The organism is Pseudidiomarina gelatinasegens (assembly GCF_004025325.1).
Taxonomy (GTDB): domain Bacteria; phylum Pseudomonadota; class Gammaproteobacteria; order Enterobacterales; family Alteromonadaceae; genus Pseudidiomarina; species Pseudidiomarina gelatinasegens.
Genome location: NZ_RSFE01000012.1, coordinates 1 through 44,271, shown reverse-complemented (window position 1 = coordinate 44,271; position 44,271 = coordinate 1). Strand labels below are relative to the sequence as shown.

General features: G+C 48.3%; 34 protein-coding genes and 1 tRNA gene. 20 read left to right on the top strand and 15 right to left on the bottom strand.

All coding sequences use genetic code 11. The features are described from left to right. Positions 1 to 223: 223 nt before the first annotated feature. The 3 genes from EGC76_RS11505 to EGC76_RS11495 all read left to right on the top strand — a co-directional run bounded on the left by EGC76_RS11505 (position 224) and on the right by EGC76_RS11495 (position 3,064). The gene (locus EGC76_RS11505; RefSeq protein ID WP_128353151.1) at positions 224 to 1,348 is read left to right on the top strand and encodes an SIR2 family protein; all 1,125 of its coding nucleotides are present in this window, start codon (positions 224 to 226) and stop codon (positions 1,346 to 1,348) included. Positions 1,349 to 1,380: 32 nt separating this feature from the next. Beyond that, complete coding sequence (locus EGC76_RS11500) at positions 1,381 to 2,424, top strand: DUF5677 domain-containing protein (RefSeq protein WP_128353150.1); 1,044 nt, start codon at positions 1,381 to 1,383, stop codon at positions 2,422 to 2,424. Between the two features lie 130 nt (positions 2,425 to 2,554). Continuing rightward, the gene (locus EGC76_RS11495) at positions 2,555 to 3,064 is read left to right on the top strand and encodes a hypothetical protein (protein WP_128353149.1); all 510 of its coding nucleotides are present in this window, start codon (positions 2,555 to 2,557) and stop codon (positions 3,062 to 3,064) included. A gap of 49 nt (positions 3,065 to 3,113) precedes the next feature. Here the strand turns inward: EGC76_RS11495 and EGC76_RS11490 are convergent, their stop codons facing one another. Continuing rightward, entirely contained in the window at positions 3,114 to 4,037 is a 924-nt protein-coding gene (locus EGC76_RS11490; protein WP_128353148.1) for a histone deacetylase family protein, read from the bottom strand. 3 nt (positions 4,038 to 4,040) lie between these two features. Further along, complete coding sequence (locus tag EGC76_RS11485; protein ID WP_128353147.1) at positions 4,041 to 5,912, bottom strand: GNAT family N-acetyltransferase; 1,872 nt, start codon at positions 5,910 to 5,912, stop codon at positions 4,041 to 4,043. Positions 5,913 to 6,025: 113 nt separating this feature from the next. On the opposite strand from EGC76_RS11485, the gene EGC76_RS11480 reads away from it, so the two are divergent. From EGC76_RS11480 to aceK, 6 genes are all read left to right on the top strand, one after another. Then, positions 6,026 to 7,264 carry an NRAMP family divalent metal transporter gene (locus tag EGC76_RS11480; RefSeq protein ID WP_128353146.1) on the top strand — a complete coding sequence of 413 codons (1,239 nt, stop codon included), beginning with the start codon at positions 6,026 to 6,028 and terminating at the stop codon, positions 7,262 to 7,264. 152 nt (positions 7,265 to 7,416) lie between these two features. Continuing rightward, complete coding sequence (locus EGC76_RS11475) at positions 7,417 to 8,928, top strand: S10 family peptidase (protein ID WP_220445690.1); 1,512 nt, start codon at positions 7,417 to 7,419, stop codon at positions 8,926 to 8,928. A gap of 18 nt (positions 8,929 to 8,946) precedes the next feature. Then, the gene (locus EGC76_RS11470) at positions 8,947 to 9,108 is read left to right on the top strand and encodes a YqaE/Pmp3 family membrane protein (protein ID WP_128353145.1); all 162 of its coding nucleotides are present in this window, start codon (positions 8,947 to 8,949) and stop codon (positions 9,106 to 9,108) included. A 19-nt stretch (positions 9,109 to 9,127) separates the two neighbouring features. After that, positions 9,128 to 12,301 carry an amidohydrolase family protein gene (locus EGC76_RS11465; RefSeq protein WP_128353144.1) on the top strand — a complete coding sequence of 1,058 codons (3,174 nt, stop codon included), beginning with the start codon at positions 9,128 to 9,130 and terminating at the stop codon, positions 12,299 to 12,301. 87 nt (positions 12,302 to 12,388) lie between these two features. Continuing rightward, a complete protein-coding gene (locus tag EGC76_RS11460; RefSeq protein WP_128353143.1) occupies positions 12,389 to 13,324 on the top strand; it encodes a LysR family transcriptional regulator in 936 nt (311 codons plus the stop codon). Between the two features lie 13 nt (positions 13,325 to 13,337). Beyond that, positions 13,338 to 15,080: a bifunctional isocitrate dehydrogenase kinase/phosphatase gene (gene aceK, locus EGC76_RS11455; protein ID WP_128353142.1), complete on the top strand. Its 1,743-nt coding sequence runs from the start codon at positions 13,338 to 13,340 to the stop codon at positions 15,078 to 15,080. A gap of 3 nt (positions 15,081 to 15,083) precedes the next feature. Here the strand turns inward: aceK and nhaD are convergent, their stop codons facing one another. The 5 genes from nhaD to EGC76_RS11430 form a co-directional block, all read right to left on the bottom strand. After that, the gene (nhaD, locus tag EGC76_RS11450; protein WP_128353141.1) at positions 15,084 to 16,523 is read right to left on the bottom strand and encodes a sodium:proton antiporter NhaD; all 1,440 of its coding nucleotides are present in this window, start codon (positions 16,521 to 16,523) and stop codon (positions 15,084 to 15,086) included. Between the two features lie 173 nt (positions 16,524 to 16,696). Next, positions 16,697 to 18,034, bottom strand: coding sequence for an isocitrate lyase (gene aceA / locus EGC76_RS11445; RefSeq protein ID WP_128353140.1), 1,338 nt, complete (start codon positions 18,032 to 18,034; stop codon positions 16,697 to 16,699). A 33-nt stretch (positions 18,035 to 18,067) separates the two neighbouring features. Further along, complete coding sequence (aceB, locus tag EGC76_RS11440) at positions 18,068 to 19,678, bottom strand: malate synthase A (RefSeq protein WP_128353139.1); 1,611 nt, start codon at positions 19,676 to 19,678, stop codon at positions 18,068 to 18,070. A 221-nt stretch (positions 19,679 to 19,899) separates the two neighbouring features. Further along, complete coding sequence (locus EGC76_RS11435; RefSeq protein WP_128353138.1) at positions 19,900 to 20,691, bottom strand: SDR family oxidoreductase; 792 nt, start codon at positions 20,689 to 20,691, stop codon at positions 19,900 to 19,902. Positions 20,692 to 20,733: 42 nt separating this feature from the next. After that, complete coding sequence (locus EGC76_RS11430) at positions 20,734 to 22,017, bottom strand: hypothetical protein (RefSeq protein WP_128353137.1); 1,284 nt, start codon at positions 22,015 to 22,017, stop codon at positions 20,734 to 20,736. A 229-nt stretch (positions 22,018 to 22,246) separates the two neighbouring features. Here EGC76_RS11430 and EGC76_RS11425 point away from each other — a divergent pair, with 229 nt between their 5' ends. Both EGC76_RS11425 and EGC76_RS11420 read left to right on the top strand, forming a co-directional pair. Further along, entirely contained in the window at positions 22,247 to 23,845 is a 1,599-nt protein-coding gene (locus EGC76_RS11425; RefSeq protein ID WP_128353136.1) for a hypothetical protein, read from the top strand. Positions 23,846 to 23,923: 78 nt separating this feature from the next. Next, positions 23,924 to 26,641, top strand: a complete 2,718-nt coding sequence (locus EGC76_RS11420; RefSeq protein ID WP_128353135.1) for a TonB-dependent receptor plug domain-containing protein — start codon at positions 23,924 to 23,926, stop codon at positions 26,639 to 26,641. Between the two features lie 123 nt (positions 26,642 to 26,764). Here the strand turns inward: EGC76_RS11420 and EGC76_RS11415 are convergent. The 4 genes from EGC76_RS11415 to EGC76_RS11400 form a co-directional block, all read right to left on the bottom strand. Beyond that, positions 26,765 to 26,840: transfer RNA gene (locus tag EGC76_RS11415), tRNA-Phe, on the bottom strand. A gap of 105 nt (positions 26,841 to 26,945) precedes the next feature. Then, entirely contained in the window at positions 26,946 to 28,853 is a 1,908-nt protein-coding gene (gene speA, locus EGC76_RS11410; protein ID WP_128353134.1) for a biosynthetic arginine decarboxylase, read from the bottom strand. Between the two features lies 1 nt (position 28,854). Beyond that, a complete protein-coding gene (gene speB, locus EGC76_RS11405; RefSeq protein WP_246013972.1) occupies positions 28,855 to 29,790 on the bottom strand; it encodes an agmatinase in 936 nt (311 codons plus the stop codon). 95 nt (positions 29,791 to 29,885) lie between these two features. Further along, positions 29,886 to 30,911: an ATP-dependent 6-phosphofructokinase gene (locus EGC76_RS11400; RefSeq protein WP_128353133.1), complete on the bottom strand. Its 1,026-nt coding sequence runs from the start codon at positions 30,909 to 30,911 to the stop codon at positions 29,886 to 29,888. A 68-nt stretch (positions 30,912 to 30,979) separates the two neighbouring features. On the opposite strand from EGC76_RS11400, the gene EGC76_RS11395 reads away from it, so the two are divergent. Further along, positions 30,980 to 32,050, top strand: coding sequence for an Ldh family oxidoreductase (locus tag EGC76_RS11395; protein WP_128353132.1), 1,071 nt, complete (start codon positions 30,980 to 30,982; stop codon positions 32,048 to 32,050). Here the strand turns inward: EGC76_RS11395 and pdxH are convergent. Together pdxH and EGC76_RS11385 are read right to left on the bottom strand one after the other, a co-directional pair. Further along, positions 32,047 to 32,685 (bottom strand): pyridoxamine 5'-phosphate oxidase, encoded by a 639-nt coding sequence (gene pdxH, locus EGC76_RS11390; RefSeq protein ID WP_128353131.1) that lies wholly within the window; start codon positions 32,683 to 32,685, stop codon positions 32,047 to 32,049. The genes EGC76_RS11395 and pdxH overlap by 4 nt on opposite strands. Positions 32,686 to 32,706: 21 nt before the next feature. Next, positions 32,707 to 34,386, bottom strand: coding sequence for an amidohydrolase (locus EGC76_RS11385; RefSeq protein ID WP_128353130.1), 1,680 nt, complete (start codon positions 34,384 to 34,386; stop codon positions 32,707 to 32,709). Between the two features lie 188 nt (positions 34,387 to 34,574). Between EGC76_RS11385 and EGC76_RS11380 the strand changes: the two genes are divergently transcribed. The 4 genes from EGC76_RS11380 to glnB all read left to right on the top strand — a co-directional run bounded on the left by EGC76_RS11380 (position 34,575) and on the right by glnB (position 37,783). Beyond that, positions 34,575 to 35,201, top strand: coding sequence for a LuxR C-terminal-related transcriptional regulator (locus tag EGC76_RS11380; protein ID WP_128353129.1), 627 nt, complete (start codon positions 34,575 to 34,577; stop codon positions 35,199 to 35,201). Further along, positions 35,202 to 35,723: a DUF1285 domain-containing protein gene (locus tag EGC76_RS11375; RefSeq protein WP_128353128.1), complete on the top strand. Its 522-nt coding sequence runs from the start codon at positions 35,202 to 35,204 to the stop codon at positions 35,721 to 35,723. Positions 35,724 to 35,802: 79 nt separating this feature from the next. After that, on the top strand, positions 35,803 to 37,458 hold the full coding sequence (locus tag EGC76_RS11370; protein ID WP_128353127.1) for an NAD+ synthase: 1,656 nt from the start codon (positions 35,803 to 35,805) through the stop codon (positions 37,456 to 37,458). Further along, positions 37,445 to 37,783 carry a nitrogen regulatory protein P-II gene (gene glnB, locus EGC76_RS11365; RefSeq protein WP_128353126.1) on the top strand — a complete coding sequence of 113 codons (339 nt, stop codon included), beginning with the start codon at positions 37,445 to 37,447 and terminating at the stop codon, positions 37,781 to 37,783. The genes EGC76_RS11370 and glnB overlap by 14 nt, the downstream gene beginning before the upstream one ends. A gap of 17 nt (positions 37,784 to 37,800) precedes the next feature. Here the strand turns inward: glnB and EGC76_RS11360 are convergent, their stop codons facing one another. Then, on the bottom strand, positions 37,801 to 38,562 hold the full coding sequence (locus EGC76_RS11360) for an outer membrane protein assembly factor BamD (RefSeq protein ID WP_128353125.1): 762 nt from the start codon (positions 38,560 to 38,562) through the stop codon (positions 37,801 to 37,803). 120 nt (positions 38,563 to 38,682) lie between these two features. Here EGC76_RS11360 and rluD point away from each other — a divergent pair, with 120 nt between their 5' ends. The 4 genes from rluD to pssA all read left to right on the top strand — a co-directional run bounded on the left by rluD (position 38,683) and on the right by pssA (position 43,951). Beyond that, positions 38,683 to 39,651, top strand: coding sequence for a 23S rRNA pseudouridine(1911/1915/1917) synthase RluD (gene rluD / locus EGC76_RS11355; RefSeq protein ID WP_128353124.1), 969 nt, complete (start codon positions 38,683 to 38,685; stop codon positions 39,649 to 39,651). 3 nt (positions 39,652 to 39,654) lie between these two features. After that, positions 39,655 to 40,350, top strand: a complete 696-nt coding sequence (gene pgeF / locus EGC76_RS11350; protein ID WP_128353123.1) for a peptidoglycan editing factor PgeF — start codon at positions 39,655 to 39,657, stop codon at positions 40,348 to 40,350. A 77-nt stretch (positions 40,351 to 40,427) separates the two neighbouring features. After that, positions 40,428 to 43,001 (top strand): ATP-dependent chaperone ClpB, encoded by a 2,574-nt coding sequence (gene clpB / locus EGC76_RS11345; RefSeq protein WP_128353122.1) that lies wholly within the window; start codon positions 40,428 to 40,430, stop codon positions 42,999 to 43,001. A gap of 101 nt (positions 43,002 to 43,102) precedes the next feature. Continuing rightward, positions 43,103 to 43,951, top strand: coding sequence for a CDP-diacylglycerol--serine O-phosphatidyltransferase (pssA, locus tag EGC76_RS11340; protein WP_128353121.1), 849 nt, complete (start codon positions 43,103 to 43,105; stop codon positions 43,949 to 43,951). Positions 43,952 to 44,049: 98 nt separating this feature from the next. Here pssA and EGC76_RS11930 read toward each other — a convergent pair. Continuing rightward, on the bottom strand, positions 44,050 to 44,271 hold a 222-nt coding region (locus EGC76_RS11930), incomplete at its 5' end, for a hypothetical protein (RefSeq protein ID WP_220445689.1).

Below are 44,271 nucleotides of genomic sequence, written 5' to 3'. Positions count from 1 at the left end.
TGTCCACTAGTTGCTCCTGAGTTAGCATGTTAGGCCGCCTTGTCTTATTGAAAAGTGCAGCTATGATGCCTCAGGTGGATCACTTTTAAACCGTTGTCAGTGGATCAATTTTACGCCGTTGGTAACAATACCTAGCAAATCAATTAACTGAGCACCTGCGGTGCTAGGCGTGCTAAAGCACTCCGTTTATTTAAGGTGTTAGTTGAGAGGATAGATCGAGACAATGAAAGTGTTACCAGTTCAAAATGATAAACCTTCAACAGTGTTCATATTTGGTGCTGGTGCATCTTATGCTGACGGTGTTCCCTTGCAAGTGGACATACTGCCTCAGATAATTAGAGACACAGACCCTCAGCTTAAGCACTCTCATACAGCAAAACGCCTTCGTAAATTTCTTACTGAGCATTTCGCCCAGGGGCAACAGGCCCCCTCACTCGAGGAAGTATTCGGCTTCATAGAGTTCTTCATCAAGAACGAGCTCTCTCTATCAAAAGAGTGGGGAATCAAGGAGCTGCTAGAAATAAAGGCTGACTTCACCAAAGTCGTACACTACCTAATAAGTAAGAATACGAAGAGAAGCGAGCTGTTTGGGGAGTTCTGGAGAAAAATTAATCAGGTTGACCCAGAGGTCGGCGTGATTACAACAAACTACGATACTCTGGCAGACGAAGCTTTTGATTCAATATACCCAGAGTGTTTGATTGATTACTGTCTCGACTTTATAAACTTCAGGCACCCAGAGGCCAGGATTCCATTTGATTGGTGGATTGACCCGAAAAAGCCTACCGGAGAGTTCGGATACGATAAAGTCACGAGAATTAAACTAATCAAATTGCACGGTAGCCTAAACTGGAAATACTGCTCATGCTGTGGGCAGATAGCTCTCACGCCTTGGCAGCACGAGTTCAATCTCAAGCTCGACTCATTTAAGTCGTTTATGGACACGCAGGTGACAGAGTGTCCTTTTGACAGTAATCGGCTTTCATCTCTACTTCAAATGCCAACGCATATTAAGAACAACCATAATTTCATCTTCAGCAAGCTATATGATGAAGCCTCCTATCTTGTAGGTAATGCTAAGCAACTTGTTTTTATTGGATATTCCTTTCCTGAAGCCGACGTTCATATCCGCGCGCTAATAAGGCGATGTTTTTCTGAAGACGGGAAGATAATTGTTATCAATAAGAGTAGAGCTAAGGATCTCAAGCACAGATATGAAGGGTTGGCAAAAAATGTAGATTACCATGAGTATACGTTTGAGCGATTTGTAAGATCTAAAATTTTTGATGATCTGCTTTCAGCTAACAAGACGCTGCAGGGGACAGCTCGCTTCGCGAGCCGTTCCTGAGCTTTGCGTTAGATTGCTCTTAGGATAATCGGATGTTCGAAGAAATTCTAAAACATGTTAACAAGCGGTTGGATGACTGCACTGAGCCGTATGAGTTTTCAGAAGTCTTAGAAAGGTGTTCTTTACATCTTTATGAGCTGATGACTGCTTCTGATGAGGCAAGTGTAAAAGAGCTAAATTTAACTTCTGAAGAATTCAATAAAAGGAACTATCTGAGGTGGAAAGATGGTTTTCAAAAATTAGAGATGCTTCGCCAAATTTCAATTGAAGCTGGCATGGAGTTTCAAAAACATTTTTTGTCTATTCCCAAATATGAAACCGATCCAATGCTTGGCGTTTTAATGCGCCAGCATGCCAACGCTTGCCGTATTACAGGAGAAATAATTCTACTCCTAAAAGGAGGGTATCCTGATGGTGCCATTGCGAGATGGCGCTCTCTATTCGAGATTTCAGTTACTTGTTTAGTTATTAACAAGTATGGATCCGATGCCGCTAAAGATTACATTCGTCATGGGCGGGTTAAGGCTGTTGAAGGGATGGAAGAGTACCAAAAGACAGCAAAAGAGATGAACCTTCAACCATATGATGAAAATGAAATATCGGCTGCTATAGCTTTGAAGGAAAAAATATCAGATGGAGAAAGCCATTTTCATTGGGCTAGAAAATACGCAGGATTTTCAAAGCTTGAAAAGTTACGCGAAGATGTAGGGTTAGGGGGATGGTCTCACAACTATAAATTAGCAAGCAGAAATGTGCACGCAGACTACAGCGAAATGTTGTCATTGTTTGCGATGTCTGAAGCAAAACAAGATATGTTATTAGTTGGTCAATCGAATTCTGGCATGGCTGAGCCTGCGCACATGACAGCAATAACCTTAGCGCAAATTACATCGGTATTTTTAACAGCACATATCCACGAAGATAATGAGCTTGATTACACTAATTCAACATTGTTTCTGATGCTGATTAAGCATTACGTTGATGCTGTCGGTGAGTCATTTCTAAAATGTTCAGTGAAATCACAAGCCCAATCTAACAAGCCACTAAACACAGACGCCGCAAGAGGCGCAGATTAGTGGTGCGTTAACGCCTGCTATTGGCACAAAGCAGCCTTGTTCGGAATTATTTCTCCAGAATAGTAGTTCTGTCTTATAAGAGACTGTTCAGTACCGTAAGTCGTGGACCAGCATTAAATAAGGAAATGACATGAAAACCAAATGGATTGTAGCGTTACTCTATCTAGTCAGTTTAACCAGCTCTGCTGGAGCAAAGGACCTAATTGGCCAGCGTTATCAGGACTTTCAGAAAGATTTACCCGAGTTTAAGCAGTTATCTGGAAGTTGTCTTTCAGGTTGCAAGTATTCGGTTAGCAACGTTAAAGATCTCAGTAACCAAGAAAGCGTTATTGTGTTGTCGAAAAATACGCAGGGCTCTAAACGATGGGAAATAGTCGACGTTCTCGAGAACCCAAAGGGGCAGGCAACCGTATCGAACTGCACGGAAAATTATTCGTCGTTTAAACAGATGCAAGCGACCACGCCAGGCTTGATGCCATCTAACGACAACTCTGTTGCATTAATTCGTTCCACCTCTGAGAAAGCTCAAGACAACAAGCTATGGGTGAAGGCGACACAAGTATTCACTGTCGACATTGAATCACATACGTTCACAGAAATATCGAATGACGATGTCTATTGCTATGTAGGAATAGGCTAAAAACCCCGTCAGTATTATTGCGAATCATGCGACTAAGTAGCTGACGCTACTACTGCATCCCCTTCAAAAAAGCCACAACACTTCGCCCCAGCGAGCTATGGTCATAGCCACCTTCAAGCATCGCAACAATACGCCCTTCGCAATAGCGTTCAGCAAGCGCTTTCAGTTCCTGCGCTATCCAATGGTAGTCGGTTTCGGTTAAATTGAATTGCGCCATGTCGTCTTCCATATGCCCGTCAAAGCCCGCTGAAACCATAATCAGTTGCGGTTCAAAGGCATCAATGGCGGGGAACCAGCGTTCGCGCACAGCGGCTTGCCAGGTGGGGCCATCGCAGCCTGCGGGCAATGGAATATTGATCACTTCATGGCTAATCGTTTCCGTACCCGAGTTCGGGTACAAAGGGTGTTGAAACGAGCTGCAAAACAGCACGCGCTCGTCGTTTAAAAAGATGTCTTCGGTGCCGTTGCCGTGGTGCACATCGAAATCCACAATCGCCACGCGCTCAAGGCCATATTTATGCATGGCGTATGCCGTGGCCACCGCAACGTTATTGAAAATGCAAAACCCCATCGCGGCATCCCACGTGGCGTGATGGCCGGGTGGGCGAACTGAGCAAAACGCGCGGCGGTTTTCGGCGGTAAACACTTCGTCGACCGCGCAGATGCCGCTGCCAGCAGCGTACAACGCAGCGCGCAGTGTGCCAGCTGTCATCATGGTGTCGGGGTCTAGCCAAATGTGCTGATCGGGTTCGGTTGGTGCGCGATCAAACACGTCGTCTACGTAATTGGCGGCGTGCACGCGGAGTAAGTCTTCACGGTCGGCTGGCTCGGCATCTTTTTGGGTCAGCGCAAACTCCATGCCAGAGCGAATAATCTGATCATTAATGGCTGCAATACGTGCCGGCTCTTCTGGGTGTACTTCTGAAACGCGATGCAAACTGCAATATTGGTGACTAAATACGGTTATCGACATACTTCACTCGCTGTCTTTAGAAACGTCATTTAAATTGAGTTGTAAATACACCTCACCCGGTTCTTCTGAAGGTTTACGAACAAACCCCGCACGCTCAAACACCGCCAGCATTTTGCCATTTTCAGAACGCACATAAGCCATCATGCGTTCAAGGCCGCGCTCACGCGCAATACGCTTCATTTCTTCCAATAAGCGGGTTGCCATACCTTTACCATGCTGAGTTTCGCGCGTAACGAAGGCAACTTCACAGCTTTTTTCGTCGTGTAGCAGGTAATAGCGACCAACGGCTTGAATCTGTGCCATCGAGCCCTTTTGCCGCACAATACACAGCGCCAAGTCGCGTGACTGGTCAACACTCACCAAGGTGCACGATTTCTCACGGCTCATTTGCGTTGGCACTGTGTTGTAGCGCATTTGCAGTGTTTCTTTGGTGTGCGAGTAGAAAAACTCTTGCAGGCGCCGCTCGTCACTTGGGTTGAGTGGGCGCAAGTCAAAAAACTCGCCATTAATCACAATTTCTTTAAACCCAACCGGGCCAAGTTCGGGGACTTCAACGGAGTGCAAAACTTGGTAGTGGGGCACGTAGTAGTGTTTACGCACTTCTTCGAGCAATTGCTGACGGAATTTGGGGTGGGCAACACGAATGAGCTCAAGGGCGCGCTCGCGAATGCTCTTGCCGCGTAGCGACGCCACGCCAAATTCAGTCACCACGTAATACACATGGGCGCGTGATGTGGCCACTCCGGCGCCTTCGGTAATAAACGGCACAATACGCGATACGGTGCCGTCTTTCGCGGTAGAAGGCAGCGCAATGACAGGTTTACCGCCCGGGCTCATGCTGGCGCCGCGGGTAAAATCAACATGCCCACCAATACCGCTATATAAGTGGTGCCCAATGGAATCGGAAACCACTTGCCCGGTTAAGTCGACCTCAATGGCGCTGTTTATCGAAACCATCTTTTCATTGCGGGCAATGTTCGCCGGCGAGTTCACATACTCCGAAGGGTAGAAGCCAATGTGCGGGTTATTGTTCACAAAGTCATAGAGCTTCTTGGTGCCGATGCAAAAGCTGGTCACGGCTTTATGCTGGTGATAGGTTTTTTTACGGTTATTAATCACGCCACTCAGCATCAGTTCCATAATGCCGTCGGTAATGAGCTCGCTGTGCAGGCCCAAGTCTTTGTGGTTACTTAAATACCGCAGAACCGCGTCACAGATTTTACCAAAGCCAATTTGGATGGTGGCACCATCTTCCACCAGCAATGAAACGTACTGGCCGATGCGCTCGGTTACAGCGTCAAGTTCCGGCGCTGAAATTTCGGGCAGCTCTTGCTCGGCCTCAAAAAACGCATCAATTTGGCCTTTATGAATAAAAGCTTGGCCGAAGGTTACCGGCATTTTTGGGTTCACTTGCGCGATAACTTTTTTTGCGGAGCGCAGCGCTGACGAAACGATATCCACCGACACGCCCAGCGAATGGTAGCCGTACTGATCGGCAGGGCTGACCATAATAAGCGCCGCGTCTAAGGGGAGAATATCTTCACTAAATAACGAGGGAATATCAGACATAAAGGCTGGCGTATAATCGGCACGGCCTTCCGCGACGGCTTTTCGCACTTTTTCGCCGCCGATAAACAGGGAATTTACCTTAAAGTTTTGGCTGTACTCGGGGTTCACCCAGTGGTTGTCACCCAGTGCGTAAATTTGAATGATTTCAATATCATGAAAGTGCTGACAATGGTCAGTCAGGTCGTGCAGCAGGGCGTGGGGCACCGCGGCGTGTGTGCCAATAAATATTCGGTCGCCCGACTTGAGCAAATTTTCCCATTGTACCTGTTGGCCATTAACGATTAGCTGGCGCTCAGTGCCACTCATGTCTGTGTCCTTATGTCACAACGGCGATTAAGCCAGTATAAACATAATTTTGGCTTCCGCGAAATTGGCGCTATGCTGTAGCTCGTCATATCAAAAACTATAAGAACAAAAGCATGACACATATCACACAATCTTCCCGGTTAAGTGCTATTGGCCCTGGCGTAATCTTAGCGGCAGCGGCCGTTGGCGCGTCCCATTTAGTTGCTTCCACACAAGCCGGCGCGCTATTCGGCTGGCAGCTGTGGTGGGTCATTTTGCTGGTTAACGTACTCAAATACCCATTTTTCCGCTTTGCGGTTTCGTACACCTTGCAGCACAACGAGAGCTTAATTGCTGGGTACCATCGCAAAGGGCGCTTTTACCTGTGGGCATTTACTGCACTTAACCTGGTTGCCGCGGTGGTTAATACCGCCGGTGTGCTGCTGCTAACGGCAAGTCTATTGCAGCTATTTATTCCGCAATTATCGACCACCGTGCTGAGCTGGTTAATTCTAGTGAACTGCTGGTTGATTCTAATGGGCGGGCAATATCGCACCTTGGATAAACTGTCGAAGTGGATCATGGCAAGTTTAAGTATCGCCACGGTTATTGCTGTCGGCATTGCATGGTGGAACGCGGTGCCGCCGCCCGCAGACTTTGTTGCGCCTTCGCCATGGAAGTTGTCCGCATTGGCGTTTCTAGTCGCCATGGTGGGCTGGATGCCCGTACCCATTGAGCTCTCTGCCATTAGTTCACTGTGGCTGCGCAGTAAACAAAAGCTCACCCAAGTAACGCTGGCCCATGGTTTGTTTGATTTCAATTTGGGCTATTGGGTTACTGCCGCATTGGCATTGTTGTTCTTAGCACTGGGTGCCTTGGTGCAATTTGGCAGTGACCAACCCATTGCCATGGCTGGTAGCCAATTCGCCAGCCAATTTGTCAGCATGTACGGCAGTACAATAGGCCAGTGGTCGGAATATTTAGTGGGTGCGATAGCCTTTCTCTGTATGTTTGGTACAACCTTGGCGGTGCTCGATGGCTACGCACGAACCTTGCGCGAGAGTCAGCGCTTGCTGCTACCCAAATCCACCACCCGCAAGCCCAACCGACCTTTTCCGCTCAATATTTGGATAATCGGGCAGTCTATTGCGGGCATGTTGGTGATTATGTATTTCAAAAGTGCGCTGGGGCCGATGCTGACATTCGCCATGACCTTGGCCTTTTTAACCACGCCATTTTTTGCGTGGTTGAACTTTCAATTGGCAAAACGCCGGCCCATGTCGCGGCTTCTAAATATCTATGCGTGGGTAGGTTTAGTATATCTTGCAGGCTTTGCCTTGGGCTATTTGTATTACCTTTTGACGGGTTACTGATGTCATATCGATGTCGTACTGATGTCGTAACGAATATCACCGTCGTGACCATCTTGAAAATCGGTGCGTTTGGCTCACTGACCTTGAGCTTTGCACCCGTATTGCATTAAATGGAAGCACGATAAAAACGAGAGGAAGTAATGATGAAGGGCATGAAGCATCTAATTTTAGCTGCGATGATGAGTTCAAGCTTGGTTGCTACCGCAACTGAATTTGAATTACCTGAAGCAAAAATGAAGGCCGATGATGTTGTGGTGACTGAGCACAGCACCAACATCAACGGGCAACGATTCAAATACACCGCCACCACCGGAACACAACCGGTGTTCAACGAAAACGGCGAAGCGACAGCCGCATTATTCTTTACCTACTATGAGCGTCAAGACGTTAAAAACCGCGAAGATCGGCCGCTGCTGATTTCATTTAACGGCGGACCAGGTTCAGCGTCTGTATGGATGCACATTGCTTACACGGGCCCTAAGTCATTGCGCGTTGATGATGAAGGTTTCCCGCTTATGCCATACGGCGTAAAAGATAACCCACACTCAGTACTTGATGTTGCGGATATCGTGTTTGTAAACCCAGTTAACACCGGCTACTCGCGTCCGTTGCCAAAGAAAGACGGCACCGAGTACTCACGTGACGAACTGCAGAAAATGTTCTTTGGCGTGAATGCCGATGTGAAATACCTGGCTGACTGGGTAAACACCTTTGTAACGCGTCATGAGCGCTGGCGCTCGCCGAAGTACCTGATTGGTGAAAGCTACGGTACTACGCGGGTTTCTGGCCTGGCACTTGAGCTGCAAAACCGTCAGTGGATGTACCTTAACGGCGTTGTCTTAGTGTCACCAACAGATATCGGCATTGAGCGTAATGGCCCCGTAAAAGCGGCGAACCGCTTGCCTTACTTTGCTGCTGCAGCTTGGTACCACAATGCGCTAAACAGCGACTTGCTGCAAAAAGACTTACTTGAATTACTTCCTGAAGTTGAGCAGTACACGTTAAATGTGTACTTGCCAGCGTTGGCTAAAGGCGCGTTACTGCCTGCAGCTGAAAAAGAAGAAGTTGCTGAGCAAGTTGCAAAATACTCAGGTTTGGATAAGCAAACCGTGATGCGTGCCAACTTGGATATCAGCACCTCATTTTTCTGGAAAGAATTATTGCGTGATCGCAGCCAAACCATCGGCCGCCTCGATTCGCGTTATTTAGGTATCGATAAAGACGATGTGGGTTCACGCCCAGATTACAACTCTGAGTTAACCTCGTGGTTGCATTCGTTTACGCCGGCGATTAACTATTACCTGCGTGAAGAGTTGAATTTTAAAACCGACGTGAAATACAACATGTTTGGTCCGGTGCACCCGTGGGATCGCAGCAACAACAATACCGGCGAAAACCTACGTCAAGCGATGGCACAAAACCCATACTTGAACGTGCTGATTCAGTCGGGCTACTACGACGGCGCAACCAATTACTTTGATGCCAAATATAATATGTGGCACATCGACCCAAGCGGCAAAATGGCTGATCGTATTGGTTTTAAAGGCTATCGCAGCGGTCACATGATGTATTTGCGTGCAGAAGATTTGAAACTTTCAAATGATGACTTGCGCGAATTCATCAAAGCGACTATTCCTGCTAAGGACGAAGCCGCGAAATACTAATGTATTAGGAGATGACCCATGAGCGATTTTATTCGAATTATCATTGCCATTTTATTGCCACCCCTTGGTGTGTTCTTGCAAGTAGGTATTGGTAAGCACTTCTGGATTAATATCCTGCTGACTTTGTTGGGCTATATTCCAGGCATTGTGCACGCTGTGTGGGTCATCGCTAAAAAATAATTAAATAAAAGGTTTTCTCATGAAAAAATTATCTGCGCTGGCCGTTGCGGTCAGCGTTGCACTCTCATTTTCACATTCTGCACAGGCTCAAACCGAAACGGATTGGGATGTTAATAATCCACAAGGTGAATTCAAAGACATTCAAATAAAGACATCTGAAGGTACGTGGATGAATGTCGACATGAGCCCTGATGGCAAACATATTGTGTTTGATATGCTGGGCGACATTTATCGCATCTCATCAACTGGCGGCGATGCTGAGTTACTGGTCGGTGGCATTGCATGGAATATGCAGCCTGTGTACTCGCCAGACGGCAAATACATTGCCTACACCTCGGATGCTGACGGTGGCGATAACATCTGGATCATGGATGCTGATGGCAGCAATCCGCGCCAAGTAACCGATGAAACCTTCCGCTTGTTAAACAGCCCTGCGTGGAGCCCGGATAGCGAATTTATCGTGGCCCGTAAGCACTTTACCGCGCGTCGTTCACTGGGTGCGGGTGAAGTTTGGATGTATCACCGCTCAGGCGGTTCAGGCGTGATGCTAACTGAACGCCCGAATGATCAGAAAGATTTAGGCGAGCCAGCATTTTCTCCTGATGGCCGTTATATCTATTTCTCACAAGATGACACCCCGGGCAAAACTTTCCATTACAGCAAAGATTCGCTTGAAGGCATTTATGAAATTAAACGCTTTGATCGCGAGACTGGCGAAATTGATGTCATTTTAAGTGGCGCGGGCGGTGCAATTCGTCCAACACCGTCACCGGATGGCAAGCATTTGGCGTACATCAAGCGTGAAGACTTTAATAGCGTACTTTATTTGTACAATTTAGAGTCGGGCGAAAAAACGCGGCTGTATAGCCAGCTTGATCGCGACATGCAAGAAACATGGGCCATTCATGGTGTATATCCAACCATGGACTGGACGCCGGATAGCAAAAAAATGGTGTTCTGGGCTGACGGTAAAATCATGCAAATTGATGTGGAAAGCCGCAGCACCCGGGTGATTCCGTTTAGCGTTGAAACCACCAAAAAAGTACAACATGCACTGCATTTTGAAACCAATCTTGATCAAGATAAGTTCAAAGTGAAAATGCTACGCATGGTGCAAGTTGCGCCAAACGCGAAACAAGCTGTATTTGAAGCCTTGGGCAAGCTCTATGTGCGTAGCCTGCCGAATGGCGAGCCGAAGCGTTTAACTAACCGTGACGGCGCTTGGGAGCTGTATCCGAGCTATTCACGTGACGGTAGCAAATTAATTTACACAACCTGGGATGATCAAGAACAAGGGCAACTGATTGTCCGTGATTTGAAATCGGGTAAAGAAACAGTACTGCCAACAGGCAAAGGCAAATTTGTTGAGCCGGTATTTAGCCCTGATGGCAAATCTGTGGTGTATCGTAAATTGCGCGGTGGTTATATCACGGCCGAAACCTACGGTTTAAACCCGGGTGTTTACCACCTGAGTTTGGCTAAAAACGCAGAGCCACGTTTAATCAATGAAAATGGCGGCTCACCGCAGTTTGGTGCGCGCAACGATCGTGTTTATCTGATGGCGTTTGACGGTTCACCGTCATTGATTAGCGTGGATTTAACCACCAAAGAATCGCGCACGTTATATAGCGCTGAACATGCAACTGAATTCCGCGTGTCACCAGACGGCCAACACCTGGCCTTTGCTGAGCGGTTTAAAGTGTTCGTAACGCCGTTTGTTGAGCGTGGTGCACCAATTAAAATTAGCCCAACGGACAAGCAGTTCCCAGTGGAACAACTGTCAGTTCGTGCCGGTGAAAATATTTCCTGGAGTGGCGATGGTCAGGCTTTGTATTGGTCACTTGGCCCTGAGTTGTACCATGCGTCTGTGAACGGTCTGTTCGGAATTGATGGTGATTCAGAATTCGAACAAGTGGCGAATGGTCTTGATATTAGCTTTGATGCCGATGCAGGCATTCACGACGAAACGGTCGCGTTTGTTGGCGGGCAAGTCATTACCATGGAAGGCGACCAAGTGATTGAGCGTGGCGCTGTTGTGGTTAAAGGTAACAAGATTGTGGCTGTAGGGAGCGTTGACGATGTGAACGTACCGAGCGGCGCAACGGTTATCGATACCACCGGTAAAACGGTCATGCCAGGCTTGTTCGATGGTCATGCGCATGGTCCGCAGGGTGACAACGAGATTATTCCAGAGCAAAACTGGAAAACTTACGCCACCTTAGCGTTCGGTGTTACGTCAATTCATGACCCGTCAAATGACACCACTGAAATTTTTGCAGCCAGTGAGCTACAAAAAGCCGGCTTGATTGCTGCGCCGCGCACCTTCTCCACCGGTACAATTTTGTACGGTGCCAATGGTCCGGGCTACACCGCGCATGTTGATGATTTGGAAGACGCCAAGTTCCACCTTGAGCGTTTGCAAAAAGTTGGCGCGTTTTCAGTGAAAAGCTACAACCAACCACGCCGTAATCAACGTCAGCAAATTATTCAGGCTGGTCGTGAATTGGGCATGATGGTTGTGCCAGAAGGCGGTTCATTGCTGCAACATAACTTAAGCATGATTGCTGATGGCCACACCACGGTTGAGCATTCGATTCCAGTTGCCAAAATCTATGACGATATTGAGCAGTTCTGGAGCCAAACTGACGTCAATTACACGCCGACGCTTGGCGTTGCCTATGGCGGCATTTGGGGTGAGAACTATTGGTATGCTGAAACCGATGTATGGGCGCATCCAAAACTGTCTAAGTTTGTACCGCAGGACGCTTTGGTGAATTCTGTGCGCCGTGAAAAAGCGCCACACAATCACTACAACCACTTTAATAACGCTGACGTTGCCAAGCAGTTGCAAGACCTTGGCGTGGATGTGGTTGCTGGCGCGCACGGTCAACGTGAAGGCCTGGCGCAACATTGGGAAATTTGGATGATGGCGCAAGGCGGCATGACGCCACTGCAAGCATTGGCAACATCAACCATTAACCCAGCCAAAGAGTTCGGTATGGATAAATACATTGGCTCGCTGAAAGAAGGGAAGCTTGCCGACATTATCGTGATTGACGGTAATCCGTTGGCAGATATTTCAGTGACTGATCGTGTTACCCACACCATGGTAAACGGCCGTTTATTTGATGCCGAAACCATGAACCAGTTGGTGCCAAAAGCTGAACCACGTAAAGCGTTTTTCTGGGAATAGACCATAGTCGCATCACGCAAGTGATGTATCTCAGAAAAATTATGTCTATAATCCCGCTATATTCTTATAGCGGGATTTATTTTTTTTATGAATAACATTAAAGACATTGATCTTAACTTACTGGTCTATCTTGATGTGCTGCTACGCGAGCGCAATGTCACCAAAGCCGCCGCGCAGCTAAATATCACGCAACCCGCCATGAGTAATGGCTTGAAACGCCTACGCACACTACTTAATGACCCTATTTTGGTGCGCACCAGCGAGGGCATGCTGCCCACTGAAACAGCGCTGCGCATGCAAGAACCGGTACGCCAAATTCTCTATTCTGTGGAAGAAATGGTGCAGCCAGCACGTGATTTCGATGCGGCCACCAGTGACCGGGTATTTCGCATTATGGCGTCAGACTACGCTGCTTCCACCCTGATGCCGCGCTTGCTGGAAAAGTTAAAGCAGCAGGCCCCGCATGTGGCACTGGATATCATGACCCCCAGCGACATTAGTTTTCATGACGTTGAAAACGGCAAAGTTGACCTTGCGATAAACCGCTTCGAAAAGCTCCCGCAGTCGTTTCACCAAAAAAATCTGTGGGAAGATGACTTCAGTTGTTTAGTGCGTAAAGACCATCCGTTGGTTGCCAGCCCTACGTTAGAAAGCTATTTAAAGGGCGAGCATGTATGGGTAAGTAAAACCGGCTTTGGCGTTGGTGTGGGGATGGATCCGCACGATGTACAAAAGCTGGGTTGGGTTGATGAAGCTCTGGGTAAGTTGGGGCATAAGCGGGAAATTCGCGTATTTACCCGTAACTACCATGTGGCGATGCACTTAGCGCGACAGGGGTTAATAGCTACCTTGCCAACGCAAGCGGCAACACTCTATAAAGAAGACGATGAATTGGTCATGATCAAGCCGCCGTTTGCCATTCCGGCGCTAGAGCTAACCATGATCTGGAGCCCGTTATTGCAACACGACGCGGGGCATCGTTGGTTCCGCCAGCTCATTACCGACACTGCGGCCTATCAGTAGCGCGCACGATACCATGAGCAACGACGAGCTAGCCGGGCTATTTGCGCGCAAAATACTGCAGGGTTTTCATAAGCACTATGCGGTTTTCCAAGAGGTGACGCGTAATGCGAAGCAGCGTTTTGCCGAAGGCGATTGGCACGCAGGGCAGTATGCAGCAACAGTGCGGATTAGCTTCTATGATCAACGCGTGCACGAAACCACCACGGCACTGCGAAAGTTAACCGACGATAAACTCGACGAACAGGCGTGGCTAGCCACGCGACAGCTCTACCAAGAGTTTTTGCAGTTCCATCCACAAGCGGAATTGGCAGAAACCTTCTATAACTCGGTATTTTGTAACCTGTTTCACCGGCGTTACTTTAATAACGCCTACATATTCGTTGAAACCACATTAAGTAATAGCATTCCGCTGGCGCTGGAAACCGAATTCCGCTCCTATTTCCCAGTGGTGCAGGGTATGCGTCGCACCTTGGCCAGAATCATGGGCGACGTTGATTTCGGTGCGGATTACGATGACCTTTCTGAAGACATCCGCCTGTTGCGCAAAGCATTTCGCGATCAAACCGAAGCGGGCAAGCTGTCGGCCTACCAACTACGCATTGATGTGCTCAAAGAACCATTTTTTCGTAATAAAGCGGCTTACGTAGTCGGGCGTATTGTCAGTGCGAATCGCATTTTTCCGTTTATTGTGCCGGTACTTCGAACGCCGCAAGGTAAGTTGTATTTAGACGCCCTGATTACCAACACCGATGAAATGGCCATCATCTTTGGTTTTGCGCGCTCGTACTTTATGGTGCACACCCGTGCGCCATCTGCATTGGTGCGGTTTTTAAAAGACTTAATGCCGAAGAAAACTCTGGCGGAACTGTATTCTGCCATTGGCTTACACAAACAGAGTAAAACCGAGTTCTATCGTGACTTTCTGCATCATTTAGAAGCCAGTGATGATCAGCTGGTGGCCGCAGCAGGCATAAAAGGCATGGTGATGACCGTATTCACGCTGCCTTCGTATCCGTATGTTTTTAAGGTTATTAAAGATGAGTTTGGCGGCGGCAAGCAGATGAGTCGACAAACGGTTATTGATCGCTACCGTATGGTTAAACGTCACGACCGTGCAGGCCGTATGGCGGATACCTATGAATTTGCGAATGTGGCGATTCCGCTTGACCGCATTGCACCGGATTTACTTGAAGAATTACAAACCACCGTGGCGGGAAGTTTAAAAATTGAAAACGGCCAGCTGATTATTAGCCAGCTGTTCGTAGAGCGCCGCATGGTGCCACTGAATATCTTCCTTGAATACGGCACGCCCGCGGAAATTGAAAAAGTCATGAAAGACTACGGCCAAGCCATAAAAGACATGATGGCGGCTAATATTTTTCCCGGCGACATGCTATTGAAAAACTTTGGATTAACGCGTCACAAACGCGTGGTGTTTTATGATTACGATGAAGTTCAGTACTTAACCGAAATGAACTTTCGTACATTGCCCAAGGCTGAAACCTACGAACAAATGATTGCCCCTGAGCCGTGGTACACGGTTGCGCCAAATGATGTGTTCCCCGAACAGCTGGCAACCTTTGCGGTGCCACAACCTGAACTGCGTGACTTACTGTTGAAGTTTCATCCGGAGCTTATTGACGCGAAGTTTTGGCAGCAGCAGCAAGAGCATTTGCGCCAAGGCGTGATTACTGACGTATTCCCGTATCCAGAAGCGGTGCGCTTTATGCGTTGTGTACGCACCGCCTCTGAATGAAGGTTAGTGGTTAAAGACGGTAAATAAGTTCTCGTTCAGCCACATGTGGGCCAGGATACTAACGATGTAACCAAGAGCGATAACCGGGGTCCATTTTAGGTGGCTGGCGAAGGTGTAATAACCACGTGCTTGACCCATCAGCGCCACACCTGCGGCGGAACCAATCGACAACAAACTACCACCGGTACCAGCGGTTAACGTAATTAATAACCATTGGCCGTGAGACATTTCTGGCTGCATGGAAAGCACCGCGAACATGACCGGAATGTTATCAATAATCGCCGACATGATGCCCAACGCAACGTTGGCAAAAGTTGGGTTCCAGCCCAAGTACAGCGTGTTTGATAGCAGTGACAGGTAGCCCATAAAGCCAAGCCCGCCAACACAAATAACAATGCCGTAGAAGAATAACAGGGTATCCCACTCCGCGCGTTGCACCCGGTTAAATACGTCAAAGGGTACCACACTACCAAGGCGCTCAAGCCGGGCCATGTCGCCCGCACGCTCAGCCATGGCGCGCTTACGTGCCAGTGAGCCTGGCAGCGTCATACGCAAGAAGTACCCGAAGAATTGCAGGTAACCTAGCCCCATCATCATGCCGAGTACTGGCGGCAGGTGCAGCCACATGTGGCACGCCACCGCGGTTGCTATGGTGAGTAAGAACAAGCTGGTGATTCGCAGTGCACCACGCTTGAGTTCAACTTCTTCGTAGATGGATGACGGCTTACGGTCTTCGATAAAGAAGCTCATGATCACCGCTGGCACCAAGTAGTTCAGCAGTGACGGGATAAATAACACAAAGAATTCTTGGAATTCCACCATGCCGGCTTGCCAAACCATCAGCGTGGTAATGTCGCCGAAGGGGCTAAAGGCGCCACCAGCGTTCGCCGCAATAACAATGCTCACGCATGAAATGCTAATAAACTTTTTATCGCCGTCAGCAACTTTCATCACCACGGCACACATCAAAAGGGCGGTTGTTAAGTTGTCAGCTATTGGCGAGATAAAGAATGCAAGAAAACCAGTCAGCCAGAACAGTTGTTTATAGGTAAAGCCTTTCTTGATCATCCATGCGCGCAAGCCATCAAATAAACGGCGTTCTTCCATGGCATTGATGTAGGTCATCGCCACCAGCAGGAACAACATCAACTCGGCAAACTCAAGCAGGTTATGACGGAACGCAACTTCAGCAACGCCTGGCATGTCGTTTTGCATGTACACAAAACCGATCATCATCCAGATTAAGCCAGCTGCAACCAACACCGGCTTAGACTTGCGCATGTGCAAACGTTCTTCACCCATAACCAGTAAGTAAGCTACGGTGAAAATGACAATCGCGGCGATGCCAACATTAGCCGTCGTCAAGTCAAGTTGACCAGCGGCAGCGAAGGCAGCAGGGGAAAAGAGGCTTGCGCCCAATAGCAACAACAGTAGTTTCCACATGAGTCGTTATTCCTTCAACATGGGAGGCCGTAAGGGTTGAACAGCGTGATTTTTGGGGTGAGCTGCTCAGGCGGGCGAATACTACCACAAAAAAGCCGCCAAACACCTGTGTTCAGCGGCTTATACAAAGAATTTTCAGAGGTAATTATTAGGGGGTATTTGTAAATCAATAATTACGCCGGTTTTTTGAACTGTTCCTCTTCTGTGGAGCCCGTTAACGCCGTGACAGACGACTTTCCGCCTTGAATCACATTCGTCACTTCATCAAAATAACCGGTGCCGACTTCTTGTTGGTGCGCCACGAAGGTATAGCCTTTTTCGGCCGCCGCAAATTCTTGTTGCTGCAGTTTCACATAAGCGGACATGTCATTGCGTGCATAGTCATGGGCTAACTCAAACATGTGGTACCACATGTTGTGCACACCCGCTAAGGTGATGAACTGGAACTTGTAGCCCATAGCTGCGAGCTCACGTTGGAATTTCGCAATGGTGGTGTCGTCAAGATTGCGCTTCCAGTTGAAACTTGGCGAGCAGTTATAGGCCAGCAGTTTACCTGGGTATTTGGCATGAATCGCTTCGGCAAATTTGCGTGCTTCGTCTAAATCCGGCTTGGCGGTTTCGCACCACAACAAATCCGCGTAGGGTGCGTACGCTAAGCCACGTGAGATAGCCTGATCAATGCCCGCGTTGACGCGGTAAAAGCCTTCGGCAGTGCGCTCGCCGGTGCAAAACGGTAGGTCATTTGCGTCAACATCTGACGTCAATAAATCAGCCGCATTGGCATCGGTGCGCGCTAAGATAAGCGCCGGTACGCCGGCCACATCAGCAGCTAAACGCGCCGCAATTAATTTCTGCACAGCTTCTTGGGTTGGCACCAAAACTTTACCGCCCATGTGCCCGCACTTTTTAACCGAAGCCAACTGATCTTCAAAATGAACGCCCGCGGCGCCCGCTTTGATCATGGCCTGCATTAATTCGTAAGCATTGAGAACGCCGCCAAACCCAGCCTCTGCGTCGGCCACGATAGGCGCGAAGTAATCAATATAACCTTCTTGCTCTGGGCCAATGCCTTTTGACCACTGAATTTGGTCGGCTCGCGCGAAGCTGTTATTAATACGCTCAACCACAGTGGGTACCGAGTCAACTGGGTAGAGCGACTGATCAGGGTACATGCTTAATGAGCTATTGTTGTCCGCAGCAACTTGCCAGCCAGACAGGTAGATAGCTTGCAAGCCTGCTTTTACCTGCTGCACGGCTTGGCCGCCTGTAAGCGCCCCAAGAGCATTGACGTAGTCTTTGCCAAATTTCTCTTGTGCGGCGCCGTTAACTAAGCGCCAAAGTTTCGCCGCGCCATTTCGGGCGTAGGTGCATTCCGGTTGTACACTACCGCGCAAACGAATCACATCCAGTGCGGAGTAGGTGCGTTCCACGCCTTTCCAGCGTGGGTTTTCTTGCCAGTCTTGCTCAAGCTGCTTGGCGGCTTCGGCGTGATGTATTGATGTGGTTGTCATGGTTGTCGTCCTGTTTCGTTTAAGTTGTTGTTATTAATCAAGCAGCGCGTAGCCGGGCAGAGTCAGAAACTCAACCAAGTCGTCTGCTGTTGTTATCTGTTCAAGAAGTTGTGTTGCTTGTTCAAAGTGTTCTTGGTTCCAGCGCTGGTCGCCAACTTCATTGCGCACAACTTTGGCTTCCTCGGCTAAGTAATCGCGAAATAGTTGTTTGGTGACAACTTCGCCGTTATCGAGCGTCATTTTGTGTTTTATCCACTGCCAGATGCTGGTGCGTGAAATTTCTGCGGTGGCCGCGTCTTCCATTAAGCCGTAGATGGGCACGCAGCCTTTGCCTGAAATCCAGGCGGCGATGTACTGCAAGGCAACCCGGATATTGGTGCGCATACCAAGCTCGGTGCGAGGGCCTGAGCAGGGGGCAAGCAAGTGTTCAGCTGTAACAGGTTGGTCGTGTTCACGTAACACATGCAATTGGTTGTTGCCGCTTAGGCCGTCGACAAATACTTCGCGCACGGTGGCTGCCAACCCGGGGTGGGCAATCCATGTGCCGTCATGGCCATTGGTACGTTCGAGTTCTTTGTCAGCCTTTACTTTGGCAAGAATTTTGGCGTTCTCATCGGGGTCTTTGCTTGGAATAAACGCCGCCATGCCACCCATTGCTAATGCGCCACGACGATGACAGGTTTTAACCAACAATCGCGAGTAAGCATTAAGAAATGACTGATCCATCGTCACCACTTGGCGGTCAGGCAGAACGCGGTCGGGATGATTCTTCAAGGTTTTGATGTAGCTAAAAATGTAATCCCAGCGGCCGCAGTTTAGCGCCACGATGTGGTCTTTCATGGCGTGCAGTATTTCGTCCATCTGAAAAACCGCGGGAAGGGTTTCAATTAAAATAGTGGCGCGAATGGTGCCTCGGGGTTGCTTAAAATAGTCTTCGGTAAACCGAAACACATCGGCCCACCACTGTGCTTCGTCGCTGTGTTCTAACTTCGGAATGTAATAATAAACGCCAGTGTTGTTTTTTAGCCGTTGTTGAAAATTCAGACAAAAATACAATGCGAAGTCGACCAAACCGCCCGGTGCCACTTCGTTATCAACCAGCACGTGTTTTTCGGGAAGGTGAAGGCCCCGAACCCGAGCAATCAATAGCGCAGGGTTGTCGTTAAGTTGGTAATACTTGCCAGAAGCGGGGTCGGTATAATCAAGTTGGCCGCGGTTGGCATCGTGTAGATTAATTTGCCCCTGTAATAAACCTTCCCAGGTTGGCGACTGCGAGTCTTCAAAGTCGGCCATGTAGCAATCAACGTTGGCGTTGAGCGCGTTAATCACCATTTTGCGGTCAACCGGGCCGGTAATTTCCAGACGGCGTTTGGTTAAATCTTCCGGGAGTTCGGCAACGCGCCAATCGCCATCACGAATGGTTTTTGTAGCAGGGTCAAAATCGGGCAACTTGCCATCATCAATTTGTTGCTGACGCTTAGCTCTTGCCCCAAGTACCGCGTGCAATGGCGGGCGAAACTTACGTGTGAGTGCTACTAAGAATTCCTGCGTGGTTTTATTGATTAATGCTGCGCTGGCATCGTTTAACGGCGGCAGTTGCAGGCCATCAATGGCTGTTGCGCTTGGTTTATTTGAGTCGGTCATAATCTGTCCACTTGTTGTTCATGTGTTAACGACTACAGGCTAGACCCAAACAGCTACATTCTACAAATGAATGAATAAAATTACGACCATTCACAGTGTTTATGTGTGTAGTTTTGAAACAGGGGGATTCGGCAAGCGCGGTTTATCACGAGGGATTAAGCGGTGGGTTTAAAACGAAAACGCCCTCATAGGAGGGCGTTATTTATGGAAGCGACTGTCGACTATTTCATTCGTGAATAGAGCAGTTTTTGATACCAACTACGGGGCAACCAGCGTTTCATGTACCAAGCTAAGCGACCTTGACGATGCGGCAACACGTGGCTTTTCTTTTTATCCACGGCTTTCATGATCAAACGCGCAATATCAACCGCATTGAGCTTACTTGAGCTCATCAGTTTATCCACCTTCTGCTCAATGCCATCAATGGTGGAGCGCATGCCCTGATTCAAATTGGTTTTAAAGAAACTCGGGCAAACCACGGTGACATGAATATTATCGTTCACCAATTCGTTTTGTAGCGTTTCTGACAGGCTGACAACCGCTGCTTTGGTGGCGTTGTAAGCGCTCATGTTTGGCACGTCTAACAGGCCCGCCATCGAAGCTATATTCACAAAATGGCCCGAGCCTTGCTGTTTAAAGAGCGGGGTGAAAACTTTGCAGCCGCGCACCACACCAAGCAAGTTAATGTCGATAATCCACTGCCAGTCACTGAGTGTGGTATCGGAAATCTTGCCCACCTGTGCCACGCCAGCATTGTTGACCACAACATCTACACCGCCCCATTTTTCAGTGAGGGTTTTCGCCACCTGTTCTAGGTCACTCATACGGGTTACGTCGCAGGGCAGAAACATGGCCTTTGGTTGCCATTTTTGCAGGCTACCGATTACGGCTTCACCGCGCTCAATATCACGATCGCCAATGCATACCTGCCAGCCACCTTTTGCACATATTTGTGCAAGCGCAAAGCCCAAGCCACTGGCGCCGCCAGTGATGAATATTCGTTGTGGTTTCATTTATTATCCTTGTTGCCGCGCCATCTGCCGTTTAACGTTTAATTAGGGTGCCAGAGAAGCTGACACTGGGCGATCAATAAGCTGCCGTAATGACATTGAAGCATAACCCGTTAATTGCTTAAATGCAGCAAAATAGGTCTCAGAATCAGCGGGTTCACCATCTTTCACTAACTGTGAATAGGCCGCCCACAAGGTATAGATACCGTCTTCAACGCCATTGGCTTTCAGTTGCACGTGCAGCTCGGCGTTCGCCACTAAACCGCAGGTGTAATGGGCTCTAAAGTTTACACGGCCGACGTCGACAAACTCCTCGCTGACGGGCCAGGTGGATGTGCACTCAAGTTGGGCACCTTCTATGGCGCGTTGCAGCAACGCGCTGTTTTGTTTTAGTTTACTGTCGGCATACAAATAGGCCATTAATTCGGCTGCGCCTTCATGTATCCAGGCTTCCTCAGGGCTTGAATAGCGCAGTCCTACACCTTGAAACAGGTGCGCTATTTCATGGGCAAAAAACCACAAGGTGTTTTGCTCATCGAGGTTGTCGAGTGCGCCTTTGCCATACCAATGCATGAATACCTGATGAGGTAAAACGCCACCTTGGTGGCCATAGAAATCACCTTCATAGGGGCTATACGAAGCAAACAGTGTAGGTGTTTGTGACAAGCTTCCAAGCTGCTTGGTGAAGTAGCTCATGATCATGGGTAGTTCGGTGATCAATTCATTCTGCAACGAGTTGGGTAATACCGGGTCAATAACGGCCACCAGTGCGGAGAAAGTTTCAGGAGGCTGGGTGCCAACATAAATTGCCCGGCCACTATCTCGGTCAAGCCACTCATGAGTTTGCAAATATTGTTGCCCGTCAATCAACAGGTAATCACCGGTGCTTATGGTAATCGCCATGGGCCATTCGTGATGGGCTTTCGAGCAATCGTTGGCACAGGCAAAAAAGCGTGCGGTGTGAACCAACATGCCGCCATTACTGAACGGCGAAAATGGCGCGTAGTCTTTTGGCAGCGGGGTATAGGTTGCATCAAGAACAAAAGAAACCTCACTGAACGGTTGCCCATCAATGCTGGTAATTACTTCAGAACCGTTTTGCAGGCGTATCTGTGTATTTGAGTCAAGTGGCCGCCAGCGCTCGCTGCGGCTGTTATCGGGCGAGCGAACAAACTCCAGTTGAGTCACAGGTTCATTGAGACTGTAGGTAACGGTCCAGCCCAGATCAGATTTATTGAGGGTGATTAAGCGGATACCAGAGGCTGGCGGCGCTATCAATAACAGCACAAGCAAAATAACAGCAGCAATTGCAATAAAATAGCGCATCATATTTTTCCTTTAACCACGTTTCATCTTTCAATGTAGCACCACGATGGGTCTCGCTCCACGAGAAAGTGTAAGCAGTCGTGAGCCTTTCACGATTTTTACGATGACAGTTCTGTTGCGGTTCAATGAATCTTTCATGACATCAAGAATTTGTCACAAATTTGTCATGGCTTATCACTAATCTGCCTGCGTCGTTTAATTACTTACATACGTTCCTATCCGGGAGAACACAATGAACTTGCAAACCCTTTTTAAAATTACAGCAATCGCTTCTGCTTTGGCCCTTGCTGGTTGTGGCGGTGATATTGAAGTAAACCCAACTGTTAATGACAACAGTGTGAATAACTCAAACAACTCGTCAGGCGGCGGTGAAACACCAACTGACCCAACGGGCGATAACTTATGCGCTAGCTACAACGGTTTGCAGGGCGCTTTTGATGGTCGCGACTGTGAATACAATTTAGAATTCGCAAGCCGTAACGTTGAAATCACCGAAGACATTACTTTTGCTGAACTGCCTGATGGCGGTGTACACGTATTTGATGGTGCGTTATTGATTGGTGAAGATTGTGATACCACCACAACTTGTACTATCAATGAAACTGGCCCTGTGGTTACGGTTGAGCCAGGCGCAACTTTAGCTTTCACCAGTGGTGAGGCAATTGTTCGTGTTGCTCGCGGCGCTAAGCTTAATGCGATTGGTACCTTCGCTAAACCAGTTACCTTCACTTCAGCGAACGCATTTACGCGTTTTGACGTAGTTGGCAATGGCCCACGCTTTGCGGATTGGGGCGGCATTATCGTAAATGGCCAAGGTATTACTAACCAGTGTACCGATGCACAACGTGACGCAAACACCTGTAACGTTTCTTCAGAGGGTATCGTAAGCTACTACGGCGGTAACGATAACGCTGATGATAGCGGCTCAATGAAATACGCAAAAATCTGGTACGCAGGTTCAGGCCCACGTGCTGGCGGTGACGGCGATGACTTGAACTCACTGACCTTAAACGCAGTTGGTTCTGGTTCTTCATACGAATACGTTCACATTCATCAAGGTTACGATGACGGCATTGAGTTTTTCGGCGGCGCCGCTAACGTGAAACGTGTTGTATTTACTGATACGCAAGACGATTCAATGGATATCGATGCAGGTTGGCAAGGTAATGCCCAGTTCTTGTACATCAAACACGGCACTGTAAACGTAGACGGTACTGACGTATTCATGGGTAACGGCGGCTTTGAAGCTGACGGCGAGAAAAACTCAGGCCCTGAATACTCACAAGCGCCAACGTCACGTCCAACTATCGCGAACGTAACTGTTGTAACTACCGATGGTTTATCAACCCGTGACAATGACCCATCAACTGCTATGAAGTTTGATGATAACTTCCAAGGTCAACTCTACAACTTCCTGTTAGTAAAAGACGATGTTGCGACCAACGACACCCGTTGCATCTTGTTCACCGGTGACGGCGAGTTAGGTGTAGTAGCTGACGGCTTGAACTTCTTCAGCTCAGCAATGGCGTGTGTTGCAGAAAACGAGTTTACTTCAGCTGCATTGTTACCTGATGGTTCAACCCGTCAAGAATGGTTTGACAATGGCGGTGTGAACGCACGTTTAGGTGGTAACGCCACAGTATTTGCTGCAGACGGTTTTGCGACTGACATGACTTCTGCTGACATTACTGTTACTGCCGATGACTTAAGTGCTTTAGGTAACGACTACTTCGAAACCGTTGATTACATTGGTGCGGTATCTAGCGATGACACATCATCTGAATGGTATCAGTGGGTTGAAGCTGCGTTAGCTGCTGCAGAACAAGACTAATAGAACTTGTTGTAAAGCAACGTATGGCGGGCATGTTAATCAACATGCCCGCTGTTCAACATAACGCAGGAGTTGATTATGAGCACGAATTACAAACTCAAGCCGCTGGTTTTAGCGGTTAGCCTTGCACTTGCTGCAAGTGGCCAAGCGTATGCCCAACAGCAAGCTGCTGATGAAAGTGAAGCCGCCACAACAACGGACACTAGCATTGAAGAAGTTGTCACCACCGGCACGCGTTTGCAAGGAAGTGCAGCTGCGGTTGTTGATGAGCGCAAAAATCAGGCCTTCGTTGCCGATATTCTTGGTTCAGAACAACTAGCACGTACCGGTGATAGCGATGCTGCTTCAGCGCTTCGCCGCGTGACGGGATTAACCCTGGTTGATGGCAAATATGTTTACGTGCGCGGTTTAGGCGAACGTTATTCAAGCGCGCGATTAAATGGCGCAAGCATTCCAAGCCCAGACTTAACCCGTAACGTTATTCCACTGGATATCATTCCTTCAACCATTATTGAAAGCCTAGCGGTACAGAAGGTGTTCTCGCCGAGCATGCCTGCAGCGTTCGGTGGCGGTAATATTGATATTCGCACCAAATCGCTGCCAAGCGACTTTCAGGTGAATCTTGAGGTTGGTATCGGTCAAAATAGTAATGCCACGGATGGGTATACCTACGACCGCAATGAAGACGGTATTCCACAGAATATTCGCGACGCGATTGTTAAGTACCGCGGTGATTTTAGCTTGCGTAATATTGTTGGCAAAGACGGATTAGTTGACAACGAGCTGGGCTCAGCAAGTGAGCAAGCGCGTATGATCAACGCGGGGCTTTCTAAATCATTGCCACGCGACATTGCGCTAAAAGAAGATTCGCTTAACCCGAACTACAGCATTAAAGCCAGTATCGGCAATAGCTTTGACGAAGACTATTTTGGTGGCAGCATCGGCTTCTTGTTAGCTGGCGCCTATGACACCAAATGGAATGTTTCAGAGCGTTCTAGTGCAGTACTGAGCGAAAACGCCACAGAAGGTTGTGCTACAACATTAAACAGCGCAGAAGAAGTTGCTAACTCGTGCTACAACACCTTAAGCGAAACCACACTGACCACCGAAACTGAGCGTTTAAACGGTGTATTCAGCGTAGGTTATGAGCTTGATACGCACAGCGTAAGTTATACCAAGTTGTACTTAACTGATGCTGAAGACGAATCTGAGTTTGGTATTTTACAAAGCCCAAATGGCAGTAACTTGAAAACCATTTACGGTTCAGGTTTAGCCAATCGTGAGCATGAGTTTAAATACGAAGAGCGTACCTTGGATATTGACCAAGTGCGTGGCCAGCACACATTCTTAGATTATTGGGGTATTGGCTTTGACTGGCAATACACGGAGTCTACAGCTGAAACTGACATACCTACGGACATGTCGTTCCGGTTTGATGACTTGTATGACGACCAAGGCAATTATCTGAGCACCGTGGTTACGGGCGATGATAACCGTGCTGTGTACCAATACGTGGATATGGAAGACCACGTGAAATCGTATAGCGGTAACTTGTCATTACCCACCAACTTAGCGGGTATGGATATTGAGTTTAAAGCGGGCTATGACTTCACCGACAAAGCACGTTATTACACCACTGACCGTTTTGCGATGGATAATGGCTCAGGTTTACGGATTTCGGTAAACGACGATTTGGCGAACATCCTGGGCGTAACGGATTACCTAACTGATGAGCGCATTGATGAAAGCAACTTCTTGTTGTCGTATCGTGAGCCAACAGCGCCTGACGCCGATGATTACATTGCCGTACAAAAAACCGATGCGTTTTATGGCTCGTTTGACGCGTTTCTTACCAACAGCTGGCGCTTAGCCGGTGGTGTGCGTTGGGAAGAGTTTAAGCAAGTGTCTTTGGCCACTTCAAGCTTGATTTTTACGCCTGAAGACTTAAACACCTACTACTCGGTTGAACGCATTCTTAACGGCACTACCGTTGAAGATGACTTCTATCCTGCGTTGTCTTTAACTTATATTGGCGATGAGAGTTATCAAATTCGTTTTGGTTTTTCGGAAACAGTGGTTCGCCCAGACATTCGTGAAACAGTTCCGGTTGCGTACTTTGACCCGATTACCGACATTCGCACCATTGGTCGTGCAGGCCTTGAAAGCAGCCCAATGACCAACCTCGATGCGCGCTTTGAATACTTTGCAGATAACGGCGACAACTACACAGTGTCGGCGTTCTATAAAGATATTGAGAAGCCAATTGAGTCAGTGCTAAGCGTAGGGGACGAGGAATACACGTTAAACTACGTCAATGGTATTTCTGCTGAAGTTTACGGTGTCGAATTTGAATGGCTGCATGATCTGACGTATCTCGCGGATGGCTTCTTTACCAGCGGTAACCTGACCTGGAGTGATTCAGAGGCGGTTATTGACCCAGCGTTAGCCGGTAACTTAACCAACCCAACGAAGCGTATGACAGGCCACTCTGAATACGTTGCCAACTTCCAGTTGAGCTACGATTCACTGAACGGCAATCACTCAAGCTCGTTAATCTACAACGTGTTTGGTGAGCGTATTCTGGCAGCTGGTATAGGCGGTCGTGGTGATGCGTATGAGCAACCATTCCATTCACTCGACTTAGTGTACAACTACTACCCAGACTTTAATTCTAAAATCAGTTTTAAAGTGCAGAACTTACTTGATGAAGAGCAAGACGTAACCCAATCAGGCGTTACCGTGCAGTCACGTGAAGTAGGACGGGTAATCAGTTTGAGCTATAGCTACGAGTTCTAACTCTCAGCACTGAATGACGAAAGGAGAGGGCGCAGGATGCGCCCTTTTTTTATGTTCCATACGTAGTTTACGCATGCTGAAACGAAAAAAGCCCCGCTATTTCTAGCGAGGCTTTTCGAATAATGGTGCCCAGAGGCGGAATCGAACCACCGACACGGGGATTTTCAATCCCCTGCTCTACCGACTGAGCTATCTGGGCGTCGGGGCGTATTAAACGAGTTTTTCGGGTCTGAGTCAACCGCTTTTTTGATGAAATTCGGTGAATTCAGACCGTTTGCTCAGGAAATACCCAATTTGTTGATTTTTACACCTTCAAGTAGGTTGTACCCGCTAAACACTTCTCGTAATAGTCAGTCCAGCGTACGCCTTCACGCGGAGCAATGTGTCCCTTACGTACTTCGCGGTCAATCGACTTCTTGACTGTTTTGGCCATGTAATCGGTGTTGTATTGCATGGTTTCAAGCACTTTCTCTGCTGCAGTACCCGGAACCACTTCTTCAATGTAAAAGTCGCCTGGTTCGTCGTCATGGCAGTAAATATGAACTTCGGTTAACCGACCAAACAGATTGTGCATGTCGCCCATTACGTCTTGATACGCGCCGGTAAGGAACATACCTACATGGTAGTTTTCGCCTTTGCGTAATGCGTGCATGGGGATGTTGTCGCTGATTTCGGTGCCCTCAATATATTTGCTGAGTTTGCCGTCGCTATCACAGGTGATATCCACAATTGAGCAACGCACTTCAGGCTTCTCGTCCAGGCGGCTAATTGGCACAATCGGCAATACCTGACCAATCGCCCACGTGTCGGCGGCAGACTGGAAAATAGAGAAATTACACAAGTATTGGCTGGCGAGCATATCTTCTAATTCTTCCAGCTCTTGAAAGACGAAGCTCTCGCGATCAAGCGATTGATGGATTTCCGTCAAAATGCGCCAATACATGGTGTCGAGCTTGGCCATTTCGTCTAAAGACAAAATCCCCAGTTTGAAGGCTTCATAGGCGCTCTGCTTGAAACTTGCAGCGTCGTTATAGCGTTCTTGCGGGTGCATTTCGGTTGAGTTAACCAGCTCACGCATGTTGCTGACAAGAATGTGCTCGTCGGCGATTGGGCTGATGTCGAATTGGGCACCGGTATTTTTAATCTCACCAACAATATTGGTCACCACACAACTGTGGTGTGCGGTAATCGCGCGGCCGCTTTCACTGACTAGGTTCGGGTGGGGGACTTCTTCGAGATCACAGATCTGCTTCACGCCGTAAACCACGTCAGCAACGTATTCTTCAGTTGAGTAATTGCGCGATGAATCGGTGGTTGAGCTGGTTCCGTCGTAATCGATACCTAAACCACCACCAATATCTAAATATTCTAATGGCACGCCAATTTGAATCAATTTTGCATAAAGCCGTGCGCCTTCTGAAACCGCTTCTTTTACTTTGCGGATATCAGACATTTGGCTGCCGATATGAAAGTGCAATAATTTTGCACAGTGCAGCATGTCTTCTTTTTTCAAAAGCTCAACAATGTTTAAGATTTCGGTAATGCTTAAGCCGAATTTTGCGCGATCACCGCTTGAGCCTGCCCATTTGCCTGAGCTACGCACCATCATCTTGCTGCGTAAACCAATCATTGGCTCAACGCCAAGTTTTTTGGCTAACGGGATGAGCATTTCCAACTCACTGAATTTCTCAATAACGATAATCATTTTACGGCGTAACTGACGACCAAGTAGGGCGAGCGTCAGGTAATCTTCGTCCTTGTAGCCGTTCAGAACGGTTAACGCATTTGGGTTTTCGTTATACGCAAGCACCGCCATAAGTTCTGGTTTGGAACCAGCTTCCAGGCCGTAGTCGTACGGTTCACCGGCGTCGATGATTTCCTCGACCACTTCGCGCATTTGATTCACTTTAATGGGGAATACGCCAACATAACGTGCGTTGTAGCCCGCATCTTGAATCGTTTTGGCGAATGTCTCATTCAAGATTTCAACTTGTGAGCGCAAGATATCGTGAAAACGGATAACCGCAGGCAGTTGAATTCCTTCAGCAAGAATTTCATCAACCACTTCTTTCATATCGATGTTCACGTCAGGCAGGCGATGATTGGGAGCAATTTGGATGCTGCCATTGTTACCAATTGAAAAATAACCTGCGCCCCAACGCTTTACGCCATAGAGTTCTTCGGCATCGTCGATTGTCCAGTTCTGAGCCATATCAGCGAGCCCCTTTTTCGTTCAAAATAATAAGTAATTCGCGCACAATTTTTGCGGCAAACACGTCAGAATTTCCGGTTGGATCAATTTCTGGTGACAACTCAACAACATCAGCGCCAACAAGGTTCTTCTGTCGCAAAATTTTCATTAAGCTCACGTACGAATGAAAATCTTCACCACCGGGCTCTGGGGTACCGGTACCAGGCAAAAATGCCGGGTCAAAATAGTCAAGGTCGAGCGTCAGATAGATTGGACGGTCGGCTGGAATTGCCATCACGCTGTCCAAAAATTCTTTACGCGACTTACGCACGGTGCCGTGCTCATTCATAAACCGATATTCGTCACGGGTACCGGAGCGAATGCCGTACTGAATGAGTTCATGCCCCGGGCCAAAATGGTCTAGCGCACGACGAATAATTGATGCATGTGAGTAGTGGTACCCGAGAAAGCCATCACGCAAGTCGGCGTGTGCATCAAGGTGAAGTAGCACTAACTCAGGGTATTGCTGCAAGTATTTGCGAATTGGCGCATAGGAAATTGAATGCTCGCCACCCAAGGTAAGCACCCGAATGTTGTCGGCTTCCAAGTTGATTGGGCCGAATACCTGATCAAACTGATCGGTGGCATGTTGCCACTGCGCTTCCACATCATCACTTGAGCCAAGTGACAAGTTACCTAAATCATAAAACGGATGATCAAACAGATCGGCATCTAAGTAGGGCGAATAACTTTCGATGTCTTCTGACACGGAACGCAAGCCATCTGGCCCGTTACGGGTTCCTTTACGAAAGCATGCGGTGCCATCAAAACCAAACCCAATTATATGGGTGCCGTTGGCATATACAGCTGCATCGGTTTGTGCCCCAAAAAACTCGCGTACTGGGGTGTCCGTCTTCACTTCTAACGAAGCGATTTGTTTAGGTTTTTGCTGACTCAAGGTGATTCACCTCCGCTGGTTCAACAGTGATTTAACTGGCGTGCTTAAAAAGGGGGCTATTATCGTTGTAATTGCCCCAAATTGCCACACTCTGATTAACTACGAGAAGGCTTTTTTACTGGATTAAAAATCTCATGCTGAATGCGCAATAAATTCTCATCAAGCGGGTTCTTTTTCGTCCATGTGTCAATGAGTGGTACAGCAACCAGTTGACCGGCTTTTAGACCTGTCATCACGCCGGTTTCGCCTTTTAGAATAAGCTCGACAGCATGCACACCAAGTTCTGAGGCGAGCACTCGGTCGGATGCTGTTGGCGGACCACCGCGTTGAATGTGGCCAAGTAAGCAAGGCCGGCATGGCATGTCGTATTCGGCTTCCAGCTGTTCAGAGAGTGCAACAGCACCGCCCGGCCATTGGTGCTCACTAAGTACCATGACGTAACTGCCAGGCCCACGCACGGCTTCAACACGCTTGATGTGTTTCACCAATGCCGCCACGGTCAGCGGTTTATCTTTTTGCAGTTCGGGTAGAATCATCCGCTCAGCACCGGAGGCCATTGCACTTTTTAAACCGATGAAGCCAGCATGACGGCCCATGACTTCAACAATAAAAACGCGATCCATTGCATCGGCGGTATCGCGAATTTTATCGAGCGCGTCCATCGCAATCGCTACAGCAGTGGAATAGCCAATGGTTGCGTCGGTGCCGAACAAGTCGTTATCGATGGTGCCGGGCACCCCAATAATTTGCCCAGACCAATAGTTACTTAAGTGGTGGGCACCGCGAAATGAGCCGTCACCGCCAATCACAATTAATGCACTGATATTGAGGTTGTTCAGGTTATCCGCGGCAAGTTTTGCGCTGTCGTCTTCTTTAAAACGCGGGCAGCGTGCACTTTTGATGATGGTGCCCGAATATTGCAGCACATGAGCCACATCAGCTGCGTGCAGGGGAATATGCTCGTTGTTTAACAGGCCTTCGTAACCGTGTCGAAACGCTATCACGTCCATGCCGTAATGTTCTGCAGCTAATACGACAGCGCGCAGCGCTGCATTCATTCCTGGTGCGTCACCACCGCTGGTGAGTACGCCAATCCGTTGTGCTGTTGAAGTTTCAGACACCTCTATACTCCTCTTTACTATTGTCTGATAAGCTTATCGAACTTACCTTAATTTACAACGTACACAACATGACCGTGCAGAAAAATATTCAAGTTGAAGCAAATTCGATGCGCCAGTGGGCTCAAGCCTGCTTGGAAAAAGCCGGTGCTGAGCCCAAATTGGCACAGGCAATGGCGGAAAAACTTCTCGCAGCTGATCTCATGGGGTTTCGAACCCACGGCTTAATGCGGTTGCGTTATAACCTCAATTGTTTAGCCGACGGCAGTTCACGTCGTACCGGTCAGTATCACGTGCTGAAACAACGTGCGGCAGTGCAATTATGGGACGCTGACTTGGTATCCGGTTTGTACGTGGTGCCAGAAGCGATAACTGCGGCAATTGCTATGGCGAAAGAATGCGGCACCGGTACTGTAGTTATTAAGCGTGCGCAGCATGTTGCGGCTCTGGCGGTTTACCTTGAACAAGCAACGCGTGCGGGCATGCTGATTCAAATCATGTGCGCAACGCCAGGTCAGCAAGCCGTTGCGCCTTATGGCGCAAAATCGGCATGGTTTTCGCCGAATCCGTTCGCTATTGGTGCTCCCACTCAGCAATTACCGATATTGCTTGATATTAGTTTGTCGATGACAGCTGCAGGCAAAGTTCGAAAGGCTATTGCCGAGCAAAAGCCGTTGCCGTACCCAGCGCTGATCACGGCCGCAGGCGACTATACGTCCGATGCCACAACATTTTTGGCCGACCCTGCCAGTGTGCTCGCCCCCTTGGGTGGCGAAGACCTCGGCTATAAAGGCTCGGGCTTATGTTTGTTCAGTGAATTATGGACCCTTGCGTTAAGTCAGTTAGGGCGTCACCAAGAGCAGCCGGGTTTAGATGCCAACACGGTGTGGATTCAGGTGGTTGATCCGAGTGCTTTTGGCGATGCGGATGCATTTAAGGCGCAAGCACAAGCACTGGTTGACGGCATGCACCAAGCGACACCTATTGATGCCAATAAACCTGTTCGGATACCGGGAGAAGGCGCGTTAACCACGCGTGAGCGGCAGTTGCAATCCGGAGTGGACTATACGCCAGAGCTTTGGCGGCAATTAAAAAAGGTTGCTGACAGTATGCAGCAACCTTTACCGGACGTTCTAGATTAAGGCTGTAAGCGTTCGATTAACCAGCTTTCATGCTGCTTGGTGAAGGTGAACCGGTCGTGCAGTCGATAGCGACCGCCTTGCCAAAACTCAAACCGCTCAGGCGCAACCAAGTAACCACCCCAAGTATCAGGCATAGGCACTTGTTGGTCTTTATATTGTTCGGTGAGCGCATGATAACGCTGTTCTAATTCATCACGAGAAGCAATGGTATGACTTTGCGCTGAGGCCAACGCACCAAGCTGGCTTTCGCGAGGGCGGCTATAAAAATAAGCTTCGCTTTCGGCCCGCGTTATTTTACGCGCAAAACCTTCAATACGAATCTGCTGTTCCAGTGCCAGCCACGCAAAATGCATAGCCACGCGGCTGTTTCCAGCAATGTCATGGCCTTTTTGGCTATCGTAATTGGTGTAAAACACGAAACCATCAGCCTGAATATCTTTCAGCAGTACGATACGTTGGTGCGGTTGCCCATCCGCACCAACGGTTGCCAAAGTAAACGCCGTAGGGTCCGTCTGTGACGGATGATCTTTTGCCGCTTGAAACCAGTTCGCAAATTGCTGCATCGGTTCTTCAGCAAGCGACTCACGCGTTAGTTTGCCTTGGGCGTAATCACGACGAACACTTTTTAAGTCCATACTGCGTCTACTTCCTTTTAATTAATTAGCGCTGTACTCACGTTCACCTGCAACATAGGTGGCGTTTACATTGTTCTGCCATAGTATAGCGGCATCACGCGCAAACGGATCATGATCTAACACAATGAAATCCGCCCACTTGCCTGGCTCAATGCTCCCTAAAACCTGTTCTTGGCCAGCGGCATAGGCTGCATCAAGGGTAAATGCACGCAGTGCTTGCTCAAGCGTTAAGCTCTCGTGCGCATACCAGCCACCTTGTGGTTGATTGTCACGGTCTTGACGGGTTACTGCAGCGTGTAAGCCAAAAAACGGGTCAGCAAGTTCAACCGGGAAGTCAGAGCCAGCCGCAATAATGGTGCCTTGTTCAGCGAATGTTTGCCAAGCATAGGCGCCTTTCATACGTGCCTTACCTAAACGGTCTTCCGCCATATTCTTATCGCTGGTTGCATGGGTTGGTTGCATAGAAGCAATAATATTTAACTCTTTAAAACGCGGAATATCTTCTGGGTGAACAATTTGCGCATGCTCGATACGATGGCGCAGACTACGGCCACCGATGGTGTTATACGCACGCTCCATTTCGTCTAGAACAACGCGGTTTGCGCGGTCGCCAATAGCATGCGTATTGATTTGAAAGCCATGCGGAATAATCAGTTCATAGAGTTCACGAATGCGTTCTTGCGAAGTGACCATAAGCCCATGTTGATCAGGCGCATCATGGTAAGACGCCAATAGCGCTGCACCGCGGCTACCTAGGGCGCCGTCACCGTAAATTTTAACGCTGCGTACCGCTAATTTGTCGTCATCTGACACATAGGGGCCGGCGGCTAACAATTCAGCCAGTGTTGGCTCGGTTGCCGACAGCATTGCATAGATGCGAATAGGGAGGGCGTTGTCGTTCGCTAATTCTTTGTAGACTTGCAGGTTGGTCGCATCAACACCCGCATCGTGCACACCAGTGATACCACGCGCTAAAAGATGCTCAAATGCCACTTTTAAGGCTTGTTCTTGCTGTTCGGCAGTCGGTGTTGGAATAACCCGTTCAACTAAGCCCATGGCGTTATCAATCAGTACACCGGTAGGTTGGCCTTGTTGATCGCGAATGATGTCACCGCCATCAGGGCTTACTGTGTCTGCGGTGATGCCTGCAAGTTCCAGTGCTTTGCTATTTGCCCATGCAGCGTGGCCATCTACGCGCGTTAGGTAAATAGGGCGCTCAGAATCTACTTCGTCCAGTGTTTGTGCTTGTGGAAATTGGCGAACGTCCCAGTTTTCTTGATTCCAGCCGCGTCCCAGCACCCAAGGCGCTGACGGATTTTTACGGGCGAAATCAGCCACTGTTGCCGCAGCATTGCTTTCTGAGGTGGCGTCACGTAAATCAGCCAGCATCAGGTTCTGGCCTAAGCCCAGCACGTGACCGTGGGCATCGGTAATACCCGGCAACACAAACTTACCTTTCAAATCGACACGTTGGTCAGCAAGTTGCTTACCATAGGTTGCTTCAAGATCAGCAAGTGTGCCCACTGCGGCTATCTTGCCATCGCGAATTAGCATGGCATCAAACTTCACCAATACTGCCTCGGCGCCGGGCTTTCCGGTTAGCGTGTAACCGTTAAAATTGTGGAATAACGTGGTTTGCGAAAACGCAGCACCCGTGTATAACATTATTAGAACAAATGTGATTAAACGTAAAATTCTCATAAAGTTCTCTTTTTGACTGAATTTTATACCCTGTAGAACGTTCCTAGCTTTACAAAGCGTTTAGAGTGCGTCGCAATAAATTCACTTTTTACACTTTTTTACAATTTGGTAACACCAAAACTTCAAACATTCGTTAAAGCGTGTACAATACGCTAATTGTTAGGGACATTTAAAGCGTGTGGACATCCATGAAAATACTAATTATCGACTCGCAATTTTTCGTACGTGCTGGCCTCATTCAAGTGCTAACAAGTTTCTCAGATGAGCTGGCAATCTACGAAGCCCCAAGTTTTGACATCGCGCAAGAATACCTGCGCCACCAAAGCGACTATAACTTAATTTTCCTCGATATGGACATACCAGATGCCGAGATTCGCCCAACCTTGCAAACATTGAAGAAAATGGCGCCAAGCTCGCACATTGTTTTGTTCAGCTGGCCACGGCCATTATCAGAAGTTCGTCAAGCATTGAGCAATGGTGTTCGTAGTTATCTGCCCAAAGATGCGAGCGCTGAAGAAGCGAAGCAAGCTATTCGTATTCTGCTGCAAAACGATCGGTATTTACCAGAGGAGTCGCGTTTAAACGACACGATAAATCGACAAGGGAGTGCTGAGCACTTTTTGTCGCCCCGCCAACTGGAAATTATGCAGCTATTGGCGCAAGGTTTGTCGAACAAAGAAATTGCGACAATTCTGGGCATTACCGAAGGAACCATTCGGGTTCATTTGTCGGCAATTTTCAAAGCAATTAAAGTATCAAACCGTACGGAAGCGACCTTGTGGTACTTATTGCGTCAGAAACGTTTGGTGAGTTAAATGAAGTTGGAGCAATTGCTGGAATCGATAGAGCAAGGCCGGCATGCTCCTACTGAACGGTGGAATCCGCCTTATTGTGGCGAGCTGCCAATCCACATTGACGCTGACGGTAATTGGTTTTATCAAGGTTCGCTGATTAAGCGCCAAGCCTTGGTTAAATTATTCGCCAGCGTTTTGGTGTATGAAGACAAAACCTTCTACCTGGTTACCCCCGCCGAGAAAGTTAAAATAACGGTTGCTGATGCGCCTTTTATTGTCACCACGTGGCAACATGTACCCAATGCAGAGCCACCGGTTATTCACCTGACAACCAATATTGAGCAGCAATTTGCGCTGTCAGAACAACACCCGTTAATCATTAAATCGGATCAACTCTACGTTGATTGCGGGCGTAACTTATGGGCAAAGGTGCATCGTAATGTGGTGTATCAATGGGCCGAAATAGCAAGGTCACGCACGCAACAGGGGCGTGAAATTTATTCCATAGAGAGTGCCGGAAAGCAATTTGATTTAAACGCCTAAGGCATTGCTTTATTTGCGCGAAACAAGGCGCTGCTCTATCATACGCAACCTAATATTCGTCAAGCTTGAGAGCCAATTCATGAAGCCTATCAAGGTAACGCTTGCCCAACTCGATTTCACGGTGGGTGCTATCAAACGTAATACTGATTTAATCGTAGCTACGTTGGCGCAGTATCAAGACAGTGACCTTGTCGTTTTTCCGGAACTTGCGATAACAGGCTATCCGCCCGAAGATTTGCTGTTTCGCGATGACTTGGAAGCGTTAGTTGACCAATCCCTGAATGAAATAGCCGCTGCAGCGGAGCACAACTTGGCCGTAGTTGGTCATCCGCAGCGGGTGGGTAACGAGCTTTATAATAGTGTTTCTGTATTGCACCGGGGCCAATGTTTGGCGCGCTACCATAAGCAACGGTTACCACAATACGGCGTGTTCGATGAGCAGCGTTATTTTATTCCAGGCCATGATACAGGTGTATTTAGCTGGCAAGGGCATCGCATTGGCTTACTGATTTGTGAAGACCTATGGCACGCCGAGCCGCTCAGCCAGTTGCGCACTGAAGGTGTTGATTTAATTTTAGCGCTGAACGCATCTCCTTATGAAGTTGATAAACATCAGCAACGCATGCACATCATGCAACAGCGCATCAGCGAAGCGCACATTCCAATTATTTACGTGAACAATTGTGGTGGCCAAGACGAACTGGTTTTCGATGGGCATTCGTTGGTGATGAATGCAAATGGCGATTTAGTGGCTGAATTACCCCATTGCCAACCAATATGCGCAAGCGTTCGCTGTGATAGTCATGGCATCACTTTAATCGACCAAGATATTAAGCCCCATGCCCATGATCGTCTTGCAGAAATCTATCAAGCACTGGTGTTGGCGGTTAAAGATTACGTCGGTAAAAATGGATTTAAAGGCGTTACTCTCGGCCTTTCAGGGGGTATCGATTCAGCGTTGACTATGGCGATTGCAGTGGACGCGCTAGGCGCCGATAAAGTGCACGCGATTATGATGCCATTTCGCTACACCTCTCAAATGAGCCAAGATGATGCTGCTGAGCAAGCACGCACCATGGGTGTTAAATACGACGTGGTGGCTATTGAACCTATCTATGATGCATTCATGCAGCAGCTTGGGCCTTTATTTGTAGGAACAAGTGCAGATACGACAGAAGAAAACCTGCAGGCACGCGCACGCGGAACGCTGTTGATGGCTGTTTCAAATAAAACTCATTCGTTAGTGCTTACCACCGGCAATAAAAGTGAATTGGCGGTTGGCTACTGTACCCTTTATGGCGATATGAATGGTGGCTTTGCACCCATTAAAGATGTTCCAAAAACTTTGGTGTTTGCGTTGGCACGTTATCGCAACCAAGCGGCTGAGGTGATTCCGGATCGTGTTATTACCAGACCGCCATCGGCCGAATTAGCGCCCGATCAAAAAGATGAAGACAGTTTGCCAGCCTACGATATGTTGGACAAAATACTCACGCTTTATGTGGAGCAAGACTGGTCGCCTAACGCGATAATCGATTGTGGTTTCGATGAGGCCGAAGTCTTGCGTGTTGTGCGCTTGGTTGATATTAATGAATACAAACGTCGGCAAGGCGCAATTGGCCCTAAGATTACTTCGCGTAACTTTGGTAAAGACCGCCGCTACCCAATAACCAGTCACTTTCGTTATGAATTAGAACGGCAGGTGCAAGCTCGGAGTTCTCATGAAAAAAATTGAAGCTATTATTAAGCCATTCAAGCTAGATGACGTACGTGAAGCACTTTCTGAAATTGGTATCGCGGGCATGACCGTTGCTGAGGTTAAAGGCTTTGGGCGTCAAAAAGGCCATACCGAACTGTATCGCGGTGCGGAATATATGGTCGACTTTCTACCGAAAGTGAAACTGGAAATTGTTGTCTCAGACGACCAGGTTGAGCAGTGCATTGATACCATTTTGGAAACTGCACAGACGGGTAAAATTGGTGACGGTAAAATCTTTGTCACCAATGTTGAACGTGTTATTCGAATTCGTACTGGGGAAGAAAACGAAGACGCGGTTTAACAACCGCGCCTTGTTAATCAATTAAAGCGGGATAAGTAATCGCTTTGCGGGTAGTTGTGCTTCAAGGTGGCAACTGTATCAGCACGCAATTCCACTAAACCTAAACTGTCGTAAGCTTCAGCCATAACCGCCAAGGCGTGTTCTGCTTCAGGCGTATCCGCAAAATTCTCTAACACATACTTGCCGCGATTGGCTGCTGCCAAAAATGCTTCGCGCTTCATGTAATATTGTGCGACTGCTAATTCGTGACGTGCGAGTCGGCTTTTAATTCCAATCATTCGCTGGCGCGCATCTGCAGCATACTTGCTGTCAGGGAAGCGACGCACAAGCTCAGCGTAGTCATCAAACGCCTCGCGTGCTTTAGTTGGGTCACGGTCAGAGCGATCTAGACCGACCAAGTCTTGAAACAAATTCTCTGAGGCACGTTCGTTCGTGAGACCACGCATATATAAGGCGTAGTCGATTGACTGGTGGTTCGGGTTGAGTCGCGTAAAACGGTCGACCGAAGCGAGCGCCTTATCAATATCACCTGTTTTATAGTAAGCATAAATCAGGTCAAGTTGGATTTGGTGAGTAAATGGACCAAACGGGAAACGGGTATTCAGCGCTTCAAGCACCTGTAAGGCACTTGTGAAATTACCGTTTTGCAATGCTTGTTGAGCACGGGCATAACCTGCTTCTACATCGGTTAACCGGTTAACATCAGTTTCGTCTGGTGAGCTTGAGCAAGCGCTCAATGTCAATGCTGCGATGCAGGCTAAGATTATACGAAATTTCATAGTTTGTTTTTTTAATCTCTGTTGATTTAACTTTGGTGCAGCGCCCCAAACAGGTACACTATACATATTCACGCATTCTAGCGCAGCGTTGGCTGCTTTCACAGGTCCGAATACGAATTTATGAGCGAACAGATTTTATTAACTGGAAACGTCCCCCTTTCTGCCAACGGTAAGCGCTTGGACCAAGCACTTGCTGAGATGTTCCCTGACTATTCACGTTCTCGGTTAAAAACTTGGATCACCGACGGACACGTTCGTATCGAAGGCAATGTCGTTGACCGACCGCGCGAGAAAGTACTGGCAGGCATGGCCATCGAAGTCGATGCTGAATTAATTGAAGAGCGACGCTTTGAAGCGCAGCCCATGGACTTGAATATCGTTTATGAAGACGACGACATTTTAGTCATCAATAAGCCTGCTGGCCTCGTTGTTCATCCCGGCGCGGGAACACCCGATGGTACATTGTTAAATGCGCTGTTGCATCACTTTCCGGCTATTGATCAAGTTCCTCGCGCAGGAATCATTCACCGTTTGGATAAAGACACAACGGGCTTGATGGTGGTAGCGAAGACTGTGCCTGCTCAAACCCATCTTGTTGCGGCAATGCAGGAACGCCAAATTACCCGTGAGTACGAAGCGGTGTGTAATGGCCCAATGACAGCCGGCGGCATGATTGATGAGCCAATTGCCCGTCACCCAACGCAACGTACGCATATGGCTGTTGTAGCACTTGGCAAGCCAGCTGTGACCCATTTTCGTGTAGCCGAACGTTTTCGAGCCCATACGCTGTTGCGTTTAAGGCTGGAAACTGGGCGAACCCACCAAATTCGTGTGCACATGGCGCATTTGCGTCATCCGTTAGTTGGCGACTTTACCTACGGTGGTCGGCCACGTCCGCCGCAAAAAGCGAGCGCTGAACTGTTGGAAACTTTACGCAACTTTCGCCGTCAGGCATTGCATGCAGCGCGACTTTCGTTGCATCACCCTATTACCGGCGAATGGATGAGTTGGGAAGCACCAACACCTGATGACATGGTGAATTTAATTGCTGCATTGCGTTTAGATCGCCAGGAACATCCGGTCGACTGAGTCATGTTGATGCTTGATTGGGCGTTACCACCGGGCATTCATGCTGCAATTTCTACGGTCGCACAACCAGGCAATGTGGCAGCCCATGTAGGTGCCGATCCGGCCGCTGTCATTAGAAATCGGCGGGCGTTGCAGCGCGATGCGCAGTTACCTTGTGCGCCGCGCTGGCTGGCACAAATTCACAGCAATCAGGTTGTGAATTTTTCTGAAGCGCGTCCCGCGGCACAAGCCGACGCCATTTATTCAAACCAACCTGAATCTGTCTGTGCGGTGTTAACCGCTGACTGTTTACCTATTTTATTGTGTAGTGATAATGGCAACGAAATCGCAGCAGTTCATGCAGGTTGGCGCGGTTTAGCCAATGGCGTAATTCAAAATACCTTGCGCCAATTCCAATGCCCTCCACAACAGATTCAAGCCTTTATCGGCCCTGCTATCTCAGTTGCTGCTTTTGAAGTCGGCGATGACGTGCGTGCGGCATTTGCAGAATTAAATCTGGTTGATTTATCTACGTTCCGTCCCCACAAAGCAGGCAAGTGGCTTGCTGATCTCCCGTTATTAGCCGAACGCATGCTTCAGGCTCATGGTTGCTTGCATATTAAACAAAGTGGCTGGTGCACCTATAATGATTTGCGTTGGTATTCCTATCGCCGCGATGCTCATTGTGGCCGCTTTGCATCAATGATTTGGAAAAATTAACAGGCTTGCGCTTGAAATTGGTTAATTAATACCCACATAGATAATCAGGATATAACTGATATTTTTAGAGGGTAATCATGCGATTCGATAAACTAACCAACAAATTTCAAATGGCGATTGCTGACGCACAGTCATTAGCGTTGGGTCGCGACCATCAATTTATTGAGCCACTGCATATTATGCAGGCGTTGTTGACGCAAGACGGTGGCTCTTTACGTCCGATGATGACACTTCTGCAAGTTGATCAAAATAGCTTGCGCACACAACTTGATGCAGCACTGGACAAGCTCCCGCAGGTTGAAGGCACGGGTGGCGATGTTCAAGTGTCTGCGGCCTCAAGCAGCCTGTTAAATCTCTGCGATAAATATGCGCAAAAGCGTAATGACCAGTTCATTTCGTCTGAACTATTTGTGCTTGCGGCGACAGAAGACAAAGGCGCGCTGGGCGAAATATTAAAGAAACTTGGCGTTACACGTGAAAAAGTGGAGAAGGCAATTGAGAAAGTGCGAGGTGGTGACGCTGTGAACGATCAAAATGCCGAAGATCAACGCCAAGCCTTAACCAAATATACCGTTGACCTTACCGAGCGTGCTGAGCGCGGTAAGTTAGATCCGGTTATTGGTCGCGATGATGAGATTCGTCGCACCATTCAAGTTCTTCAACGTCGTACTAAAAACAATCCAGTACTAATTGGTGAGCCTGGCGTTGGTAAAACAGCCATTGTCGAAGGCTTAGCGCAGCGTATTGTTAATGGCGAAGTGCCGGAAGGCCTAAAGCACAAGCGGGTGTTGTCGCTTGACCTCGGCGCGTTGTTAGCTGGCGCTAAATACCGCGGTGAGTTTGAAGAGCGCTTGAAAGCCGTACTGAACGAACTCGGTAAAGAAGAAGGGCGCATCATTCTCTTTATTGATGAGCTGCATACCATGGTCGGCGCTGGTAAAGCGGATGGCGCGATGGATGCAGGCAATATGCTAAAACCTGCACTTGCGCGTGGCGAGTTGCATTGCGTGGGCGCAACCACATTAAATGAGTACCGCCAATTTATCGAAAAAGATGCGGCACTTGAGCGTCGTTTTCAAAAGGTACTGGTTGATGAACCTTCAGTTGAAGATACCATTGCGATATTGCGTGGCCTGAAGGAACGCTATGAGGTGCACCATTCGGTGCAGATTACCGACCCTGCTATTGTTGCGGCGGCTTCATTGTCGCATCGGTACATCAGTGACCGCCAGTTACCCGATAAAGCGATCGACTTGATTGACGAGGCGGCCTCGAGCATTCGTATGCAAATTGATTCTAAGCCTGAAGACTTAGATCGCTTAGAGCGTCGTATTATCCAGCTGCAGCTTGAACAAAAAGCATTGCAGAAGGAAAAAGACGAAGCGAGCAAAAAACGTTTAGAGCTGCTTGAGGGTGAGTTAGACGATCAGCAGCGCAAATATGCCGAGCTCGAAGAGGTCTGGTTGTCTGAAAAGGCGGTCGTTCAGGGCGAACAGCATATAAAAGCGCAACTTGAAGAAGCTAAAACGGAGCTTGATATTGCGCGCAGGGCAAGTGACTTAAACCGTATGTCAGAACTTCAGTATGGCCGTATTCCGGAACTGGAACGCCAGTTGAAGGCTGCTTCGGAAGCCGACCAAGAAGGCATGTCGCTACTGAAGAATAAAGTCACTGAAGAGCAAATTGCTGACGTGTTATCGCGTTGGACAGGCATTCCTGTAAGTAAAATGCTTGAAGGTGAGCGCGATAAGCTACTCAAAATGGAAGAGAACTTGCACCAACGCGTTGTTGGACAAGATGAAGCCGTTACGTCGGTGGCGAATGCGATTCGTCGTTCGCGTGCAGGTCTGTCTGATCCGCAACGTCCGATTGGCTCGTTTTTGTTCTTGGGCCCAACCGGTGTTGGTAAAACGGAATTGTGTAAGGCGCTAGCGCATTTCATGTTTGACACTGACGATGCCATGGTGCGCATTGATATGTCTGAATTCATGGAACGGCATTCGGTATCGCGCCTCGTTGGAGCGCCTCCTGGTTATGTCGGATATGAAGAAGGGGGTTACCTGACGGAAGCCGTTCGTCGACGCCCTTATTCAGTGATTCTGTTGGACGAAATAGAAAAAGCGCATCCAGATGTGTTCAATATTCTGTTGCAGGTGCTTGATGATGGGCGCTTAACCGATGGACAAGGGCGGACTGTCGATTTTCGGAATACTGTAATCATCATGACGTCAAATCTGGGTTCAGATGTGATTCAAGAGAAAGCGCACGAGCAAACGTACGATGAAATGAAAGCTGAAGTGATGGGTATTCTGTCGCATCATTTCCGGCCTGAATTCTTGAACCGTGTTGATGAAACGGTTGTGTTCCACCCATTGGCGAAGGATCACATTAAGCACATTGCGCAAATTCAGTTACAACGTTTGTACCAACGCTTAGCTGAACGTGATTACTCGATTGAGCTGAGTGACGCTGCTTTAGCGCACCTAGCCGAGGCTGGCTTTGATCCGGTGTTTGGGGCACGGCCTTTGAAACGGGCGATTCAACAAGAGCTTGAAAACCCATTGGCACAGCAAATCCTGTCAGGAAAACTGTTGCCTAAAACAGCAATCAAGGTTGATTACCAAGACAATAATCTGGTGATTTCCCAATAAGCGACACAATGTAATAGCCGGGCTAAGCTCTAGTCCGGCTATTTATTGCAACGAATAAGCTATGCTATGCTGTGCGGCCACCATTATAAGGGAACCAAACTATGCCGAATAAAACTGAACAGTCATTAACCACAGCAAAGAGTCGTGGAATTTTCCTGTTGCCAAACCTGTTGACAACAGCGGGACTGTTTTCAGGCTTTTTTGCCATCGTTGCGTCGATGAACAATATGTTTGAATCGGCTGCCGTCGCTATTTTTATAGCTATGGTATTCGACGGCCTTGATGGTCGTGTAGCACGTATGACCAATACCGAAAGCGAATTCGGTGCCGAATACGACAGCATGGCGGACATCGTGTCATTTGGTATGGCGCCTGCTTTGGTCATGTATAACTGGGCGCTTGGTGATCTTGGCAAGCTCGGTTGGTTAGCGGCCTTCATTTTTGTCGCCGGTGGTGCATTGCGATTGGCGCGCTTTAATACCAACCATGGCACATCCGATAAACGTTATTTCCAAGGTTTAGCCATTCCGAGTGCCGCAGCGATAGTCGCTGGGTTTGTTTGGGTTGGCAGTAAATACGAAGTTGACCCAAGTAACGTGAGTTATTTCGCGGCGTTTCTAACCATCGCTGCAGGTTTGTTGATGGTAAGTAACTTCCGCTATCACTCGTTTAAAGATGTCGACTGGCGTGGACGCGTCTCGTTCATTGCGATACTTGCGATTGTATTAGCGTTCGTAATTGTCGCCACCGAACCTTCGTTGGTGTTGTTCTCTATTTTCTTCTTGTACGCAATTTCTGGTCCAATCACGACCTTCCGTACAGTGAAGAAGATTAAACTTGAACATGTCGTCGGTGATACTGATTGTGAAGAAGGCGATTCTGCAACGAAAAGCCAACAAGAAACATCAGAAAAAGCCCAAAAATCGGACGATAAAAAGACATCCGATTAAAAAGTCAGCAAACGATTCAGTTTTGATGAAAAAGATCTTGCGCAGTTGGCGGCGATCCTTATAATTCGCCGCCGTTGTCACCAAGTGATGACGCCGGTTCAGAAGGTGATGAAAATCACGAAAAAAGATCCAAAAGGATCTTGACCTGACCAACGGATGGCGTAGAATACGCATCCCGCTTCACGAGAAGCGAAACGCTCTTTAACAATATACCAAGCCAAGCAAACTGTGTGGGCACTTACCGGATTCAGGCAAGTAATACTTGAAAGGTACGGAACCTCTAGCGAGGGAAAGTACACCTGACTGATTGGAAAAGTGCT

What these genes read in the sequence shown, in the direction of transcription:
- EGC76_RS11505 (WP_128353151.1), top strand. Translation starts at nt 224, where the DNA reads ATGAAAGTGTTACCAGTTCAAAATGATAAACCTTCAACAGTGTTCATA.
- EGC76_RS11500 (WP_128353150.1), top strand. Translation starts at nt 1,381, where the DNA reads ATGTTCGAAGAAATTCTAAAACATGTTAACAAGCGGTTGGATGACTGC.
- EGC76_RS11495 (WP_128353149.1), top strand. Translation starts at nt 2,555, where the DNA reads ATGAAAACCAAATGGATTGTAGCGTTACTCTATCTAGTCAGTTTAACC.
- EGC76_RS11490 (WP_128353148.1), bottom strand. Translation starts at nt 4,037, where the DNA reads ATGTCGATAACCGTATTTAGTCACCAATATTGCAGTTTGCATCGCGTT.
- EGC76_RS11485 (WP_128353147.1), bottom strand. Translation starts at nt 5,912, where the DNA reads ATGAGTGGCACTGAGCGCCAGCTAATCGTTAATGGCCAACAGGTACAA.
- EGC76_RS11480 (WP_128353146.1), top strand. Translation starts at nt 6,026, where the DNA reads ATGACACATATCACACAATCTTCCCGGTTAAGTGCTATTGGCCCTGGC.
- EGC76_RS11475 (WP_220445690.1), top strand. Translation starts at nt 7,417, where the DNA reads ATGAAGCATCTAATTTTAGCTGCGATGATGAGTTCAAGCTTGGTTGCT.
- EGC76_RS11470 (WP_128353145.1), top strand. Translation starts at nt 8,947, where the DNA reads ATGAGCGATTTTATTCGAATTATCATTGCCATTTTATTGCCACCCCTT.
- EGC76_RS11465 (WP_128353144.1), top strand. Translation starts at nt 9,128, where the DNA reads ATGAAAAAATTATCTGCGCTGGCCGTTGCGGTCAGCGTTGCACTCTCA.
- EGC76_RS11460 (WP_128353143.1), top strand. Translation starts at nt 12,389, where the DNA reads ATGAATAACATTAAAGACATTGATCTTAACTTACTGGTCTATCTTGAT.
- aceK (WP_128353142.1), top strand. Translation starts at nt 13,338, where the DNA reads ATGAGCAACGACGAGCTAGCCGGGCTATTTGCGCGCAAAATACTGCAG.
- nhaD (WP_128353141.1), bottom strand. Translation starts at nt 16,523, where the DNA reads ATGTGGAAACTACTGTTGTTGCTATTGGGCGCAAGCCTCTTTTCCCCT.
- aceA (WP_128353140.1), bottom strand. Translation starts at nt 18,034, where the DNA reads ATGACAACCACATCAATACATCACGCCGAAGCCGCCAAGCAGCTTGAG.
- aceB (WP_128353139.1), bottom strand. Translation starts at nt 19,678, where the DNA reads ATGACCGACTCAAATAAACCAAGCGCAACAGCCATTGATGGCCTGCAA.
- EGC76_RS11435 (WP_128353138.1), bottom strand. Translation starts at nt 20,691, where the DNA reads ATGAAACCACAACGAATATTCATCACTGGCGGCGCCAGTGGCTTGGGC.
- EGC76_RS11430 (WP_128353137.1), bottom strand. Translation starts at nt 22,017, where the DNA reads ATGATGCGCTATTTTATTGCAATTGCTGCTGTTATTTTGCTTGTGCTG.
- EGC76_RS11425 (WP_128353136.1), top strand. Translation starts at nt 22,247, where the DNA reads ATGAACTTGCAAACCCTTTTTAAAATTACAGCAATCGCTTCTGCTTTG.
- EGC76_RS11420 (WP_128353135.1), top strand. Translation starts at nt 23,924, where the DNA reads ATGAGCACGAATTACAAACTCAAGCCGCTGGTTTTAGCGGTTAGCCTT.
- speA (WP_128353134.1), bottom strand. Translation starts at nt 28,853, where the DNA reads ATGGCTCAGAACTGGACAATCGACGATGCCGAAGAACTCTATGGCGTA.
- EGC76_RS11395 (WP_128353132.1), top strand. Translation starts at nt 30,980, where the DNA reads ATGACCGTGCAGAAAAATATTCAAGTTGAAGCAAATTCGATGCGCCAG.
- pdxH (WP_128353131.1), bottom strand. Translation starts at nt 32,685, where the DNA reads ATGGACTTAAAAAGTGTTCGTCGTGATTACGCCCAAGGCAAACTAACG.
- EGC76_RS11385 (WP_128353130.1), bottom strand. Translation starts at nt 34,386, where the DNA reads ATGAGAATTTTACGTTTAATCACATTTGTTCTAATAATGTTATACACG.
- EGC76_RS11380 (WP_128353129.1), top strand. Translation starts at nt 34,575, where the DNA reads ATGAAAATACTAATTATCGACTCGCAATTTTTCGTACGTGCTGGCCTC.
- EGC76_RS11375 (WP_128353128.1), top strand. Translation starts at nt 35,202, where the DNA reads ATGAAGTTGGAGCAATTGCTGGAATCGATAGAGCAAGGCCGGCATGCT.
- EGC76_RS11370 (WP_128353127.1), top strand. Translation starts at nt 35,803, where the DNA reads ATGAAGCCTATCAAGGTAACGCTTGCCCAACTCGATTTCACGGTGGGT.
- glnB (WP_128353126.1), top strand. Translation starts at nt 37,445, where the DNA reads ATGAAAAAAATTGAAGCTATTATTAAGCCATTCAAGCTAGATGACGTA.
- EGC76_RS11360 (WP_128353125.1), bottom strand. Translation starts at nt 38,562, where the DNA reads ATGAAATTTCGTATAATCTTAGCCTGCATCGCAGCATTGACATTGAGC.
- rluD (WP_128353124.1), top strand. Translation starts at nt 38,683, where the DNA reads ATGAGCGAACAGATTTTATTAACTGGAAACGTCCCCCTTTCTGCCAAC.
- pgeF (WP_128353123.1), top strand. Translation starts at nt 39,655, where the DNA reads ATGTTGATGCTTGATTGGGCGTTACCACCGGGCATTCATGCTGCAATT.
- clpB (WP_128353122.1), top strand. Translation starts at nt 40,428, where the DNA reads ATGCGATTCGATAAACTAACCAACAAATTTCAAATGGCGATTGCTGAC.
- pssA (WP_128353121.1), top strand. Translation starts at nt 43,103, where the DNA reads ATGCCGAATAAAACTGAACAGTCATTAACCACAGCAAAGAGTCGTGGA.